Origin of the sequence: Cupriavidus phytohabitans (assembly GCF_017815025.1) — a bacterium.
In the GTDB taxonomy this organism is placed as follows: domain Bacteria; phylum Pseudomonadota; class Gammaproteobacteria; order Burkholderiales; family Burkholderiaceae; genus Cupriavidus.
In genome coordinates this window covers 1-48,590 of the sequence record NZ_JAGIQB010000034.1, presented here as the reverse complement: position 1 = coordinate 48,590, position 48,590 = coordinate 1, and the positions used below count along the sequence as shown (strand labels likewise).

The 48,590-nt window shown below is 66.1% G+C and carries 51 protein-coding genes and 2 pseudogenes; 20 read left to right on the top strand and 33 right to left on the bottom strand.

Annotated features, from left to right (window positions below; all coding sequences use genetic code 11):
- The 3 genes from J8I34_RS22270 to J8I34_RS22260 form a co-directional block, all read right to left on the bottom strand.
- Positions 1-446 (bottom strand): copper resistance protein CopQ (locus tag J8I34_RS22270; RefSeq protein WP_245176070.1); only part of this gene is annotated, 446 nt, incomplete at its 3' end.
- A 417-nt stretch (positions 447-863) separates the two neighbouring features.
- Entirely contained in the window at positions 864-1,430 is a 567-nt protein-coding gene (locus tag J8I34_RS22265) for a TetR/AcrR family transcriptional regulator (RefSeq protein WP_029050525.1), read from the bottom strand.
- Positions 1,431-1,693: 263 nt separating this feature from the next.
- Positions 1,694-2,170 (bottom strand): copper resistance protein CopQ, encoded by a 477-nt coding sequence (locus J8I34_RS22260; protein ID WP_209775981.1) that lies wholly within the window; start codon positions 2,168-2,170, stop codon positions 1,694-1,696.
- A 363-nt stretch (positions 2,171-2,533) separates the two neighbouring features.
- Here J8I34_RS22260 and J8I34_RS22255 point away from each other — a divergent pair, with 363 nt between their 5' ends.
- The 5 genes from J8I34_RS22255 to J8I34_RS22235 all read left to right on the top strand — a co-directional run bounded on the left by J8I34_RS22255 (position 2,534) and on the right by J8I34_RS22235 (position 5,676).
- On the top strand, positions 2,534-3,556 hold the full coding sequence (locus J8I34_RS22255; RefSeq protein ID WP_209775980.1) for an alpha/beta hydrolase: 1,023 nt from the start codon (positions 2,534-2,536) through the stop codon (positions 3,554-3,556).
- Positions 3,557-3,732: 176 nt separating this feature from the next.
- A complete protein-coding gene (locus J8I34_RS22250) occupies positions 3,733-4,032 on the top strand; it encodes a hypothetical protein (protein ID WP_209775979.1) in 300 nt (99 codons plus the stop codon).
- Positions 4,033-4,159: 127 nt separating this feature from the next.
- Positions 4,160-4,843 (top strand): alpha/beta hydrolase, encoded by a 684-nt coding sequence (locus J8I34_RS22245; protein ID WP_029050529.1) that lies wholly within the window; start codon positions 4,160-4,162, stop codon positions 4,841-4,843.
- A gap of 67 nt (positions 4,844-4,910) precedes the next feature.
- Positions 4,911-5,279, top strand: coding sequence for a hypothetical protein (locus J8I34_RS22240; protein WP_029050530.1), 369 nt, complete (start codon positions 4,911-4,913; stop codon positions 5,277-5,279).
- Between the two features lie 190 nt (positions 5,280-5,469).
- Complete coding sequence (locus J8I34_RS22235) at positions 5,470-5,676, top strand: hypothetical protein (RefSeq protein WP_084402732.1); 207 nt, start codon at positions 5,470-5,472, stop codon at positions 5,674-5,676.
- A 91-nt stretch (positions 5,677-5,767) separates the two neighbouring features.
- Here J8I34_RS22235 and J8I34_RS22230 read toward each other — a convergent pair whose 3' ends face one another.
- Positions 5,768-6,889, bottom strand: coding sequence for an AGE family epimerase/isomerase (locus J8I34_RS22230; protein WP_035878997.1), 1,122 nt, complete (start codon positions 6,887-6,889; stop codon positions 5,768-5,770).
- Between the two features lie 178 nt (positions 6,890-7,067).
- Here J8I34_RS22230 and J8I34_RS22225 point away from each other — a divergent pair, with 178 nt between their 5' ends.
- The 3 genes from J8I34_RS22225 to J8I34_RS22215 all read left to right on the top strand — a co-directional run bounded on the left by J8I34_RS22225 (position 7,068) and on the right by J8I34_RS22215 (position 8,153).
- The gene (locus tag J8I34_RS22225) at positions 7,068-7,316 is read left to right on the top strand and encodes a hypothetical protein (RefSeq protein WP_133093261.1); all 249 of its coding nucleotides are present in this window, start codon (positions 7,068-7,070) and stop codon (positions 7,314-7,316) included.
- A 270-nt stretch (positions 7,317-7,586) separates the two neighbouring features.
- Positions 7,587-7,865: a hypothetical protein gene (locus tag J8I34_RS22220; protein ID WP_029050532.1), complete on the top strand. Its 279-nt coding sequence runs from the start codon at positions 7,587-7,589 to the stop codon at positions 7,863-7,865.
- 15 nt (positions 7,866-7,880) lie between these two features.
- Positions 7,881-8,153, top strand: coding sequence for a hypothetical protein (locus J8I34_RS22215; protein ID WP_209775978.1), 273 nt, complete (start codon positions 7,881-7,883; stop codon positions 8,151-8,153).
- A 12-nt stretch (positions 8,154-8,165) separates the two neighbouring features.
- Here J8I34_RS22215 and J8I34_RS22210 read toward each other — a convergent pair whose 3' ends face one another.
- The gene (locus J8I34_RS22210; protein WP_209775977.1) at positions 8,166-9,800 is read right to left on the bottom strand and encodes an acyl-CoA synthetase; all 1,635 of its coding nucleotides are present in this window, start codon (positions 9,798-9,800) and stop codon (positions 8,166-8,168) included.
- A gap of 156 nt (positions 9,801-9,956) precedes the next feature.
- Here J8I34_RS22210 and J8I34_RS22205 point away from each other — a divergent pair, with 156 nt between their 5' ends.
- Entirely contained in the window at positions 9,957-10,661 is a 705-nt protein-coding gene (locus J8I34_RS22205) for a Crp/Fnr family transcriptional regulator (RefSeq protein WP_209775976.1), read from the top strand.
- 141 nt (positions 10,662-10,802) lie between these two features.
- Here J8I34_RS22205 and J8I34_RS22200 read toward each other — a convergent pair whose 3' ends face one another.
- The 8 genes from J8I34_RS22200 to kce all read right to left on the bottom strand — a co-directional run bounded on the left by J8I34_RS22200 (position 10,803) and on the right by kce (position 18,876).
- The gene (locus J8I34_RS22200; protein ID WP_209775975.1) at positions 10,803-11,372 is read right to left on the bottom strand and encodes an RBBP9/YdeN family alpha/beta hydrolase; all 570 of its coding nucleotides are present in this window, start codon (positions 11,370-11,372) and stop codon (positions 10,803-10,805) included.
- 167 nt (positions 11,373-11,539) lie between these two features.
- Entirely contained in the window at positions 11,540-12,697 is a 1,158-nt protein-coding gene (locus J8I34_RS22195; RefSeq protein ID WP_029050537.1) for a porin, read from the bottom strand.
- 171 nt (positions 12,698-12,868) lie between these two features.
- Positions 12,869-13,717 carry a TauD/TfdA dioxygenase family protein gene (locus J8I34_RS22190; RefSeq protein ID WP_029050538.1) on the bottom strand — a complete coding sequence of 283 codons (849 nt, stop codon included), beginning with the start codon at positions 13,715-13,717 and terminating at the stop codon, positions 12,869-12,871.
- Positions 13,718-13,729: 12 nt separating this feature from the next.
- Entirely contained in the window at positions 13,730-14,710 is a 981-nt protein-coding gene (locus J8I34_RS22185; RefSeq protein WP_029050539.1) for a tripartite tricarboxylate transporter substrate binding protein, read from the bottom strand.
- Between the two features lie 138 nt (positions 14,711-14,848).
- Positions 14,849-15,820, bottom strand: coding sequence for a quinone oxidoreductase family protein (locus tag J8I34_RS22180; protein ID WP_209775974.1), 972 nt, complete (start codon positions 15,818-15,820; stop codon positions 14,849-14,851).
- A gap of 69 nt (positions 15,821-15,889) precedes the next feature.
- Complete coding sequence (locus tag J8I34_RS22175; protein ID WP_029050541.1) at positions 15,890-16,636, bottom strand: SDR family NAD(P)-dependent oxidoreductase; 747 nt, start codon at positions 16,634-16,636, stop codon at positions 15,890-15,892.
- A 107-nt stretch (positions 16,637-16,743) separates the two neighbouring features.
- Positions 16,744-17,802 carry a beta-keto acid cleavage family enzyme gene (locus J8I34_RS22170; protein WP_029050542.1) on the bottom strand — a complete coding sequence of 353 codons (1,059 nt, stop codon included), beginning with the start codon at positions 17,800-17,802 and terminating at the stop codon, positions 16,744-16,746.
- A gap of 138 nt (positions 17,803-17,940) precedes the next feature.
- On the bottom strand, positions 17,941-18,876 hold the full coding sequence (kce, locus tag J8I34_RS22165; RefSeq protein ID WP_209807043.1) for a 3,5-dioxohexanoate:acetyl-CoA acetone transferase: 936 nt from the start codon (positions 18,874-18,876) through the stop codon (positions 17,941-17,943).
- A gap of 163 nt (positions 18,877-19,039) precedes the next feature.
- On the opposite strand from kce, the gene J8I34_RS22160 reads away from it, so the two are divergent.
- The 3 genes from J8I34_RS22160 to J8I34_RS22150 all read left to right on the top strand — a co-directional run bounded on the left by J8I34_RS22160 (position 19,040) and on the right by J8I34_RS22150 (position 23,046).
- Positions 19,040-20,050 carry an AraC family transcriptional regulator gene (locus tag J8I34_RS22160; RefSeq protein ID WP_209775972.1) on the top strand — a complete coding sequence of 337 codons (1,011 nt, stop codon included), beginning with the start codon at positions 19,040-19,042 and terminating at the stop codon, positions 20,048-20,050.
- 423 nt (positions 20,051-20,473) lie between these two features.
- Complete coding sequence (locus tag J8I34_RS22155; RefSeq protein ID WP_209775971.1) at positions 20,474-21,118, top strand: response regulator transcription factor; 645 nt, start codon at positions 20,474-20,476, stop codon at positions 21,116-21,118.
- Positions 21,115-23,046, top strand: a complete 1,932-nt coding sequence (locus J8I34_RS22150) for an ATP-binding response regulator (protein WP_209775970.1) — start codon at positions 21,115-21,117, stop codon at positions 23,044-23,046. Before J8I34_RS22155 ends, J8I34_RS22150 begins: the two co-directional genes overlap by 4 nt.
- Here J8I34_RS22150 and J8I34_RS22145 read toward each other — a convergent pair.
- The 6 genes from J8I34_RS22145 to J8I34_RS22120 all read right to left on the bottom strand — a co-directional run bounded on the left by J8I34_RS22145 (position 23,013) and on the right by J8I34_RS22120 (position 28,465).
- Complete coding sequence (locus tag J8I34_RS22145) at positions 23,013-23,180, bottom strand: hypothetical protein (RefSeq protein ID WP_198030922.1); 168 nt, start codon at positions 23,178-23,180, stop codon at positions 23,013-23,015. The two genes, J8I34_RS22150 and J8I34_RS22145, sit on opposite strands and share 34 nt — an antisense overlap.
- 210 nt (positions 23,181-23,390) lie before the next feature.
- On the bottom strand, positions 23,391-23,813 hold the full coding sequence (locus J8I34_RS22140) for a VOC family protein (protein ID WP_029050546.1): 423 nt from the start codon (positions 23,811-23,813) through the stop codon (positions 23,391-23,393).
- 29 nt (positions 23,814-23,842) lie between these two features.
- A complete protein-coding gene (locus tag J8I34_RS22135) occupies positions 23,843-24,958 on the bottom strand; it encodes an NADH:flavin oxidoreductase/NADH oxidase (RefSeq protein ID WP_209807042.1) in 1,116 nt (371 codons plus the stop codon).
- A 91-nt stretch (positions 24,959-25,049) separates the two neighbouring features.
- Positions 25,050-26,261, bottom strand: a complete 1,212-nt coding sequence (locus tag J8I34_RS22130) for a YbfB/YjiJ family MFS transporter (protein ID WP_209807041.1) — start codon at positions 26,259-26,261, stop codon at positions 25,050-25,052.
- Positions 26,262-26,415: 154 nt separating this feature from the next.
- On the bottom strand, positions 26,416-27,036 hold the full coding sequence (locus J8I34_RS22125) for a TetR/AcrR family transcriptional regulator (RefSeq protein ID WP_029050548.1): 621 nt from the start codon (positions 27,034-27,036) through the stop codon (positions 26,416-26,418).
- 82 nt (positions 27,037-27,118) lie between these two features.
- Complete coding sequence (locus J8I34_RS22120; protein WP_029050549.1) at positions 27,119-28,465, bottom strand: MFS transporter; 1,347 nt, start codon at positions 28,463-28,465, stop codon at positions 27,119-27,121.
- A gap of 351 nt (positions 28,466-28,816) precedes the next feature.
- Here J8I34_RS22120 and J8I34_RS22115 point away from each other — a divergent pair, with 351 nt between their 5' ends.
- Complete coding sequence (locus J8I34_RS22115) at positions 28,817-29,704, top strand: LysR substrate-binding domain-containing protein (RefSeq protein ID WP_029050550.1); 888 nt, start codon at positions 28,817-28,819, stop codon at positions 29,702-29,704.
- Positions 29,705-29,792: 88 nt separating this feature from the next.
- Positions 29,793-30,911 (top strand): NAD(P)H-dependent flavin oxidoreductase, encoded by a 1,119-nt coding sequence (locus J8I34_RS22110; RefSeq protein ID WP_209807040.1) that lies wholly within the window; start codon positions 29,793-29,795, stop codon positions 30,909-30,911.
- Between the two features lie 22 nt (positions 30,912-30,933).
- Here the strand turns inward: J8I34_RS22110 and J8I34_RS22105 are convergent, their stop codons facing one another.
- Entirely contained in the window at positions 30,934-31,638 is a 705-nt protein-coding gene (locus J8I34_RS22105) for an MOSC domain-containing protein (RefSeq protein WP_035878999.1), read from the bottom strand.
- Positions 31,639-31,750: 112 nt separating this feature from the next.
- Between J8I34_RS22105 and J8I34_RS22100 the strand changes: the two genes are divergently transcribed.
- On the top strand, positions 31,751-32,632 hold the full coding sequence (locus J8I34_RS22100; protein WP_209807039.1) for a LysR family transcriptional regulator: 882 nt from the start codon (positions 31,751-31,753) through the stop codon (positions 32,630-32,632).
- A 13-nt stretch (positions 32,633-32,645) separates the two neighbouring features.
- Here the strand turns inward: J8I34_RS22100 and J8I34_RS22095 are convergent, their stop codons facing one another.
- The 5 genes from J8I34_RS22095 to J8I34_RS22075 form a co-directional block, all read right to left on the bottom strand.
- Positions 32,646-33,071 (bottom strand): hypothetical protein, encoded by a 426-nt coding sequence (locus tag J8I34_RS22095; protein ID WP_209775963.1) that lies wholly within the window; start codon positions 33,069-33,071, stop codon positions 32,646-32,648.
- Positions 33,072-34,067 (bottom strand): NAD(P)H-dependent flavin oxidoreductase, encoded by a 996-nt coding sequence (locus tag J8I34_RS22090; RefSeq protein ID WP_245176069.1) that lies wholly within the window; start codon positions 34,065-34,067, stop codon positions 33,072-33,074.
- The gene (locus tag J8I34_RS22085) at positions 34,067-34,621 is read right to left on the bottom strand and encodes a cytochrome b (RefSeq protein WP_209807038.1); all 555 of its coding nucleotides are present in this window, start codon (positions 34,619-34,621) and stop codon (positions 34,067-34,069) included. The genes J8I34_RS22090 and J8I34_RS22085 overlap by 1 nt, the downstream gene beginning before the upstream one ends.
- A gap of 77 nt (positions 34,622-34,698) precedes the next feature.
- Entirely contained in the window at positions 34,699-36,333 is a 1,635-nt protein-coding gene (actP, locus tag J8I34_RS22080; RefSeq protein WP_051320786.1) for a cation/acetate symporter ActP, read from the bottom strand.
- A gap of 35 nt (positions 36,334-36,368) precedes the next feature.
- On the bottom strand, positions 36,369-36,683 hold the full coding sequence (locus J8I34_RS22075; protein ID WP_029050557.1) for a DUF485 domain-containing protein: 315 nt from the start codon (positions 36,681-36,683) through the stop codon (positions 36,369-36,371).
- Between the two features lie 310 nt (positions 36,684-36,993).
- Here J8I34_RS22075 and J8I34_RS22070 point away from each other — a divergent pair, with 310 nt between their 5' ends.
- Together J8I34_RS22070 and aspA are read left to right on the top strand one after the other, a co-directional pair.
- A complete protein-coding gene (locus J8I34_RS22070; RefSeq protein ID WP_209807057.1) occupies positions 36,994-38,004 on the top strand; it encodes a ribonuclease Z in 1,011 nt (336 codons plus the stop codon).
- A gap of 404 nt (positions 38,005-38,408) precedes the next feature.
- Entirely contained in the window at positions 38,409-39,830 is a 1,422-nt protein-coding gene (gene aspA, locus J8I34_RS22065; protein ID WP_029050559.1) for an aspartate ammonia-lyase, read from the top strand.
- Between the two features lie 173 nt (positions 39,831-40,003).
- Here the strand turns inward: aspA and J8I34_RS22060 are convergent.
- Both J8I34_RS22060 and J8I34_RS22055 read right to left on the bottom strand, forming a co-directional pair.
- Positions 40,004-40,475 (bottom strand): annotated as a pseudogene (locus J8I34_RS22060) (acetamidase/formamidase family protein); the annotation flags it as partial.
- A 264-nt stretch (positions 40,476-40,739) separates the two neighbouring features.
- Positions 40,740-41,507: an SDR family NAD(P)-dependent oxidoreductase gene (locus J8I34_RS22055; RefSeq protein WP_029050561.1), complete on the bottom strand. Its 768-nt coding sequence runs from the start codon at positions 41,505-41,507 to the stop codon at positions 40,740-40,742.
- Between the two features lie 126 nt (positions 41,508-41,633).
- Here J8I34_RS22055 and J8I34_RS22050 point away from each other — a divergent pair, with 126 nt between their 5' ends.
- Positions 41,634-42,227, top strand: coding sequence for a TetR/AcrR family transcriptional regulator (locus J8I34_RS22050; protein ID WP_029050562.1), 594 nt, complete (start codon positions 41,634-41,636; stop codon positions 42,225-42,227).
- Positions 42,228-42,336: 109 nt separating this feature from the next.
- Positions 42,337-43,638: an MFS transporter gene (locus J8I34_RS22045; protein WP_209807037.1), complete on the top strand. Its 1,302-nt coding sequence runs from the start codon at positions 42,337-42,339 to the stop codon at positions 43,636-43,638.
- A gap of 103 nt (positions 43,639-43,741) precedes the next feature.
- Here J8I34_RS22045 and J8I34_RS22040 read toward each other — a convergent pair whose 3' ends face one another.
- Positions 43,742-44,380 carry a CDP-alcohol phosphatidyltransferase family protein gene (locus J8I34_RS22040; RefSeq protein WP_209775958.1) on the bottom strand — a complete coding sequence of 213 codons (639 nt, stop codon included), beginning with the start codon at positions 44,378-44,380 and terminating at the stop codon, positions 43,742-43,744.
- 9 nt (positions 44,381-44,389) lie between these two features.
- The gene (locus J8I34_RS22035; RefSeq protein WP_209807036.1) at positions 44,390-44,680 is read right to left on the bottom strand and encodes an antibiotic biosynthesis monooxygenase family protein; all 291 of its coding nucleotides are present in this window, start codon (positions 44,678-44,680) and stop codon (positions 44,390-44,392) included.
- Positions 44,681-44,831: 151 nt separating this feature from the next.
- Here J8I34_RS22035 and J8I34_RS22030 point away from each other — a divergent pair, with 151 nt between their 5' ends.
- Positions 44,832-46,631 (top strand): ExeM/NucH family extracellular endonuclease, encoded by a 1,800-nt coding sequence (locus J8I34_RS22030; protein ID WP_209807035.1) that lies wholly within the window; start codon positions 44,832-44,834, stop codon positions 46,629-46,631.
- On the opposite strand, the gene J8I34_RS22025 is transcribed toward J8I34_RS22030, so the two are convergent.
- The 4 genes and pseudogenes from J8I34_RS22025 to J8I34_RS22010 form a co-directional block, all read right to left on the bottom strand.
- Entirely contained in the window at positions 46,628-47,098 is a 471-nt protein-coding gene (locus J8I34_RS22025; RefSeq protein ID WP_209775956.1) for a DUF2127 domain-containing protein, read from the bottom strand. The genes J8I34_RS22030 and J8I34_RS22025 overlap by 4 nt on opposite strands.
- An 81-nt stretch (positions 47,099-47,179) precedes the next feature.
- Positions 47,180-47,617 (bottom strand): hypothetical protein, encoded by a 438-nt coding sequence (locus J8I34_RS22020; protein ID WP_209775955.1) that lies wholly within the window; start codon positions 47,615-47,617, stop codon positions 47,180-47,182.
- Between the two features lie 73 nt (positions 47,618-47,690).
- Positions 47,691-48,257: an SRPBCC family protein gene (locus J8I34_RS22015; RefSeq protein ID WP_209775954.1), complete on the bottom strand. Its 567-nt coding sequence runs from the start codon at positions 48,255-48,257 to the stop codon at positions 47,691-47,693.
- Between the two features lie 128 nt (positions 48,258-48,385).
- A pseudogene (locus tag J8I34_RS22010) lies at positions 48,386-48,590 on the bottom strand (RND transporter); the annotation flags it as partial.

The following is a 48,590-nucleotide window of genomic DNA, read 5'->3' as shown; positions in this document are numbered from 1 at the left end:
GGGTCGACGCTGCGTGCCGGCGAGCCCGAGACGCCGCTGCGGTCCAGGCCGGCAACGATGCGGGCACCGTCGGTGTACGGGTCAGCCTTGCCGACGCGTGCGCCATCGGTGTACGGGTCGACGCTGCGTGCCGGCGAGCCCGAGACGCCGCTGCGGTCCAGGCCGGCAACGATGCGGGCACCGTCGGTGTAGGGATCGGCCTTGCCGACACGTGTGCCGTCGGTGTACGGGTCGAACTTGCCGGCACGCGCGCCTTCGGTGAACGGGTCGAACGTGCCGGTGCGGGCGCCGTCGGTGAAGGCATCGGCTTTGCCGACGCGGAACTGGTAGCCGTACTTGTCACCGGCGAAGCTGCTGTCCTGCACGCCAGCGGCGTGGGCGGCGCCACCAGCGAAGGCGGCGGCAAGGGTGGCGGCGGTGATCAGGGTCTTGGCGAACTTGGTCATGATGGGCTCCTGGGGGCGAAGTTTCGGATCGTGTCAATCGGTGTCAGTGGCTCTGCAGTCTTTCTTCGGGGTGATTATCTACTAGTAGATAGATAACCGGCCCTGAAAAAATGACCGCCTCCGGTCATGCATGGGATCGTCGCCGGGCCCTGCTTCTTGCTTGCTGCTGGCGCTGCGTCGCTTCCATGAGTCAAATACTATCTACTGATAGATAGATAGTCAAGGAAGAATATTTCTATCGGGCCGATAGGCATCAGGCTCTTGATCGTAAGTTAATGATTTACAAGAATTTACGGTCATAACCGCGAACACTGCGGGACGGCGCGTCCCCGCCAATTGAAAAAGCCGCCGCGCAGCTTTCGCCACACGACGGCTCCGGACGCGCCACTGACAGCGCGAAAAATCGGTATGGAAACTTTAGCCAGTCACCGCTGCCATCAGCGTATCGGCCGCTGCCTCGACCCGGTCGGACGTGCCGAACAGGCGCGCTGCGATCAGGCCGCTTTGCAGCGAACCGAACACCACCTGCGCCAGCCGCGGCGGCGGCACCGGGAACGGCGTGGTGCGCAGCGGCTGCGCCCGCTCCAGCAGTCCCGTCAGCCACTTCTCGTGCATCAGGTAAAAGCCCTGCAGCAGCTTGTGCACGGATTCGGGCAGGCACAGGGTTTCTGTCGACAGCATGCCGCACAGGCAGATCTGGTCGGAGCCGCAGCTGTTGCGGAACGGCGCCAGGTAGATAGCCGCCTGTTCGGTCACAGGCAGCGTCGTGTCGATGGCGCGCAGGTGCTCACTCAGGCGTGCACTGTATTCCTTGACCGCTTCGAGGACGAGATCGTCCTTGGTCGGAAAGTAATAGTGGATGCTGGATGTTTTCACCCCCACCAGCTCGGCCAGGTCCCGATAGCTGAAGCCGTTGAAGCCGCGGCGGCGGATCAGGACGAGGGTGTGCTCGAGCAGTTGCTCGCGTACGGATTGCGTTTTCATGAAAGCAGTTTATCTACGCGAAGATAGACGCTCAAGTTGAAATGCCCCGACGCGCGGGTAATCCCCTAGCGCCGAGGCATGGCTTTAGCCTGGCAGGACCTGCGCGGCGAAGGTGATCATCGAGCCACTCGTCACGCAGAGCACCAGCCATCCGCCAAGCAGCAGGATGCTGTCACGCAAACTCATGATGGACTCCATCGGGCAGCGGCCTGGTGGCCGCCGCCGTAAAGGTGGTAAAGCCGCCGGCCGGTGGCCGGCAGCGATCAGGCGAGCGCGCCGTCGGTGTAGGGGTCGGCCTTGCCGACGCGCGCACCGTCCGTGTACGGGTCGAAGCTGCGCGCCGGCGCTGCCGAGACGCCGCTGCGGTCCAGGCCGGCCACGATGCGGGCACCGTCGGTGTACGGGTCAGCCTTGCCGACACGCGCGCCTTCCGTGAACGGGTCGAACTGGCCGCTACGGTAGTTGTAGCCGTAGGCGTCAGCCGGGACGTTCGCGGCAATGGTGCGGGCACCGTCGGTGTACGGATCGAACTTGCCAGCACGCGCGCCTTCGGTGAACGGATCGAACTTGCCGGTGCGGCCACCGTCGGTGAAGGCATCGGCCTTGCCGACGCGGAACTGGTAGCCATACTTGTCACCGGCAAAGTCGCTGTCCTGCACGCCAGCGGCGTGGGCGGCGCCACCGGCGAAGGCGGCTGCAAGGGTGGCGGCGGTGATCAGGGTCTTGGCAAACTTGGTCATGATGGGCTCCTGGGGGCGATGTTTCGGATCGCGTCAATCGGTGTCAGTGGCTCGCGGTTTCTTCTCAGGCCGGTTATCTACTAGTAGATAGATATCCAGTCCTGAAAAAATGACCGCACCGGTCATGCGATGGGATCGCCACTTATCCGCCCCTTCTTGCTTGTTGCTGGCGGTGCAGCGGTTCCATGAGGCAAATACTATCTACTGCTAGGTAGATAGTCAAGGCAAAAGTTTTCTATCGGCGCGATAGCGGCAGGCCCGCGCATGAAAAATCCTGCGGCGGGATGGACGTTTCTTCACATGTTCACAGTGGCCTGCTAGCCTGAATACACAGGCTCGTCACCACGGCGTGCCCTCTTATCAATGTTCGAGACGCCACATCCCGACCCCCTCGCATCTTCGCCCTCGCCGGCGTCGCCCGGTTCGCTGCGCTGGATTGCCGTGGCGGCGGGGGTCGCACTGGCAGCCGGTGTTGCGCGCCACCTACTGTTTCGTGCGGTGGAGCGCAATGCATTTGTCACGCCGACGGATGAAACAAGCACCGAAATTCCCGTGCCCTGGTCATCCATGCCTGTGCGGCATACCACGTTCGCCAGCGGCGATCGCGAGCTGCATGCCCGCTTCGTTCCCGCCGCGCGCCACGATGCGCCCGCGTTGATGGTCTGCCATGGCGACAATGAAACCCTGGCCGACTGGCTGCCGGTACAGGCCATGCTGGCCGAGTCCGGCATTGCTTCCTTCGTGTTCGACTACAGCGGCTATGGCCGCAGCAGCGGACGCCCGTCCGTGCGCCATCTGCGCCAGGACGCCATGATCGCGTACCGGCAGTTTCTTGCGGCCGCGCCCGCGGCGTCGCGCCGCGTGGTGCTGGGCCACTCGCTGGGCTCGGGCATACTGCTTGACGTAGCGCGGCACTTCGCGCCGCAGCCCGACGGCTACGTCATCGCCGCCGGCTTCAGCTCGGCGCGGCGCGCCGCGGTGCAGACCGGCCGCGTGCCGGCATGGGCGGCGTGGCTGCTGCCCGATCCCTGGAACAACGCCGCGCGTGCCAGCCGCCTCGAACGCCCACTGCTGGTGGTACACAGCCGCGCCGATGCCGTGTTCGCGCACATCCATGCGGAACGCGTGGCAGCTGCCGCGCGGCACTTGCACCAGTTGGTGATGCACGACGCCATGCCGCATGGCGCGGCCATCGAGCCAGACCATATCGCCGCATTCTGGCTGCCGATCGTGCGTTACGTGCAGGAATTGGACACCACTCCGCAGCATGAAATCGGCGCGCGCGTGGAGGTCGTGGAAGCAGGCGGGGAATACAGCCAGGGCCGGAATTCACGCGAAAATCCGCACAAAAACAGCGATTCAATGCGCGTGCCAGGCAAGCAGTAAAGAGGCGATCCGAAGTCGCCGGACAATCTACCGCAGACTCCCGCGAGCGGCAATCATCCTTGTGGGCGAGGCGCCACGGCAAGATAGCCAAGAGGTCTTTTATCGATTTCTTGTCTATATTTGTCCTCGTGGCACAAGCATCGCAATTTCGCTTTGACAGCACTGGAGGTACTGCCATGCGTTGGCTTGCAAACCTGTTCAGTCCGCCGACCCCGGAAAAAATCGCCGAAAGGGAACTGCAAGACATGAGGCTGACGCTGTTCCAGGCCGAGCGGAAATTGCTGGAGGCGCAGATGCAGGTGGCCTACTACCGCGACATGGTCGCGTTCCTGGAAGATGTCTCGGCCAAGGGCGTGGAGGACGTGGTGGACAAGCGCCGCGCCACCGTGCCTGCAATGCCCGAGCTGCCTGCCGCCGCGCTGAACGCGCGCGCGCCGGGCCTGACCACCGTGCCGATCGTTCCGTCCGCCGCCTGAACCGGCAGTCGCGCCGCCCTGCCCGCGTAGCGGGCGTGCGGCATCAGCGGGCCTGACCTGTGCGATACTCGCGCTGCCTGGCGCGCCCATCGGCGCGCGGGCACGCCGTCACACAGGAACCTGCCCCATGAGCGAACTGCTGCCCGCCATTGAAATCGAAACCGCGCCCGATCCCCGCTGCGCCGTGATCTGGATGCATGGGCTGGGCGCCGATGGCGGCGACTTTGCACCAGTGGTGCCGGAATTGCGGCTGCCCGCCTCGCCTGGCGTACGCTTTATCTTCCCGCACGCGCCGGCAATTGCCGTGACCTGCAACGGCGGCTATGTCATGCCGGCCTGGTATGACATCTATTCCCTCGACGAGGCCGGCCGACGTGCCGATGAGGCCGGCATCCAGGCTTCGTGCGACGCCATCCGCGCGCTGGTCGCGCGCGAGAATGCGCGCGGCATCCCCTGCAGCCGCATCGTGCTGGCCGGCTTTTCGCAGGGCGGCGCGATCGCCTATACCGCGGGCCTGACGCATCCGGAGCCGCTCGCCGGGATCGTGGCGCTGTCCACCTATATTCCCGCGGCAGCCGCGCTGGCTGCGAAGGCCAATGCCGCGAATGACGCCACGCCGGTATTTGCCGCACACGGCACGCAGGACGATGTGGTGCCGTTGCAGCTGGGCGTTGCCGCACGCGACTTTATCCAGGCGCGCGAGCATCCGCTGACGTGGCAGACCTACCCGATGGGGCATTCGGTCTGCCTGGAAGAGATCGTTGCCATCGGCGCATGGCTGGCGGAACGCTTCGGCCCTGCCGCTGCCTGACCCTATCCAACGCTGACATACCGACCACATCGCCGCCGGCGCCACGCCCGCGCGGCAAGCCGTACCCATGAGCCTCGCCCCACTGCCCCGCATCGATTTCAACACCCGCAAGGCGCTGCTGTTCGCGCTGGCCGCCGAGCGCCTCTCGGCCTTTTACGAGCACCGCACGTGGATGACGGACGCACAAGGCGCGACGCTTGCGGGCGAGTGGCTGTCGCGCTCGCGGCTGCAGCTGCCGCTGTCCGAGCGGCGCCTGCTGTCCGAGCTCAGCGACCAGTTCGCACGCCAGCTGGCCGGGACGCTGTCTCGCGAAGCGGGCTTGTATGCCGCGCATGAAATGATGGAAGCGCTCGATCCCAACTACCAGTCTGCCTTTGCGCACGACATGCTCGATGAATGCGAACGGCTGCTGCGCGAGAACGGCGTGATGGAATAAGCCGAATAAGCGAACAAGCCTTTCTTGCCAGCATTGCTGGAACTGGCGAAAACGCTAAACCGATTTGGAGGGGACACGATTGCCAACGAGTCCAGACGTGGCATAACTGCTGCATTTGCAAAGATTCACAATCGCTTTGCGGCCGGGCGCTTACACTGCGCGCTCCGATAATGCCCCCATCCATTCCACCATGGAACGCAAGCACTGCCTCGCCTGGATCGCGCTGAGCATGATCGCAGCGGCCTTGCTGACGCTGCTGTGCCTGATCCTCAATGACCACGCGGAGACCCGCGCCGCCACCCGGATACGGCAGATGGAAGTCCGCGTAGGCACGCAGGTGTCGCCGCAGGCGGGCGCGCCCCGGCCCGCGACTTCAGAACGACGACCAGGTAGTTAAGAAGGACAACGCACGGGCGGAGCGCGGGCTTGAGTTTAGTCGCGCCCCCATGCCGCGACTGCAAAGAATTGATAACGCGATTGCGTCGCGATCATCGGATCGGCCAGGACTGGCCGGCGGCTTGTGCCAGCGCCAGGTAGGACGTCGCCAGGTGGTACGGCGAAGTCGACGGCATCTCGGCACGCACCACGTCGCCTGACGGCGCGAGGCATTCATGCCATCCCTGCGCATGCAGGAAGCGGTTGCGGAACTGCCCGGCCCAGGCTTCCAGCGTGGCCAGCGACTCCGGTTGTCCATGCAGCGCCAGTGCGCGTGCATACTCGGTCTGCGCCCAGATGCGTTGGGTACCATCCAGCAGCCGGCCCTGCGCGTCCAGCGCCGCGCTGACGCCCAGCGTGCCTGGCGCAACGCCATGGCGTTGCGCAAAGTCGAAGGCCTGGCGCAGCGCGCCTTCCAGCGGCAGGTCGCCGAACAGCTGCGGCCGGCTTGCGACCAGCGAGAACCATTCAAACTGATGGCCTGGTTCGATCCGGTTGTCCGCAGTGCCCTGCGGCAGCTCGGCAATGCAGCCGGTGGCGGGATCGACGAAGCGTTCGTACACGGCCATCGCGATTTCGCGCAGCCGCTCGGCATACCATTCGTCGCCGGTGGCATCGAGCGCCGCCAGATAGGCTTCGGTCAGATGCATCACGGGGTTCTGCAGCACGCCCATGCCTTTCGGGCGGAAATGCTCGCTGAGAGCGGCGTGGTAGAGCCCGCCGTCTTCGGCGAAGCGGTCTTCGACGATGTCGACGGTTTCGTCGAGCACTTCCAGCGCATCGGGATTGCCGCGCAGCGCGTGGTAGCTGGCGCAGGCGAAGATGACGAAGGCGTGCGTATAGAGGTCGCGCGTGGTGTCCAGCGGCGATCCATCCGGACCGACACTGTAGATCCAGGCGCCGCCGCCATCTCCGAAATACGCCTGCAGCGAGCCGAACAGCGTATCGGCATGCGCCTGCTGGCCCGCCACCGAAAACACATAAAGCTGCCGCGCGCAGGCCATGGCACGGTAGCGCGCCGCCGGCAGCGGCGCTGCCGTGGCGCCGTCGAGGGCCTCATAGGGCAGGAACAGGCCGGCATTCCAGCCGCTGGCGGTCCACAGCGGCAGCACCGTGGCATCGTAGTGCGCCGTCAGGGCGGCAACCTGTTGGGTGAGCGCGGGCGAAATGAGCATGGTCGGTGGCGAGAAGCGGGCGCCACGTGGCGCCAGGCGCAGAAGGTTACTGGATTCGGCGCAGCTGGGGAAGCCACGCCACGCGTATCTTGCCATGCCGCGGTTGCAATTCTCCGATGGCGCCATGCGCTCGCAATTGCTAGCATCAATGCGTCCCACCTGCCAACGGGAGGCGCCAATGTCGACCCTGCCCCTTACGCTTTCGGACCATCACCGCACGCTGGTACTGCACGTGCTGGAAGAGCCATCCGGCCAGTACACCTGGCGCATCGTCATGGAAGAACTTTGCGGCGCGGCCGACGCCGACTGCACCGTTGAAGCGCCCTCCACTTACAGTTCGCATGCCGAGGCCGAGGCAGCCTGCTGGGCCGCAGGCAACGGCATGCTGGATGGCCCGCGCGCCGCGAGCGAACTGCGCACCACCTGATGCACGCCGCCCGCGCTGCCATGTGCAGGCGCGGGCCTCCGGGCGGCTCCAATCCTTGCGCGCTGCCGCGCATGTCCTAGTCTGGAATCGTGGCAGTGGCAACGCGGGCAGGCTGTTTGCCCGCGATTCTCCGTTCCGGCCACGCCCAGGTGCCATCCCGCTGCCTGGGTGCTTCCCTGCCACCTGCCTGTCATCTTCCTGGCCTTAACTGACCTGGTCGCCTCGCCGCGCTTGCCAGCGGTGTGATGGGCAGGCCCGCAGGAGCATGAAATGGAAAAGCCGGTCGTCTCTCCGCAGCGCTTCGTCGAGTTGATGAACGAGCGCCTTAGCAAGCATCCCTTGTACCAGGAGGGCATGCGCGTCTACGCCATTCCACAGCATACCGACCATCCGCGCAGCCTTGTGTGCGTGGGGCCACGCGGCACCGAATGCGTGTGCGCCACCATCGAGAACATCGTGCGTGGCGAATGCGAGGTATTCCCCGACATTGCGGAGGACTGGCATCGTCCCCGCGACCACGGAAGTCCACACGAGGCGCGGGCACGCTGAACGCCCGGCAAGCGCATGCCCAGCGGATGGCACGACGAGAACGCCGGCTACCGCGGCTACCGCATCCATGCCGCGGCGCTGCGCTATGGCAGCCAGCACGAAGGCTGGTGGACGCTGCGCGCCGAAGTCTGGCTTCACGGCACGCGGCTGCCGTGGCTGTGCCCCGTGATCCAGATGCGCTTTGGCTGTGCCAGCGATGCCACGCGCGCGGGCATGGCGTGGGGCCGCGAAGCCATCGATTCGCATATCGCCGGCCAGCGCGATGCCGAGGAGGCCGTGCAGCCCTAGCAGCCGCCGCGTTCAGACGTCGATGGCGGCATCCGACTTCACCTTGCGGCGCAATTCGAACTTCTGGATCTTTCCGGTCGACGTCTTGGGCAGCGGCCCGAAGTACACCGCCTTGGGCACCTTGAAGCCGGCCAGCAGCGTGCGGCAGTGCGCGATCAGGTCCTCGGCGGTGGCACTGGCGCCCTCCTTCAGCTCGACGAAGGCGCACGGCGTCTCGCCCCACTTGGCGTCAGGCTGCGCCACCACCGCCGCGGCAAGCACCGCGGGATGGCGATAGAGCGCATCTTCCACTTCCACGCTGGAAATGTTCTCGCCGCCGGAAATGATGATGTCCTTGCTGCGGTCCTTGATCTTGATATAGCCGTCGGGCATGCACACGCCGAGGTCGCCGGTATGGAACCAGCCGCCGGCGAATGCCTCGCGCGTGGCCTTCTCGTTCTTCAGGTAGCCCTTCATGCAGATGTTGCCGCGGAACATGATCTCGCCGATGGTCTCGCCGTCGGCTGGAACGGGCTGCATCGAATCAGGATCGAGCACGGCGACCTGCGACTGCAGGTGGTAGCGCACGCCCTGGCGCGCCTTGCGCACGGCGCGGTCCTGTTCCGACAGCGCACGCCAGTCATCCTGCTCGGCACAGACCGCGGCCGGACCATAGACCTCGGTCAGGCCGTAGACGTGCGTGAGTTCGAAGCCCATTGCCTCCATCTGCGCCAGCACCGCTGCAGGCGGCGGCGCGCCGGCGACCATGCCGCGCACCGGGCCGCGCACGCCTTCGCGCCACGATGGGGGCGCGTTGACCAGCGCGGTATGCACGATCGGCGCGGCACAGTAGTGCGTCACGCCTTCGGCGCGCATCAGGTCGAACACGAGCCTGGGCTCGAACTTGCGCAGGCAGACGTTGACGCCAGCGCGCGCCGCGATGGTCCACGGGAAGCACCAGCCATTGCAGTGGAACATCGGCAGCGTCCACAGGTAGACCGGATGCTTGGGCAGGTCCCATTCCAGGATGTTGGAGATCGCGTTGATGGCCGCGCCGCGGTGGTGATAGACCACGCCCTTCGGATCGCCGGTCGTCCCGGAGGTGTAGTTCAGCGCGATCGCTTCCCACTCGTCGGCGGGCATGCGCCACGCGTAGTCCGGGTCGCCGGCTGCCAGGAAGGACTCGTAGTCGGTATCGCCGAACGGCTCGGCCTGCGGCCCCAGCGCATCATGGACCGCGATCACCTTGAGCCCGGGGATTTCCAGCGCGACCTGCCGCGCCAGTTCGGCAAACTCGGTGTCGGCGAGCAGCACGCGGGCCTCGCCATGGCGCAGCATGAAGAGGAGGTTGGCGGCATCGAGGCGGATATTGAGCGCATTGAGCACGGCGCCCGCCATCGGCACGCCGAAATGCGCCTCGACCATGGCAGGGGTGTTGGGCAACAGCGCGGCCACGGTATCGCCCTTGCCCACGCCGGCACGCGCCAGCGCGCTGGCCATGCGGCGCGCGCGCGCATAGGTGTCGCGCCAGTTCTGGCGCACCGGGCCGTGCACGATGGCCAGGCGGTCACCGTACACCTCGGCGGCGCGCACCAGGAAGTCGATGGGAGTGAGCGGTACGAAATTGGCCGCATTGCGGGCCAGGCCGCTGTCGAAATCAGTTGGCATTGATGTGTCTCCGCTTGTCGCACTTTTTCTGGGGCAAGGCTATCATCGCAGACATCCGGCGCACTGTCGTCCGGATGACAAACTCCCCGCAAACCCGCGCCAGCCAAGGCTTACGCGAATCTTACAAAGTGCCGCGCAGCCGCTCGCGCCGATGTCATGACCGCATCCCAGAACCCTGCCCGCGCCCCTGAAAGCACGCTGGCCAGCCATGCGTGGTACGCCGCGCTGGCGGCGGAACACCAGGCGCTGGCCGCGCGCGAAACGCTGCTGCAGTCCTTTGCCGCGGGCGCCTTCATTGCCCGGCGCGGCGAGCCTTCGCGCTACTGGATCGGGGTCGACAGCGGCCTGATCAAGCTGGCGGTGTACACGCCTGACGGGCGCGGTTGCACTTTTTCCGGCGTGCCGGCCGGCGGCTGGTGCGGCGAAGGCAGCGTGATCAAGCGCGAAGACCGCCGCTATGACGTGATCGCCATCCGCGACTCGCAAGTGCTGCTGGTGCCAGAGCCGGTCTTCAACACGCTGCTGGCGCAGAGCCTGCCGTTTGCCAGCTTTGTCGTCCGCCAGCTCAACGAACGGATGGGCCAGTTCATCGCCACGGTGCAGAACGACCGCCTGCTCGGCGCCGACGCGCGCGTGGCGCAGGCAATCGCGCAGCTGTTCCATCCTGACCTGTATCCGCGCACCAGCCCCGTGCTGGAACTGTCACAGGAGGAGATCGGCCTGCTGACCGGGCTGTCGCGGCAACGCGTCAACCAGGCGCTGCGCCGGCTGGCAGAAGCCGGCATGGTGCACCTGTCCTACCAGAGCATCCGCGTGACCGACCTGGCGCGGTTGCGCAGCTTCGGGCTGTCGGAGCTGTAGCGGCTCCGGAATTGCCCGTTGAAAGCAAAGAAGAGGTTCCACAGGCGTTGCCCGTGGAACCATCAAAACCCGGCTGCCGTGGAAAGTGTCATCAAGACCGGAGGTCGGCACCCGGAGTGGAGACGCAATGAATGGTGAATCTCACAGCTCGCGGAGCAACTCCGCTGCCTTCTGCCAGTTGCCATATCCGTCGGACGGCGAGAGGTGGCCAATGTCGCCCCCATTGACGAAGCGGCTGCCCCAGGCCTGCGCAAGGGCGTGGACCTGCTCGAATCCTCCGATCGGATCGTTGCGGCTGCCGACCACGATGCTCGGAAACGGCAGGCGCGCCCTCGGCAGCGGTGTCCAGCCGCTGGCAGCCAGGGTCTGCGGATCGGAGTAGCCGGCGGGCAGGGGCGTGTCGAGGTCGGCGGGGGCCGCAAGCAACGCGCCCTGGACCTCGCGCGTCGTCTGTTGCGCCCAGTGGACCGTGATGCAGCATCCCATGCTATGGGCCACCAGGACGATCGGCCCTTGGATGCTGCTGACGACGCGCTCCAGGTTCGCCACCCTGGCACCGCACAGCGCCTTGTCCTGGTCGATCTGCGGCACGATCTGCACCGCCCTTCCCTGCGCTTGCAGTTGCTCGGCGAGCAGCGATTGCCAGTGCTCCGGCATATGGTCGCGAAGACCGGGAACAATCACGACCGTCGGCTGGTTGGTAGAAGTCATGGATTTCGATTTCCTCGGTTACTCGGTTAAGGCCCGGAGCGTGATCGTTCTGCGCCCGCCGGATGAACTTGCCACGCTCCCTTCCGCGCGAAGCGTGGCATATCGCGAGGCGAGATACCGTGAGCGCAGGCTGCTGCCTGCGCCCGGCATCGCCACCGCGCGGGTGGTCAGAAGATATGGCGGATGCCCACAGCCGCACCGAACATGGACTTCTGCCCACTGGGCAGCGAGTAGCTGTTGCCCAGCGCCAGGCTGGTGGCGAAGCCGCTCGCCGCCGAGTCCATGGTCAGGCCGGCGTTTCGGGTATACGCCGTGGTCAGGTACACGTCGGTCCGCTTCGAGATCGAGTAGTCAGTGATCAGAGCGATCTGCCACGGATTGGCCGCGTGCGTGTTGCCGCCGACGTTCTTCAGGTTCTGGTAGTCATACTCCAGCGTGAAATCCAGCGCCGCCGACACGCGGTACTGGCCACCGATCCAGTAGAAGTCGTCGCGCAGGAACTCCCTGCCTGTATGGTCCTTGTTCTGCCCCCAGCGGTAGCCGCCCATCACCTTGCCCGCGCCGACCGAATAGCTGGCCATGACGGCCGCCTTCTTCAACGTGCCGTTGCTGGTGCCGATCGTCGGGTTCCACTGGTCGTAGGCAACGCCCAGGCCGAGCGGGCCGTTGATGTAGGTCACGCCCGCACCGTAGGCCGAATCCCGGCGGAACTGGCCCGGTATTTCGCCGTTGCCGCCCAACGTGGGAATACCGGGGTTGATCTGCGGCAGCGTCGTACCGACACCGAACGACCAGTGCGCCACGGCGGTCACGGGACCGAACTTGCCGGTGTACTGCGCCACGTTGTCCTCGCGGAAGTTCGCGCCGGCGATGACGCCCGCCGGTTCATACTGCGTGGCGAAGCGGGCCGGCACGAAGTTGGCCAACGACACGAACAACGACGTGTACTGGCGGCCGAAGGTGACCTGCCCGTAATCGGATTTGAGGCCGACAAAAGCCTGGCGGCCGAACATGCGTCCGCCCTGCTGCTGGGTGCCGGTATCGGCGTTGAAGCCGCTTTCCAGCACGAAGATGGACTTCAGCCCGCCACCGAGGTCTTCCGTGCCGCGCAGGCCCCAACGCGAGCCGGAGTAGCCGCCGGAGTTCTCACGGAACACCGAGTGGCCCGTACCGGGATTAAAGCCGTTAGCCGCCGACGGGACTACGCCGACCTTGTTGACGTATTCGAGGTTGACGTCGATCACGCCGTACAACGTTACGCCGGACTGCGCCTGGGCTGCACCACATGCCATCGCGGCGGCCAGGGCAAGAATCGCTCTTCTCATCTACTCCCATCCTCCATGGTTCATCGTTCTCATTTGTTTGTTTTCAGACTCAGTCACAGCGATTTCCGGCGCCAGGTGCGCCGCTACTACAGGGAGGCTCTGCAATCCGCCACCTTTTGATCAACGTTCTGCAGCCATGACCTCCCGGTATTGCGAGCCAGCCCGCCCGGATCAGAAAGGGCGGTCTCCGATGATCGTTGCGCGGTCCATCCTGCGGTTGCACGGCGGATAGTCCATGACGGCGTAATGTTGGGTCGACCGGTTGTCCCAGATAGCCACGCTGTTCTTCCTCCAGCGCCAGCGGACCTGGTGTTCGGGGATGTGCGCCTGCGTAACCAGGTAGCGCAACAGGTCGGCACCGCCAGGGCTGTAGTCCTGCCCAAAGCGCACGCGGCCCGGCGTGTGGAAGTTGGTGAAGTGCGTGGTAAACCCGTTGACGAACAGCACCTTCTCGCCAGTCTCCGGGTGGGTCCGCACCACCGGATGCTCGGCGTCAGGGAACTGACTCTTCAGCGCCAGGCGCCGCTCGATTGGCATGGCGGCGCCAAAGCTCGCCTCGATGCTGTGACGCGCCCGAAGGTCGGCAATCTGCTCCTTGACGTGGGCGGGCAGGTTTTCGTATGCAAGCACCATGTTGGCCCACATGGTGTCGCCCCCGACGGGCGGGCACTCCCAGCACCGCAGGACAGCGCCAAGCGGCGGTACTTCGCGCCAGGTCGCATCGGTGTGCCAGGCGTTCTCGTAACGATCCGGCGGGTTGGCGGGCGTCTTGTAGATCTGCACCAACCCCGGATTCTCCGGGTCGCTACCCGTCACAGGGTGATCCTCCAGATCCCCGAAGCGGCGCGCGAAGGCCACGTGCTGGGCAGCGGTGATGTCCTGGTCGCGCAGAAACAGGACGCGGTGCCTGAGCAGCGCCTCGCGGATGCCGGCGAACACGCCATCATCATGGATCGCATCGGCAAGGCTGACCCCGATGAGTTCTGCGCCGATTGCGCAGGTAAGTTGTTCAACTCGCATGGTCGATGGATGTCATTGCGGCTGGATGTTGAACGTCTTCACGATGCGGGCATTGCGATCGAAATCGGCGCGCAGATCCTGGCTGAGCTGGCCAAGGCTCTGCGGCTGCAGCGGCTCGAACCCGAGCGCGGCAATCCGTTCCTGCACGCCGGCCCTGGAGGCTGCCTTGTAGACCGCGGCCTGGATCTTCTCAGTCAGGTCCGCCGGCAGCCTGGACGACACGAACACGCCGGTCCAGTTGCTGAAGTCAACGTCCGGATAGCCCAGTTCGGCGAAGGTCGGCACCTGCGGGAGCATCGGCAAGCGCTGCTTGGCGGCCACGGCATAGGCCTTGAGCTTGCCCGCCTTGAGGTACGGCAGCGAGGTCACCATGCCGTCATACATCACGGCGATCTGCCCGCCCATCACCTGCGTCAGGGCCGGCGGCGATCCCGGGAACGGGATGTTCTGGAGATCGATCCCCGCCTTCTGGTTCATGATCATGCCGGCGTACTGCGAGGCCGTGCCCGGGCCATAGGTAGCGAAACTCAGGTTGCCCGGATGCGCCTTCACGTAGCTGATCAGCCCCGGCAGGTCCTTGGCCGGCAGGCCGGGGGCGCTGACGAGCAGCAGGGTCGACCTGGCTGCGGCGGCAACCGGCCTCACGTCCTTCATCGGATCGTAGGGCACCTTCATCACGTGGGGGATTTCCGCAAACACGTTGGTCGCCGACACCAGGATGGTCTGGCCATCGGGCGGCGCCGCCAGCAGCGCGCCGACCGCGATGGCGCCGCCGGCACCCGGCTTGTTGTCGACGACCACGGGCTGGCCCAGCTCTGCCGTGAGTTGTTCGGACAGCATGCGTGCCATCACGTCCATCGTGCCGCCGGCAGGCGCTGGCACCAGTACGCGCACCGGCTTGTTGGTCCATGCCATGGCGGCGGGCATGGCAAGTGCAAGAATCGTCGCGGCGACGACGCGGCGCACGCGCAGAACGGCAGGTCGGTCTGACATCTTTGTCTCCATCTCGGTATTTCCGGCAATGTGAACTTGCCTTCGAGGGCGCAGCCGCCCCTCCACCCTCGCCCCTGCGAGGATGGAAATGCGACTGCGGCATGCGTGCGAAGGGAAAGCCCGCGCTATGGCACCGCTTTACGGCACCAGTACGGTGGCGCCGCTCGTCTGCCTGTTTTCCAGTGCGCGATGGGCCTGCGCGGCGTCTTCCAGCGCGAACTGCTGCTTCGGCTCGCTGGTGATCTTTCCGGCCGTCACCATGTCGAACACCTCGTTGGCCATGGCGAGCATGTGCGAGCGCGGCGTGGCGTAGTGCACCATGGCCGGACGCGTGACCCAGAGCGAGCCCTTCGCCGCCAGCGTGCGGCTGTCGATCTCGACGGGACCTGAAGTCGTGCCGTTGCTGACCAACGTGCCGCGCACCTGCAGGCAAGACAGCGAGGCGTCCAGCGTCGACTTGCCGACCGAATCGAACACCACCGGCACCTTCTTGCCGTCGGTGATTTCCATCACGCGCTCGACGATGTTCTCGCGCGAGGTGACAATGACGTGCGAGCAGCCGTTGGCCCTGGCAAGCTCCGCCTTCTCGTCGGTGCTGACCGTTCCGATCATGTTTACGCCCAGCGCGCGTGCCCACTGGCAGGCGATCAGGCCCACGCCTCCGGCCGCGGCGTGATAGAGGATGGTCTCGCCACCCTTGAGCGGATAGACCTGGCGGAACAGATACTGCGCCGTCATGCCCTTCATGATGAGCGTGGAAGCGGTACGGTCCGAGACACCATCCGGCAGCGGAATCAGCACCTCGGCAGGCATGACCCGCACGTCCGCATAAGCGCCTTGCGGGCCGAGCAGGTAGCCCACGCGGTCGCCCACGCGGATGTCCGTCACGCCGGGCCCCACCGCCTCGACGACACCAACGGCGTCGGAGCCCAGGCCGTTGGGAAGTTCGAGGGGATAGTGGCCGGTCCGAAAATAGATGTCGATGAAGTTGACGGCGATATAAGTGTGCCGCACGCGAGCCTGGCCCGGGCCGGGATCACCTACATCCACGGACTCGAGCTTGAGGACATCAGCGCTGCCTGTCTCGTGAAACCGAATTGCTTTTGCCATGACTTGTCTCCTGAAATGCCTTGTTCATTGCCTCTGACCGCGCCTGGGGCAAGCCCAGCGTGTCGGCGGCTACATCGCTGTCTTGCCACCATTGACGCCGAGAATCTGGCCCGTTATGTATCTGGACCGCGCGGACGCGAGGAACACGATGGCGTCGGCGACCTCCTCCGGGGTCCCAATCCGGCCCGCCGGGATCGTCGCCGCAACTGCCGCAATGTTGTCGGCGCCTCCTGCAATGCGGTCCAGCATCCCGGTATCGATAGGGCCAGGCGCGACCGCATTCACTCGCACATTCGATCTGCCTGCCTCGAGTGCCGCAGCCTTGGTCAAGCCCTCGATCGCGTGCTTGCTGGCCACATACATTGGATTCTGCGCATTGCCGCGGCTTCCCATGGTCGAGGAGAGGTTGATCACAACGCCCTCTTTCTGTTCCAGCATGACGCGCAACTCATACTTCATGCTCAGGAACGTCCCAAGGACATTGGCGTCGAAAGTTGTCGCATAGGATTCAACTGTCTGGTCGACGATCGACCCCGGCGTGCCTTCGGTCCCTGCACTGTTCACTGCGACATCGAGCCGTCCAAAGCGGGTGACGGTATGCTCGACGAGTTGGCGGACCTGCTCCTCATCAGCTACGTCAGCGGGTACAAACTCGGCCTCGGCACCGAGTTCCCGGAGTTGGGATACAAGTGCGGCGCCTGCGGTGGCATTGCGGCCGGAGCAAACCAGCTGTGCCCCATCACGGCCGAATGCAAGCGCCGTGGCGCGGCCGATCCCAGACGTGGCTCCCGTAACGAGAACGACGGTACGAGTCATGACATTCCTTATTTGAATCAAGTCAAAACAGATCGATCCGGTTGCAGCAATTCAGGCTGGAGTGCGCACTTCAACCGGATCAATTCTTGGTCTGTGCCGTAGCAGGCTCAGGCTGCGCGGCGCAGCGGCACGTTCTTGACACCGGGCTTGCGGTTCGGCGTCATGCCGTTGGCGGCCAGGGTTTCATCGACATCGTTGTACCAGGTGCCAATACGGTAGATTTCCCGCGCTTCCTTGCCATCGGCGATCTCGCGGCCCAACTCCCTGGCGATACGCACGGTCTGCTGAATCTGCTGCACCGAGGTGAACCGGTTGCCATGCTGATCGATGAGGGTGTCCTCAATGCCGCAGCGCACGTGCATACCCATTGCCAGCGCCATCGTGTTCCACGGAAGTACGTTCTTGAACAACGACTCGGCGGTAATGGTGCAGCCATCCGGCGCACGTTGAATGAAGTCGAACAGGTTGTACGGATGCGGTCCATGGTGGCCGCCACCGATGCCGATGCAGGTCAGGTTCAGCGGGCCCTTGTAGATCCCTCTGCGCACCATGCGGTCCAGCGTTTCGAGCGCATGCATGCCCACCAACTGAAAGTGCGGCTGGATGCCGGCTTCCTGCAGGCGGCGCAAGTGCTCTTCTGCCCAGGCCGGGCCAGCCGGAACAATCATTTCACGGTAGGCATCGTAGACGGCCGGGTTGGCCATGTGCGTGCTCTCGTAGAACTCCGGGTAGATCAACTCCATGATGTTCATCTGGATGGTGTTGAGTGCTACCGTCACCTGGTCCGGCTTGGGGTCGAGATCCGCCAGCGCGTGACGCGTGTCATCATCCAGCCATTTCGCGGCCTGGCCTTCATCTTCCGGTGCGAACGAGATCGAGCCGCCGACCTGAATGATCATGTCCGGCACCGCCTTGCGCACGCCGGCGATCAGTTCGTTGAACATGGACAGGCGCTTGGAGCCCTTGCCATCCGGCTCACGCACGTGCAGGTGCAGCACGCTGGCCCCGGCTTCATAGCAATCCACCGCCTTCTGGATTTGCTCTTCCATGGTCACGGGGATGTCTTCCGGGAAATCTTCGGGCATCCACTCCGGGCCGTACGGGGCCACGGTGATTACCACCTTGTCCATGTTCTCCGGGTGCAGCGAATCATCCAGAAATTGCATTTCTTTCTCCTTGATAGGGGATTTAACTATCGGCGCCGCAACGGACAGTTGAGGTCGGACCGGGCATCAAATTATTCAGGTGGCTTGTCGCCGGGAACGCGCTCGCGGGTTAAGGGGCGGCAAGGCAATTGGAAGAGATCAGAATGCAACAGCATCCCTGCCCTTCAACTGGAGCATGTCGCGCGTCTCATCGGGAGTGGCCACTTCCAGGTTCAGCGATTTCAGGATCCCGACGATGCGACTGACTTGATCGGCGTTGCTGGTCGAAAGCCGGCCCGGCCCATCCCAAAGCGAATCCTCCAGGCCCACGCGGACATTTCCGCCCATCGCAGCCGCCATGGAAGCAATCGGCATCTGACTGCGGCCCGCACCCAGGACGGACCAGTAGTAGTCCTTGCCAAACAGCCGTTCGGCGGTGCGGCGCATATGCATGACATCATCGGGATGCGTCCCGATGCCGCCGAGCAAGCCGAAAACGGACTGTATGAAGAACGGCGGCTTGAGGATGCCACGGTCAATGAAATGCGCCGCCGTGTAGAGATGGCTGGTGTCGTAGCATTCGATCTCGAAGCGAGTCCCATTGCCGGCGCACGATTCCAGGATGTAGCGGATTTCCCTGAACGTGTTGCGGAAGACGCGGTCTTCGGAGCCTTCGAGGTAAGGACGTTCCCAGTCGTACTTGAACTCTTTGTGCCTGCCAAGCATCGGGTACAGCCCAAAGTTCATCGACCCCATGTTCAGCGAAGCGACTTCGGGCTTGAGTTGCAGCGCCGGTTGCAGTCGTTCCTCGACGAGCATGTTGGGTGCGCCGCCGGTGGTGAGGTTGATGATGACGTCGGTACGCGCGGCGATCTCGGGGAGGAATTCCCGGAAGAGCGCGGGATCCTGCGAGGGCTGGCCATTCTCCGGCTTGCGCGCGTGCAGATGGACGATCGAGGCGCCGGCCTGGGCCGCACCGATTGCCTCGCCGGCGATGTCTTCTGCCGTGATGGGCAGGTAGGGGGACATCGTTGGCGTGTGAATGCCGCCGGTTATGGCGCAGGTGACTATGACCTTGTTTTGAGGGGCTGCCATGGGTTCCGTTTGTCGTCGAATTACGGGATCAGTCTAGTAATCCCCGGGCGGCCGTTGTCTCTCATTTCACGACATTCGCATCTCATTTCGTGACAGAATCTGGTGGTATCCGGGTTTCCCCGGGCGAGTGAATCCGGGCTACACACCGGGTGAGGGAGAAGCAATGGGCACACTGATTCGCACAGGCGTGCTAAAGAACTACTTCAGGGTGGCGCAGCAACTGGGCCTTGAACCGCAGCCGTTGCTGCGCAAGCTGGGCTTGAGCAGCGAGATGCTTGCGGACCCGGAACATTGGATTTCCGGAAGCGGAGCCGTTACCTTGCTGGAAGAGTCAGCGCGACTTACGCAATGCCCAACATTCGGGCTGCGTATGGCGGACCTGTGGCAGCTGTCTGACCTTGGTGTCGTCAGCGTGTTGCTCACGCACCAGAGAACACTGCGCGACGCTCTTGGAACCTTGATTCAGTATCGGCACCTGATGAATGAGTTCCTCGTCATCCGTATTGAGGAGACCGGCAAGAAGGTCATCGTGCGGGAAGACGTCGTCGCGGATGACGCCGGGCCGTCCACGCAGTCAATTGAGCTGGCACTGGGCTCACTGTCACGCATGTGCAGAATACTGCTGGGCACGTCCTGGCACCCCCTCGGCGTCAGTTTCACCCATGACGCTCCCCCCGATCTGCAGCTGCACCGCCACATCTTCGGGGGGAAGGTGGAGTTCGCAAGCCCTTTCAATGGCTTGATTTGCCGCGCCGCCGACCTGGACTTGCCCAACCCTATCGCCGACCCTGTCATGGCCCGCCATGCGCAACGCCTGCTTGAAGGCCTTCCGGGAGCCAATGAGCCGTCAGTTGTGCTCGAGGTGCGCAGGGCAATCTATCTGATGCTTCCGGCAGGGCGCGCGACGATTGAGCAAGTTGCTCAGGGCCTGGGGATGAACGTGCGTACACTGCAGCGCCAACTCGAAGGCGCTGGAATGGTTTTCTCAGACATGGTCAATGGCGTACGGCGCGATCTCGTTATCCACTATATTGACAACAGAAGCTACTCGCTCGGGCGCATTGCCGAATCGCTTGGCTATTCGGCTTATGGCTCATTCGTCCGTTGGTTCACGGCGCAGTTCGGCATGACGCCGACGCGGTGGCGCAGCACCAAGCCGGCAAATATGAGGTAAGCCGCCTATCTTTAGGATTCGGTTCGTCACTCCGACGTCAGGCTCTGACGGCGGGCATATCGGTTGCCCGGACGATTGTTCGTGGAAATACCGGCGGTACCCCGTGCTCGCGGGACTGCATGCGTGTCGAAAATCGAAGACGGCTCAGCGCGATACCCTGCGTTTCGTTGGTGAAGCAAAAAAAATACCCACAGCCGGGTGGTAGTGGGTAACGAAAAGTGGTTGTGGACACGTCGCGGAACTGTCCACGGAGAGGATCTTCGCACTGCCGCTGCGCAGCGCCAATAATCTTTCCGGACTAGTCGCGTTCACGCATCCGGTGCATGGACAAGTGTCGCAGATTCTTGTCCAATGGCTGTCACCCGTGCCCGCTGAGCCGGCATCCAGACTGTCCTGCACCGGTCGTCCGCGGTGCCTGTTCCCATGCCACAAGCCCGCCTGCTCCTGATCGACGACCACACCTTGTTCCGTACCGGCCTGCGCCTGGTCCTGGCCGACAGCCCGAGCGTCGGGCAAATCATCGAAGCCGGCTCTGTCATGCAGGCGGTACAGGACCACGCCGGCGCCGCGGTCGATATCCTGCTGCTCGATATCCAGATGCCCGGCCTGAACGGCCTTGAAGGCGTCAAGGTACTGCGGCGGCATTTCCCGGCGGCGCGCATCCTGATCGTGTCCGGCACCTCCGGCCTCGAAACCATTCCGGCCGAGGTACGGCGCGAGATCGCCGGTTTCTTGCCCAAGTCGGCCGATGCGCGCGAGATCGAGGAAGCGATCGCCTGCTGCCTCGCCGGCGGCACGCATTTCTCCGATGACGCCAGTTCGGCCGGCCGTGCCGCCGCGCCCGCGCCCGCGCCATATTCAGCCAGCGCGCTCACGCCGCGCCAGCTGGAGGTGCTGCACCAGCTGACGCTGGGCCGCTCCAACAAGGTCATTGCCTACCATATGGGCCTGTCGGAAAATACCGTGCGCGTCCATGTGGCAGCCATCCTCGAGCACCTCGGCGTGGTCAGCCGTGTCGAAGCCATCCTCGAAGCGCAGCGCCGCGGGCTGGTGCAGGCGGCCCGATGATCGCGGACCGGGCGCCGGGCGTAAGGGGAGATTGCCAGCACGGCCTGCGGCTGCTGCCGCGCTTCGACGAGCCGCGGCTGCTGGCCGCGCAGATGGCGCTGATCGACCAGAGCTTCGGCATCGCCATGCTGGGCTGCACGCTGGCGGCCTTTATCCTCGCCGCGGGACTGACGCTGTCAGGCGACCGCCCCGGCGCCCTGCCCTGGGCCTGCGCCATGGCGGTAGCCTGCGCGGTGGCGTACTTCGGACGGCTGACGCTGCCCGGGCGGCTGACCGAAGCCGGTGCGGACCGCTTTGCGCGCGGCATGACCGCGATGCTCGCGCTGATCGGCGCGCTGTGGGGACTGGTGGCATGGCTGTACCTGGACGTGCGCATGCCGGCGGTGGTGATCTGCGTGCTGTCGCTGATCGCCGGCATGAGCGCGGCGGCGCTGGCGGTGTTCTCCGCCTGCCTGCCGGTGGCGATCGGCTTCTTTGTCCCGTCGATCGTGCCGGTCTGGATCGCGTTCCTGGCCACCGGCGATATCGAATACCTGCCGATGTTCCTCGGCACGCCGCTGTACCTGTTCGTGCTGATCATGTTCGCGCGCAATTATTCGCGCGTGGCGCGGCATTCGATCGCGCTGCGCTTCGAGAACGTCGAGCTGATCTCGCAGCTGCGCGAACAGACCACGCGCGCCGAAGCGGCGCAGCACGAAGCCGAGCAGGCGAGCCGCGCCAAGTCGGTGTTCCTGGCCTCGGCCAGCCATGACCTGCGCCAGCCGCTGCATGCGATGGGGCTGTTCCTGGTGTCGCTGGGCCGCACCGCGCTGGATGAGCGCCAGCGCCAGTTGCTGGCGCATATCGAGGCATCGTCCGGCGCCGCGCGCGAGATGCTGAACTCGCTGCTGGATTTCTCCAAGCTCGAAGCCGGCGTGATCACGCCACGGCCGCGGCCGTTCCGGCTGCAGCCGCTGCTGCACAAGCTGGAGAACGAATTCGCGCCGCAGGCCGATGCGCGCGGACTCGTGTACCGCACGCGCGATACCACCACGACGCTTTACGGCGATCCCACGCTGGTCGAACTGGTGCTGCGCAACCTGATCGCCAATGCGATCCGCTATACCCGGCAGGGTGGCGTGCTGGTGGCCTGCCGCCAGCGCAAGCTGCATGCCGTGATCGAGGTGTGGGACACCGGCATCGGCATCCCTGCCGCGCAGCATCGCGACATCTTCCGCGAGTTCCACCAGCTCGGCAATCCGGAGCGCGACCAGCGCAAGGGGCTGGGGCTGGGGCTGGCCATCGTCGAGGGGCTGGCGCGCACGATCCGCACGCGCGTGACACTGGGCTCGCGGCCGGGGCGCGGCTCGGTGTTCCGCTTCAGCATGCCGCTGGCCTGGAGCACACCGGAAGACGTACCGCGGCCCCTCGCGCCGCGCGGGCTGGACGGGCTGCGCGTGCTGGTGATCGACGACGACGAAGCGATCCGCACCGCCATGTCGGAGCTGCTGGGGGCATGGCAATGCGACTGCCGCACGGCCGATTCCGAGGATGAGGCACTGGCCATGCTTGCGGCGTTCCAACCCGCACTGGTGCTTGCCGACTACCGCCTGCGCGGCCACCGCACCGGCCAGGAAGCGCTGGACGCGATCCGGCAGCAGGTGGGCCGCCATGTGCCGGCGATCGTCATCACTGGAGATACGGCGGCAGACCGCCTGCGCACCGCGCACGCGGCGGGCACCTTGCTGCTGCACAAGCCGGTGGTTCCGCAGGAATTGCACGCAGCGATCGACACGCTGCTGCGCGACGCGCCAGCGCAGGAGACGCAAGGCGAGACACGCCACGGCCAGGCACAGGCCGGGGCTGAGCAGAACGGCCCTTCCGCATCAGGGAAGGCCGCGCACCGCTGCGGGCGTCAGCCGCCCGAATGCAGCGGGGACAGCGAATAGGCGAGCACCAGTCCCGCCACGATTGCCGGCGAACCCAGGCGAATCGCAGTGCTGCGCGACAACGCGCCCAGGTACACATACAAGCACACCAGCACCATCGCAGTCACATACAGCAGGCTGTCATAGACTTGCATGGATGTCTCCCTTGCCATTGTTCTTATTGCTTTACTTCGGTGGTCTGCCGACGAAGCGTGATGCAAAGGCAATGCGTGGGGGCGCTCCGCCGACATGCTATGGCTGTCTACAAGGATAGTCGGGAGTTCGCGGTGTCGTGGCAATCATGGAAATCCCTTTGCGGCGCCGCACCACGGGTGGTTCGACGCCGCAAAGGGGGCAGCGGCAAATCAGCTGGCAGGCGGCATTTCCGGGTTCCAGGCCACCTCCCACAGGTGTCCGTCGGGATCCTGGAAATAGCCGGCATAACCGCCCCAGAAGGTGTCCTGCGCCGGCTTGACCACGCTGGCGCCTGCCGCGCTCGCCTGCGCCATCACGGCGTCGACCTCCGCCTTGTCGCCGACGTTGTGGGCCAGCGAAAAATCGGTGGACGCCCGCGCTGTCACCGTCAGCCCGGTATCGTGCGCCAGGCTCGCGCGCGGCCACAGTGCCAGCTTCAGCCCGGACTGCAGGTCGAAGAACGCGACCGCGCCGTGTTCGAACTGCTGGCCGACAATGCCCGGTGTCGACAATCCCAGTCCATCGCGATAGAAGCGCACGGCGCGCTCCAGGTCGTCGACGCCCAGCGTGACCAGTGTGATGCGAGGCTTCATGGCACTACCCTCCTGCACATGTCGTGGGCCTAGCGCTGCCCGAATGCGGCGCTGGCAAACAGGTCTTTCAGCTCGCGCGGCTGCGAGCGCCAGTACTGCTTCGGCGCATGGACGCTGGCGCCCAGCCGCGCCGCCGCATGCCATGGCCAGCGCGGGTCGTACAGCATGGCGCGCGCCAGCGAGACGGCATCCGCCTCCTGGTTGGCGATGATCGCTTCGGCCTGCTCGGGCTCGGTGATCAGGCCCACCGCAATCGTCGGCAGCCCGACTTCGGCCTTGACGCGCTGTGCGTACGGCACCTGGTAGCCCGGGCCGAGCTTGATCGCCTGCTGCGGCGAGACGCCGCCGGTGGTGACGTGTATGGCCGCGCAGCCGCGCGCCTTTACTGCCCTGGACAAGGCGACCGTCCCTTCGATATCCCATCCGCCCGGCACCCAGTCGGTGGCCGAGATGCGCATCCACACCGGCCGCTCCGCGGGAAACGCGTCGCGCACCGCGTCAAAGACTTCGATGGGGAAGCGCATGCGGTTTTCCAGGCTGCCGCCGTACTCGTCGTCGCGATGGTTGGCCAGCGGCGACAGGAACTGGTGCAGCAGGTAGCCGTGCGCGGCGTGGATCTCGATGCCGTCCAGCCCAAGCCGCGCCGCGCGCCGTGCCGCCGCGACAAAGTCGTCGCGCACCTTGTCCATGCCGGCGCGGTCAAGCGCGGCCGGTGGCGCTTCGCCGTCGCCATGCGGCACCGCCGACGGTGCCACGGCGTGCCACCCGCCGGGCGCATCCGGTGCGATCTGCTGCCCGCCGTCCCACGGCGCGTGGCTCGAGGCCTTGCGTCCGGCATGGCCCAGCTGGATCGCGATGCCGATAGGCGAATGCGCGCGCATCGCCTGCACCACGCGCCCCAGCGCCGCCTCGTTGTCGTCCGAGTACAGGCCCAGGTCCTGCGGCGTGATGCGACCTTCCGGCGAGACTGCCGTCGCTTCCACGATCACCATGCCCGCGCCGGACAGCGCCAGCGTGCCGAGATGGATCATGTGCCAGTCGCCGGCGTTGCCGTCCTGCGCCGAGTACTGGCACATCGGCGCGATCATGATGCGGTTGGCGAGCCGGAGGTTGCCGATCTCCAGCGGTTCGAACAGATGGCTCATGCGTTGCTGCTCCTTGCAGGTCATGCCGGCCCGCAGCGGGGCCGGGGGAATCTGGATTCTAGGCCGATGCCGGAATTACTGCCGGCGGCGTTCACGGTGCCGCGCGGCGCTCGCCGGCCAGGCTCAACGCGAGCGCCAGTGCCAGCGCCACCGCGCCGCAGCCGAAGATCAGCGCGTAGTTCTCATGCGAATGCGCAAACATCCACGCATAGCCGTAGCCGGCCAGCGCCTGGAACAGCGCGAAGGCACTGGTGGCATGGCTCCACGCGGCGCGCTGCGCGGCCGCGTCGTGCGGCAGCGCCTCCTGGATCGCGCCCAGCCCCAGCGGCGCAATGCCGGGCGTGAAGGCGCCGAGGACCACCGCCGCCACACCTAGTGCAAGCGGATCGCCGCACAATGCCAGCATCGCCGTGGCAAGTCCCTGCAGCAGCAGCGAAACGCGATAGGCAACGCCGAAGCCGATGCGTTCGCCGGCAAAGCCGCACACCAGCGGTCCGGCGATCGCGCCCAGGCCATAGAGCACCCAGTACGATGCGCCGACCTCGCTGCCGCGCCCCAGGCCACGTGCGACCAGATCGACCAGCAGCATCATGGCCGGCACCAGGCCGAAGGCATTGATTGCGTATTGCGCATACAGCCATTGCAGCCGGCGCCGCGCCCCTGCCGGCGGTGCTTTTGCCGCCGCACCCGTACCGGATTGCGGCAACGGGCCGGGCCAGCCGAACCAGCTGAACGCAGTCAGCGCCAGTGCGCCCAACCCGAGCCAGGTTTCGCGCAGGCCGAACTGCAGCAAGCGCGGCACGAGCGTGCCCGAAGCGGCGATACCCAGCCCGAGCCCGACGAAGATCGTGCCCATCGCCAGCCCGCGGCGCGGCACCGGGATGTGCGGCAGGATCGAGGTCGCCACCAGCACCATGATGCCGCCCCCGGCCAGCCCCGAGACAAAGCGCCAGCCGAAGAACCACGCCACCGACAGGGGCCACGCGCAGGCAACGAATGCCAGCGTGGCGGCAAGCATCAACGCGCGCAGCACCGTGCGGCTGGGCCAGACCGATACCATCGGCCGACCCAGCAAGGCGCCGGCCAGGTAGCCGGCGAAATTGGCCGCGCCCAGCGCGACGGTTTGCGAGGCCGGGAACCAGTGCGACTGGATCAGCGGCGAGATCAGCGCGGTGTAGGCAAAGCGCGCCAGGCCGATGGCGACAAGGCTGGCGCACAGGCCGCACAGCGCGGCGTAGATCTCGCGCCATGCCAAAGGATCGGGGGCGGTGGCGGCGGCGCAGAGGCCGGCAGGTCTGGACATGGGATTCTCCGGTTCGGTCCCACCCTTGCGCAGGGCAAAAGGGGGCCATCGGCGCCAGGCATGGCGCCGAAAAAAAGCATGCAGGCTCCCGGCACGCTGCCAAGGCGGCGTGTCCGGAATTGCAAAGGGGAAGATCAGGCAGTTATGGCGGGAATCAGCCGGTGCCGGGCACGGCGGCCATGCTCAATGGTGGCAAGCCAAGCAGTGCCAGAGTCGGCCGCACAGCCGCCTCGAGCAACGCGCGCTGTGGGGCGGCGCGAGCCAGCACGCGCATGCCGAGCAGCGTCGCCAGCAACTGTGCCGAAGCGTCGTCGGCCGACACGCTAGTGCTGGCCGTGCCATCCTGCTGCGCGGCGGCAAACCGGTCCCGGAAGAACGCACGGATTTCCGCGAACGCGTCCGCGACCTTCTGCTGCACGTCGGAAGCGTCAGGCGTGACTTCCAACGCGGTATTGACCAGCAGGCAGCCGCGATGCAGCGGATCCGCCAGCGAGCGCTCCAGGCTCTCCGACAGGTACGCCGAAATGGCCGCGCCGGGTGGCAGCATAGTGCCCAGACGGCCGATCCGCTCGCGCATGCTGGCTTCGAGATAACCCTCCAGCGCCAGCAGGAACAGCGAGCGCTTGTCGCCGAAGGCGTTGTACAGGCTGGGCTGGGTCATGCCCATGGCACTGGTCAGGTCGCGCGTGGAGGTAGCTTCGTAGCCACGCGCCCAGAAGGCGTCAAGCGCGGCAGTCAGCGCGGCCTGTTCGTCGAATTTGCGGGGTCTGGCCATGGTCGCTCGATTTTGTATCGTTCGCTATGAAACGGATTATAGATCGATCGATACAAAACACAAGACCATGCCCGGGCAAGGGTCAGGCCGGCGCCAGCGGGTCTGGTGCGACCAATCGCAGCCAGCTCGCAACCGCGGCCACGGCAGCAAATCCTGCCCCCAGCGCCAGGGCCAGCCCTGGGCCGTGCGCTCCGCCGATGCCGAAGCACAGCGCCACCAGCGCGGCGCCGGTGGCCTGGCCTAGCAGGCGCGCGGTGGCAATCACCCCGCTGGCGCCGCCGCTGCGCTCACGCGGCGCGCTGGCCATCAAGGCTTTCAGGTTTGGCGACTGGAAGAAGCCGAAACCGGCACCGCAAATGCACATGCGGATACCGATATCGAGCGTACTGGGATTGGCGGGCAGCAGCGCCAGCGATACCATGCCCGCACTCAGCACCGCCAGCCCCACCCCACCCAGCAAGCCCGGCGGATAGCGGTCGGAAAGCCGGCCGGCCAGCGGCGCGACCAGCGCCACCACCACCGACCACGGCGTCAGCAGGAAACCGGTCTCGACCTGGCCGCGCCCCAGCACATGCTGGAAGTAGAACGGCAGCGACACAAACGCCAGCCCCTGTGCCGCGAACGAGCACACCGCCGTCAGCGTCGACAGCGCGAACATCGGACGACGGAACAGGTCCAGCGGCAGCATCGGCGCGGCCCGGCCGCGTTCGCGCCAGACCAGCAGGCCGAACGCCACCACGAACACGCCGGCAGCCGCGAGCGACTCATGCAGCGGCGCGCGCTGCGCGCCTTCGCCCAGCGCGAAGATCAGCGCGGCAAAGGCCACCACGTTGAGCAGCGCCGCGACCCGGTCGAACGTCTGCGTGCCGCGCGGCGTCTGCGGCAGCGCGCCGCGCGCGATCCCCAGCGCCAGCAGCCCGATCGGCAGGTTGACGGCAAACAGCCACGGCCACGTGCCGAACGACAGGATCACCGACGCCACGGTCGGCCCGACCGCGAACGACACGCCCACCACCAGCGCATTCAATCCCAGCCCGCGCCCCAGCCTGTGCATGGGAAAGATGGAGCTGATCAGCGCCGTGTTGACGCTCATGATCGCGGCCGCACCGATGCCTTGCAGCGCGCGTGCCGCCGCCAGTGTCGGCAACGACCACGCCAGCGCGCACACGACCGACGCGACGGTGAACACCGCGACACCGCCAAGATAGATGCGGCGGTGCCCCAGGATGCCACCCAGCGCCGCGAACGGCAGCAGCGTGGCGACCATGGCCAGCTGGTACGCATTGATCACCCATACCGAAGCCGCCGGCGTGGCGCGCAGGTCGGCGGCGATTGAGGGCAGTGCCGTGTTGGCGATCGCGGTATCGAGGGTCGCCAGAGCGACCGCGATCATGATGGCGGCCATGCCGCGCCGTTCGCGCGAGGTCATGGCGTTGTCTGCGGCGGCGGCAGACGCGGAAGGAAGGGGCGCTGAGGTGGACACTGTCGTTGCCGGTTACCGGTTGCCGCCAGCGGCGGCACCAGATCGACACGATACGGGAAAATCCTTCAGCGCGCTGAAGAGGGTTTCATATGTATGCACATTTACCGACCGGTCGCGCTCGCTTCGTTTGCGCAAGCCCGGCACTGGCAAATCAAGGCTTTCGAGCGCAATGCGATCCTTGCCTCGAAACGCGTGCGGCCATCGGACCGCCGCCTTGACATACCATTCTCAATACACAATACTAAATCAAATTTAATTCTTTTTTTGAGAACGTCATCGCAAGATGCCGTAGCCGGTGTGGAACTTGCTGAACTTGAAATCTTCCAGGCCGTCGCACGCGAACAAAGCATCACGCGGGCGGCAAAGACGCTGGAGCGGGTGCAATCCAACGTCACCACGCGCATCAAGCAGCTGGAGGAAAGCCTGGGCGTCGCGCTGTTCCAGCGTGACAGCAAGAAGATGATCCTGACGCCCGAAGGCCAGCGCCTGCTGGGCTATGCCGAGCAGTTGCTCACGCTGGCCGAGGAGGCGCGCCAGTCCATGCGCACCACTGCGCCAAGCGGCAGGCTGCGCCTGGGCTCGATGGAAAGCTCGGCGGCAACGCTGCTGCCAAAGCCGCTGGGGCGCTATCACGCGGCCTGGCCGGATGTCGAACTGACCGTCACCACGGGCACCACGCAATTCCTGGTCGACGCCGTGCTGGGGCACCGTCTGGATTGCGCGGTGGTGGCTCATCCGGGCACGGGCGCACCGCGCAGCCTCGATGTCGCCGCGCTGGGTGATGGTCTTGACGGCGTCTTCCTGCGGACCGAAGAGCTTGTGCTGGTGCTGCCCGCCACGCACCCGAAGGTACGCCAGCCGGGGGACGTCACGCTGCGCCATCTCGCGGCCTTCAGCCGGGGCTGCACCTATCGGCAGTGTGCCGAAGCCTGGCTTGAGTCAGGCGGCGAGGAGATGCGCCGTCGGCTCGCCGTGGTGGAAATGCCTTCCTATCATGCGATCTTTGCCTATGTCTCCGCGGGATCCGCCGTCGGCATCGTGCCGCGCGCCCTGCTGGCCATGCATCCGGATGCGGCGGAGTTCCACACGGTACCGATCAGGCCGGTCCATACCTTCCTGGTCAGGCGATCCGGCTTCAGCACGTCGGCATACGAAGCCTTCCTGCGGGAACTGCGCCGTGACTGACCGGCGCCGGCGCCCGCACCGCTGCCAGTCGCAACCGCTCTCCGACCGGCGCGCTCAGGCGCCTGTCATCAACAAAGGGAACAGCATCATGGAATCATCCAAGCCCCTGGACCACCGCCGCGACCTGCTTGCGCGGCTCCGGATTTCCACGCCCATCATCCAGGCGCCGATGGCCGGCGTCGGTACGCCCGCGCTGGCGGCTGCCGTGTCCGAAGCCGGCGGCCTCGGTTCGCTCGGCGTCGGCGCCATGGACGCCGAAGGCGCACGCAAGGCGATCCGCGAAACGCGTGCGCTGACCGGCAAGCCGTTCAACGTCAACCTGTTCTGCCATGCGCCGGCCCGGTCCGATCCCGCACGCGAACAGGCCTGGCTCGACTATCTCGCCCCGCATTTCGCGGAGCATGGCGGCACCGTTCCAGACAGCCTGCGCGAGATCTACAAGAGCTTCGTCGAAGACGACGACATGTTCCGGATGCTGCTGGAAGAAAAGCCCGCCGTCGTGAGCTTCCATTTCGGCCTTCCTCCCCAGCACAAGATCGATGCGCTGCACGACGCAGGCATCGTGCTGCTGGCCAGCGCGACGTCGTTGCAGGAGGCCCGCCAGATCGAAGCCGCGGGCATCGATGCCATCGTCGCGCAAGGCATCGAAGCGGGCGGCCATCGCGGCGTGTTTGATCCGGCCGCCTACGACGAGGGGCTCGGCACGCTGGCACTGGTGCGCGTCCTGGCGCAGAACGCGCGCCTGCCGGTGATTGCAGCGGGTGGCATCATGGACGGCGCGGGGATTGCCGCAGTACTGGCGCTGGGTGCGCAAGCGGCGCAACTCGGCACCGCCTTTATCGCCTGCCCCGAGACCTCGGTGGATGCCACTTATCGCAGCGCACTCGCGGCGGACATCAAGCGCCCCACCACGCTCACTCACGCCATCTCCGGCCGCGCCGCCCGGGGCTTCATGAACCGCCTCTCGGAAATCGGCGAGCATCCGGACGCGCCGGCCATTCCCGACTACCCGATCACGTATGACGCCGGCAAGGCGCTGCACGCCGCTGCCAAGGCCAAGGGAAGCGCGGACTATGCAGCGCAGTGGGCGGGACAGGCAGTACCGCTGGCCCGATCGCTGCCCGCGGCTGAGCTCGTCGAACGACTGCAGTCAGAATTGCAGGACGCGATCGAGCGCCTGGCCGCCATGCAACGCGTGACTGCCTAGCTTTGCCGTGCCGGCCGCTGTCTCAGCGATGCAGCGTGCCGGCCTGCGCAGCAACGCGGCGCTCCCGAATCCACCGCGCGCGCTCGGTCAGTCGCCGTTTCCAGTCATCAGCCAGTCCCTCTACCGCACTGAGCGCCTGCATGTCATCGACTTCCGGCACGTGTGCCGACACGACCTGCCAGAACTCGCTGATCGAAAACCGGTCGTTCGCGCGTTCGAGGCGCTCCAGGATATCTCCCGGCCGGATCGTTCCCGGCTGGAGCACGCGGTAATACCACCCGGTGATGCGTTCCCTGGCGACCAGCAACGACAGCCCTTCCACCGAGAAACGATGATTGATCTTCCAGCAAGGACTACGCGGCTGCGAAACCTGCAGCACGACGCTGCCGGCCCGATAGATATCGCCGATATGCACGCTGCGCTCATCGAGACCGACCGTGGCAATGTTCTCGCCGAAGCTGCCGGGAACCAGCGCATCGGCGACATGGGGAAAGCCAGTCGCCAGCGTTGCATAGTTTTCGGTGGCGAAATGGTGGACAGCCTTCTCCGGACCGCCATGCACGCGCGTATCCGCATGCTGGTCGCCAACGATGCCTTCCGCGACGACCCGGACCTCGCCTTCGATGCGCCGCTTGAAGATGCCGCTGCGATGGCCCTCTTCGCCGAGTATGCCGATGCCGCCGGCAAAGATCGCGTCAATAGGTACGTTGTGCGTCGATTCAGGCATTGGTGACTCCGTCATGCATCTGGTCGGACTATAGATTCACAGCAGACAGCATGGCCAATGCTTTATAGGCATTCCATGCATCACTACCAATCATGGATGGAGGCCCGGCGACATGGAACTGCGCCAGCTGAAGATGTTCTGCGCGGCCGCGGAGTATGGCAGCTTCACCGCAGCCGCGGAAAAGGTGCACTGCGTGCAGTCGAACATCACCATGCGCGTCAAGGAGCTTGAGGCCGAGCTGCAGCAGACTCTGTTTATCCGGCGCAAGACCGGCATCACGCTGACCTCGGCCGGGGAAGTCTTTCTTGGCTATGCGCGGCGGATCCTCCAGCTCACCGAGGAAAGCCGCAGCGCGCTGCTGGACAGCACCGTGCCCGCCGGTCCGTTGCGGCTGGGCTCCATGGAGACCACAGCCGCGGTGCGGTTGCCAAGGGTGCTGGCGCGGTATCGCGAACGCTATCCCAAGGTGCAGCTCTCGCTGACCACCGGCACCACGGCGGAGCTGATCAAGGCCGTCGCCACACACCGGCTGGACGGCGCCTTTGTCGGAGGCTTTCACCAGAACCCCTCGCTCCACGAGGAAGCGGTCTTCAACGAGGAACTGGTGCTGGTCAGCAGCAGCCGGTACGCCTCGCTTGCCGAACTGGCCGGCGAGATCACCCAGCAGACCGTACTCGTATTCCGCTCGGGGTGCTTCTATCGCTCCACGCTGGAGCAATGGCTATACCAGGCAGGGCTGATTCCGGGGCAGATCCTGGAACTCGGGACGCTTGACGGCATCCTGTCTTGCACCGCCGCGGGCATGGGCGTGACGATCCTGCCCAGGGCGGTGGTCGAACACCATGAATCGCGCGACCAGATTTCATGCCACAGCTTGCCCGACGAGTTCGCAAAGGTGGCGACTGTCTTCATCCGGCGCAAGGACACGTTCGAAACGGCGGCGCTGCGGGCCATGGCCAGCATGGTGCATGAGCAGTTCGCAGTGTCCGGCTGATCGGCCGCCCGGGTCAGCCGGCGCGTGCCAGCCGGCTTTCCAGCGCCAGCAGGATAGCCGTCAGCACCGTACAGGCAACGACCGCCGGCAGCGGCAGGCCCAGCAGGACCGCGCCGCCGCTGGCCAACGCGGGAGGATGGCGCAGCATCGTTGCCTGGATGCCCAGCAGCACGATGCATCCTGGCAGCCATAGCAGTGGCTGGTGACCGCTCCCCGCTGCCGACAGCGAAGTCATCAGCGCACCGACGATGAATGCAGCGGCACCGCTGAGCAGGTGGGAAGCGGCAAAGCCCGCGATGCGCCTGGTCCCGCCCCGGGCCGGGACGCCGGCAGTCAAGGCAGTGATCACCAGCGGAAACACCGCCGCCTCCGATGCCCACACCGCGGCCAGCGGCATGCCGAGCGTGCAGACCAGCAACGCCCTGAGGAGTGGCGCCATTCAGGCGACGGCCTGCAAGAGAGGCGCCGCGGTCTGGCAATCGCCCGCACGCCAGTTCGAGAATCCCGCCACCAGTTCCGCGACGCGCTCGGCGGCGGGAACGATTCCATGGATCTTGCCTACCCCCTGCCCCGCGTACAGCGACAGTTTTTCCGCCATCTCCGGCTTGTCGATGACCCGCGCGCCGCCGCCGACGTACTTGATCGGATTCCACTTCTTCCGGTTGGGGATCACCCGATGCGGCGTGCCGAACTTCCATCCGAACGAGTAGCCGGTGCGATACTCGGTGTCATCGATGGTCGCTTCCACGATCTTCTGCTTGTAGAGGTCGTGCGCCAGGGACTCGTCGCTGGCGACAAAGGCGGTGCCCACCCACACCCCGGCGGCGCCCACTTCCAGCACGGCGCGTACATCCGCACAATCCGTGATGCCGCCGGCGGCCAGCACCGGCCGGCCCTCGGCAATCTCGACGAAGGCAGGTACCAGCGACAACACGCCGATGGTGCCGCGGTTGAGGTGGCCGCCGCCCTCGGCACCCTGTGCGACCAGGATGTCGGCGCCCCAGGCTATTGCCTGCCGGGCAAGCGCGACCGAACCCACTTGCACGATCACGGTGATACCGGCCGCTTTCGCGCGCGGGATCATCTCGGCAAAGTCGCCATAGAAGAGCGAGACCACCCGCGGCTTCTCTTCGAGGATCACGCGGAACTGGGCTTCGAAGACTTCCGGGCCGCCGAAGGACGGGACGATGTTCACGCCAAACGGCTTGTCGGTAAGCGCCCTGGTCTCGCGGATCCACTTGCGCAATGCCAGCGGCGGCAGCCGCAACCCGCCGAGATGCCCCAGGCCACCCGCATTGGATACGGCGGCGGTCAGCGCGGGCCCTGATATGCCGGCCATGCCAGCCTGGAACACGGGATAGCGGATGCCACACAGGGCTGCCGCCGGCCCCATCGGCGCGGCGTGCATATCGTCTTGCTGGATCGGTTGCATCATCAGAGCTCCACTCGCTTGCCGAGCATGCGCTTCAGCGTGTCATTCTTCAGAACAAAATGATTCTTCATGGCGCCGAAAATATGGAGCGCCAGTCCCGCCAGGAACGCGTACGCGCCGATCTTGTGCAGAAGCCTGGCGAAGTACTCCACCTCCGGATTGGGCGCCACGATGGCAGGCAGCGCGATGCCGCCCGGCAGCCGCACCACGTCGCCGGCCGCCGACATGGCCAGCCAGCCGTCAAGCGGCAGCAGCACGGGCGCCAGCGCCAGCGCGACCGCGACCGAGCGGCTGATCATCACTTCGATCGGATTCGGCGTGCCCACCGGCAGTGGGTGATAGGAAGTGAGCCGCGCCCACAGCCGGTAAGCCGCCACGACGAAGAGCGCCGTGCCCAGCGTGCTGTGCATCGCGACCAGTTCTGCCTTCGCGGCGCCCGCGTCCGTCTGGCCGGCCGACAGGCCGAGCCAGACCATTACCGCCACCGCCGCCGCGATCAGCCAGTGCAGGCCGATGGTGATGGGCGAAAAGCCCAGTCCTGTGTCTCTCATCTGCATTGTTCAACTCCGGATGACTTCAAGTTCAATGCACGCCCCGGCGGTTCATCCGAGGCCTGCCCCACCGATCCGCCACCTCAGTGGTTCACCGCCCCGGACGCGCCGATGCCGGTTTGCGCACGGACAAACTGGTCGCCGTAGGCGTCCCGTTCGCGGCGGCTGCGTGCGCTGCGATCGGTGACCGAGACCAGCCAGGTGCACAGCAGCGCCACGTTCATCGAGACGATGGCGGGATAGTCGTAGGGAAAGATCGCTGCCTTGAATCCAAGGATCTTGACCCAGACCGCCGGCGACAGGACGACCAGCCCGACCGCACACACCAGCCCGGCGATGCCGCCGGCCAGGGCGCCGCGCGTAGTCAGCCCCTTCCAGTAGATAGAAAGCACCAGGATCGGGAAATTGACCGAAGCCGCCACACCGAAGGTCAGTGCTACCAGGAAGGCGATGTTCTGCTCCTTGAACAGGATCCCGAGCGCAACCGCGACCACGCCAATCGACACCGACGCCAGGCGGGACACGCGCATCTCGTCCGCCGGGCTCGCGGTATTCTTCCTGAGCACCCTGGCGTACAGGTCGTGGGAAATCGCCGAGGTGCCGGCCATGGTCAGGCCCGCAACAACCGCGAGGATGGTGGCAAAGGCAACTGCCGACAGGAAGCCCAGGAACAGGTCGCCACCGAGCGCCCTGGCCAGGTGCATCACCGCCATATTGCTGCCGCCGATCATGTTGCCGCCCAACACGCCGCCCTCGAAGAACGCGGCATCCTGACCGACGATGACAATGGCCGAAAGCCCCAGCACCGCCACAATCAGGAAAAAGAATCCGATAAACCCGGTGGCGATAAAGACTGACTTGCGGGCTTGCTGCGCATCGGGCACCGTGAAGAAGCGCATCAGGATATGCGGCAGCCCCGCCGTGCCGAACACCAGGCCCACCGACAGCGACAGCATCGACAGCGGGTCGGAGACGAGCGCGCCGGGCGCGAGGATCTTCACGCCGTCCTTGTGGCTGGCCACCGCCTGCGTCAGCAGTGTTTCAAACGAGAAGCCGAATCGCCACAGGGCAAGGATCGCCAGCAGCGTGCCCCCCGCCAGCAGCAAGACCGCCTTGATGATCTGCACCCAGGTGGTCGCGACCATGCCGCCGAAGGTGACATAGATCATCATCAACAGGCCTACGCCGATCACCGCGTAGTTGTACTCGAGCCCGAACAGCAGCTGGATCAGCTGCCCGGCTCCCACCATCTGGACGACCAGGTAGAAGCAGACGATCGTCAGCGAGCCGAAGGACATGAAGGTACGAATCCGGTCCTGGTCAAGCCGGTAGGAGGCAATATCGGCGATAGTGACCTTGCCCAGATTGCGGATCTTCTCCGCGAACAGGAACAGCAGCAGCGGCCACGCGACAAAGAAGCTGATCGCGTAGATAAAGCCGTCGTAACCCTTGGCGAAGATCATGCTGGTGACACCGAGCAGCGCCGCCGCCGACATGTAGTCACCCGCCAGTGCAAGGCCGTTCTGGAAGCCGGTAATGCCGCCGTTGCAGGTGTAGAAGTCATCCAGGGACCTGGTGCGCGCCGCGGCCCAGTAGGTAATGCCCAGTGTCGCCAGCACGAACAGCAGGAACATGACGATGGCGACCATGTTGATCGGCTGGGCCTGCACCGACTGCAGTGCCGCGGGGGCGGCGTGGGTGCTGGCGGCGCCCAGCATGGCGCACGATGCGAGGCATCAAATGAAAGTGGCCTTCATTTCGCGGCCTCCCCGACCAGCTTGCTGGTGAGGCCGTCGAATTCATTATTGGCGCGGCTTACGTAAAGGCCGGTCAGAAGCCACGCGCCCAGGATGATCAGCACGCCGACCAGCCAGCCGACGCTGACGCTGCTTAGCGCGGAAACCCGTGCGGCGAGTATATCGGGGCGCAGCGCCGCGACGAGAATGAAGAGGTAGTACGGGACCAGCGTGACGGCCGATAGCAATACCACCAGCCGCCTTCGCCGCCGGACCAGTTCCTCGAATAGCGGGTGTTCGCCAATGATGGAATAGGCGCTTTTATGGGACATGTCTCCTCCTTTTTTGATCGTGCAGGTAGCGTTGCAGATAAGGTTGGGTACGCCTAAATTAGGCGGCCGGACCTCTCATGTAAAACGATCTTTGGTGATGCCTTCCATCACTGGCGGTGAGGGATCGGATTCGCCGGGAACACGCTCCACGCACGCAAGAAATGGTTCATCGAGGACGGCCGAGGCGGGATTGCGCGGTACGCAGCGAGGCGTCGCTTCGGGAGGAGCGCCGCGCCGCGCTTTGTCGCCCCCTATACTTCTCGATAGAGATGGCCGGAAAGCCCGGTTGCCTTCCGCACCGCGAGTGACCATGCGTCCCCTGCTGCAAGCCCGCCTCGTCAATGACGCTTTCGGCGACCCTGCCCTGTTCGTGGATTTCCTGGACGAACGGCGCGCGTTGCTATTCGACCTGGGCGACATCACCGCGCTGATGCCGCGCGACCTGATGCGCGTCTCGCACGTGTTCGTCACGCATACGCATATGGATCACTTTTCCGGCTTCGACCATCTGCTGCGGGTACTGCTCGGGCGCAAGCCATGCATCGCGCTATACGGCGGGCCGGGATTCGTGGCGCAGGTCGCACACAAGCTGCATGCGTATATCTGGAACGTGGTGCATCGCTACGACATGGAGTTGGTCGTAGAGGCGTTTGAACTCGCATTGGACGGCCGCATGCGTAGCGCCCGGTTTTCCAGCCGGGATCGCTTTGCCGGCGTGACCGGGGCAACGACTGAACAGATCGACGATATCGTTCACGACGAGACGACGTTCCGGGTGCGCGCCTGCTTTGTCGACCATGGCATTCCATGCCTGTCTTACCTGGTCGAGGAAAAGGTGCGGCTCGGCATCAACAAGGAGCGCCTGGAAGCATCGGGCATGACAAAAGGCGCCTGGCTCCGTGAGCTGAAGCATGCGGTCCTGACCGATGCCCCCCAGGACACGCCGATTCTCGTGCAATGGCGCGACAGAAGCGGCGACCGTGCGGCAACGCAAACGGTTGGCAAACTAAGCCGCCTGATTCTCGACGCCGAGCCCGGCCAGCGCTTCGGCTACGCGACCGATCTTCGTGATACCAGCGACAACGAGCAAGCGCTGTCGAACCTGATGCAAGGCGCCGACCAGCTCTTCATCGAGAGCGTGTTCCTGGATGCCGATCGCGCGCACGCCCTGCGCAAGAACCACCTGACCGCTGCCCAGGCTGGCCGGATCGCGCGCGGCATCGGCGCCCGCGCGGTGACGCCTTTCCATTTCTCGCCGCGCTACCGTGGTCGCGCGGCGGAACTGGCTGGCGAAGTACAGGCGGCCTGGAAGCACTGTTGACCCCGGCCCCAATTGACGGCCTTGGAAGAGCTGGCGCCGGCCATCATAGTCGAGAACGATCTGGTTCATCGCGCCCAGCAGTGCCTGATCGCCACCACCTCACCACGGCGGAAGCCGCCATGGCCTATCGTGAACGTATCCTTGGCGCATTGCCGCCGGGCTCCGCATTCACGCCGCTGATGACCTGCTACCTGTGCGACACCACCGATCCGGCGGACATCCGCGCCGGCTATGACGCCGGTGCCTTTGCCGCCGCAATACTGTATCCCGCCGGCGCAACCACCCATTCCGAATATGGCGTGACGTCGACTTGCCGGACGGCCTGCACATTCGCCAGTTCCTCGCGGGCGAGACGCTGCCACGGACGCTCGCCTAGCGGACGACCACATTTATCGGATCGCATCATGACCAATACCTATCGCACCGAAACCGATCTGCTTGGCGAACGCCAGGTGCCGGCCGACGCCTACTACGGCGTCCATACCCTGCGGGCCTGGGAGAACTTCCAGATCAGCGGCACCCCCATCTCCTCATGGCCGGAGCTGATCATTGCGCTGGCCTCCGTCAAGCAGGCCGCCGCCGAGGCCAATGCCGAACTCGGCCTGCTGCCGGCCAACCTGCGCGACGCCATCCTGGCCGCCTGCCATGACGTGCGCGAAGGCATGCTGCACGACCAGTTCATCGTCGACACGATCCAGGGCGGCGCCGGCACGTCGACGAACATGAATGCCAATGAGGTCATCTGCAACCGCGCGCTCGAGCACATGGGCCACCGCAGGGGCGAATACCAGTTCCTGCACCCGAACGAGCACGTGAACATGGCGCAGAGTACCAACGACGTCTACCCCACAGCGCTGCGCATTGCCACGTACTTCGCCATCGAGCGCCTTCTCGAAGCGATGGAAGTCCTTCGCGCCGCGTTCGACCGCAAGTCGAGTGAATTCTCCGGCCTGCTCAAGCTCGGCCGCACTCAGTTGCAGGATGCGGTGCCGATGACGCTCGGCCAGGAGTTCTCCACGTATGCGGTCATGCTCGAAGAGGACATGGCGCGCCTGCGCGAAACCGCCCTGCTGATCAGGGAAATCAACCTCGGCGCGACCGCGATCGGCACCGGCATCACTGCGCATCCCGACTACGCGCCGAGGGCCCTGTCCGCATTGCGGCGGATCACCGGCATCGACCTGTGCCTCGCACCCAACCTGGTGGAAGCCACGCAGGATTGCGGCGCCTTCGTGCAGATCTCCGGCGTGCTCAAGCGCATCGCCGTGAAGCTGTCCAAGACCTGCAACGACTTGCGGCTGCTGTCGAGCGGGCCGCGCGCCGGCTTCGGCGAGATCAACCTGCCGCCGATGCAGGCGGGGTCGTCGATCATGCCGGGCAAGGTCAACCCGGTCATCCCGGAAGTCGTGAACCAGATCGCCTTCGAGGTATTTGGCAACGACACCACCATCACCTTCGCCGCCGAGGCCGGCCAGTTGCAGCTCAATGCCTTCGAGCCGGTGATCGCCGCGAGCCTGTTGCGCAGTTTCCGCCACTTGACCAATGGCTGCGTGACGCTGGCGCGGAAATGCGTCGATGGCATTACCGCGAACCCTGAGCGCCTGCGCGAGACCATCGAGCGCTCGATCGCACTGGTTACGGCGCTCAATCCGGTGATCGGCTACAAGAACGCGACCTCGGTCGCAGCTGAAGCCCATGCCAAGGGCACCACCATCCGCGAAGTGGTGCTGGCACGGGGCCTGATGACCGCCGAGGCGCTCGACGAAGCGTTGCGCCCCGAAACGCTGATCCGGCCGCGGGCCGACAAGCTGGCGGGCAAGCCATGAACGAGGGAATCCACACGCGCCATCGCAACGCAGTCGCGCTCGGGGGATCGGTCGGGCGGGCGTTGCTCGAGGCCGGCGCGGTCGTGCAGGACATCCTGGTCCTGTTCGACTACGGCACGTTCCCAACGCAGGCGGCCCGGTCCCGACGGAGCACCGCGTTCGATCATGGTGCTCTTGTGCAGGACCAGCTGAAAGTCCCCGGTGAGCGAGCATTCGATGGCGGTTCCGCATAGCTCCGAGTCACCCTGGGAGGCATGGGGATCGCCAATCGACAGCAACGCGCCCGGCACGGCAACCCTGAGGTAGACGGTGGCGCCTCGCGTGACACGCCAGTTGCCCAGGTTCCCGGCGAAGCTCGACGGCGGGATGGAATCGATCAGCCCGTCTTGCGCCGGCGCCACGGCAATGACGCCGAAGTGCGGCCGGACCGGTATGGCGACATCGCGCAGCACGTCGTAGTTCTTCGTGATGGTGGCATGGTCGACCGGCACGCCGGGATAGTCGATGGTCGGATGCAGCACGCCGAAGGGATCGCGCTGTGGCGTCCAGCGGAAGCTCGGCGCGCGCGCAACCGTCGGCCCGTTCGCAATCGATCTCGAACACGGTCACCACTTCGCGCTCGCGCGGTTCCGTCAGCATGTCGCGGCAAGCCCGGGTACGTGCCGCAGTTCGTTCAGTGCCGCACGGTGAATCCATACTAGGGATGGCAAGTGCGGGACTACTAGGACGGTACGTCCCAACACTTGTGCTGATGCGTACCAGGGTAAACCTGCGCGATGGCAACGCCGGGCATGGAACTGATTGACCGGCCGGCGGGTGCCCTGCGTCAGGCGATCCGGGACCAGCGGGCACGCTGGAAGTCTGTGGCCATGGCTTCCGGCTTCACGGCGGCCAAATCGTTGTCTCGCTTCATTGCGCCGACAAGCCTCCATCCACCCCGATGCTCTGGCCATGGATATAGCGCCCGGCCGGCGCCGCCAGCAGCACCGCCAGCCCCGCCACGTCCTCCGCCTCGCCGATGCGCCGCATCGGCACGCCCGCAGCCAGCCGCGCTTCGCGTTCGGGGTCGCCCCACAGGGCGTCGCGCGAGAACTCCGTGCGCACCGGGCCCGGGTTGATCGCATTGACGTTGATACCGGACGGGCCAAGCTCGAGCGCAAGGCTGCGCATGGCCTGGTCGATCGCCGCCTTGGTCACGCTGTACAGGCCAAGGAACGCCGAGCCGCGCTTGGCCGCGATGCTCGACATGAAGGTAATCGAGCCGTCGCGGCGCTCGGCCATTTGCGGCGCCAGCGCATTCACCAGCATCAGGTTGCCGCGCACGTTGCCGGCCATGGCCGCATCGAATACCTCGGGGCCTTGCGCCAACATGGAACCCGGCGTCGCGCCGGCGGCCGCATTGAGGACGAGCGCATCGACCCGGCCGTAGGCGGCCAGCGCCTGCTCCGCGAAGGCGCGCACGCTGTCGACGTCGCCAATGTCACAGGCGATGCCGGTGGCACGGATGCCTTCCGCTTCCAGCTGGACGGCGACGGTGCGCCCCGCTTCGCCGTCGCGTCCCGACACCACTACCGCGGCGCCGGCGCTGCCCAGCGCCCGCGCCATGGCGAGGCCCATGCCGCGGGTGGATCCGGTGACGACGGCAACGCGGCCGCTCAAATCGAAGAGGTTCTGCATGACGGGTGACTCCTGAAGGTGATGGCTGGATTGCCTTGCGCTTATAGATGATGACTGACATCTATTGAATAAAGTATGGTCGTCATCTAAACTGCGGTCAAGGCAGAAATCCGAGGAGCTCTTCACATGGCACGCGCATCACGCGAACAGGCCGACAAGAACCGCGAAGCGATCGAACAGGCGTCGTCGCGACTGTTCCGCGAGCGCGGACTGAACGGCGTCAGCGTCGCCGAGCTGATGGCCGGTGCCGGCCTGACCCACGGCGGCTTTTATGGTCACTTTGCGTCCAAGGACGCGCTCGCCGCACAGGCCTGCAAGCGCGCCTTTGAGGAATCCACCGGACGCTGGGAGCGCCGCCTGGCGCGCGCCGGCGGCGACCGGCATGCCATGCTGGCCAACCTGGTCGAGCCTTACCTGACGCCTGCGCACTGCGCCAACCCCGGAGCTGGCTGCGCGGCCGCGGCGCTGGCGGGGGACGTGGCGCGCGAGCCTGCCGACAAGCCGGTGCGGCAGGCTTTCCTGGAGGGCTTCAAGGTACTGGTCGATGACATGGCCACGACCGTGGCCAGCGATGAACCGCAGGTGCGGGAGGAAGAGGCGTTGGTCCGCATGGCCATGCTGGTCGGTGCGCTGACGCTGGCGCGCGCAACCGAGGGCGATCCGATCTCCGACGCCATGCTCGACGCCGTCCGCAACCGCTTGCTGGGCAGTTCCGCGTAGTCCGGAAGCCGTTTTTCAACCACTCGCCGGGCCTGCTCCCTGCCACCTCCAGGCCGGCGGGTGGGGCCCCTTTTTCCTGTCGTTACCCAACCGAGGCCAGAAAAATCCAATGTTTGCGCAAGCCTTGTCCAGCCGGCTCGACCGGCGCGGCATCCACTACGCGTGGCTGGTCGCCACCCTGACCTTCCTGGTGATGCTCACTACCTCGGCCGCGCTCGGCCTGCCCGGCGCGTTCCTGTCGCCGCTGGCACGCGAGATGGGCTGGAACACCGATGAGATCTCGTCGATCCTGGCCTTCCGCTTTGCGCTGTTCGGACTGATGGCGCCGTTCTCGGCCATCCTGATGGAGCGCTTCGGCGTGCGCAACGTGGTGTGCGCGGCGCTGGCACTGATCGCCGGCGGCATGGCGCTGGCAACGGTGTCGACCGAGTTGTGGCAGCTCTTCGTTGCGTGGGGGCTGATGCTGGGCGTTGGCTCCGGGCTGACCGCGCTGGTGCTGGCGGCCGTGGTCGCCAACCGCTGGTTCAGCGCGCGGCGCGGGCTGGTCATCGGCATCCTGACCGCCAGTTCGGCCACCGGCCAGCTCGCGTTCCTGCCGGTGGCGGCCTGGCTGATCGAACATATGGGCTGGCGCGTCGCGGTGCTGCCCGTGCTGGCCGCGTGCGCGTTGCTGGCAGTGCTGGTGCTGGGCATGATGCGCAACCGCCCCGCTGACGTGGGCCTGGCGGCGTTTGGCGAAGTCCCGGTCGCGACGCCGGTGCAGCCGCCGGCGCCCCCGGCACCACTGATGCTGCGCGGTCCCTTCGTGGTGTTGCGCGACGCCGCGCGCACGCAGGCCTTCTGGGTCCTGGCCGGCACCTTCTTTATCTGCGGCCTGAGCACCAACGGCCTGATCCAGACGCATTTCATCGCGCTGTGCGGCGACTTCGGCATGGGCCCGGTGCCGGCCGCATCCGCGCTGGCGATGATGGGCGCCTTCGACTTCGTGGGCACGATTTTGTCGGGCTGGCTGTCGGACCGCTATGACAGCCGCAAGCTGCTGTTCTGGTACTACGGGCTGCGCGGCCTGTCGCTGTTCTGGCTGCCGCATTCGACCTTCACGCTCTATGGCCTGTCGATCTTTGCCATGTTCTACGGGCTGGACTGGATCGCCACCGTGCCGCCGACGGTCAAGCTGGCTGCAACCACCTTCGGGCGCGAGCGCGCGCCGATGGTGTTCGGCTGGATCTTCGCGGCCCACCAGATCGGCGCGGCCGTGGCGGCGTTCGGCGCGGGGATGACCCGCACGCTGCTGCTGACGTATACGCCGGCGCTGTATGCAGCCGGCGCGGCCTGCCTGGTGGCGGCGCTGCTGGCGTTGATGGTCAGCCGCAAGCGCGCGGCCGGAGTGGCGGAGCCGGCACGCGCATGAGCCCGGGCGGAACGCGGCGCAACAAATGATGCAAGGCGGGCCGGGATCGCCGGATTTCGGTCCATCCTGACAAAAGCCCGCCCGCATCCGCGCGCCGGCGGACTCAGAACTTGGGAATGCGCAGCGTCTTGCTGACCATCAGCGTGCCCGACAGCGCGAACAGCAGCGCCAGCGGATGCAGCACGGCAGGCCCCAGCAGCCAGGCGCCGCCGGGCAGGTCGCCGCCCAGCTGTCCTTGCCAGCCACACCATGCCAGCACGGCGGTGAGCAGCACGCTGGTCGGAATCGGCGTGCCTTCGAAATACGCCACCTTGCCGCTGTCGCTGCCGGCGGCCAGCGTTTCGGCGGTGACGTTGAAGCGCGCCAGCCGGCTCACGCCGCAGCAGACGAAGTAGATCAGGATGGCCAGGTCCCAGCCGCCGCGCATGCCGGCGGCAAACGCCAGCGTGGCCGGGCCGACGCCGAACGAGATCACGTCGGCCAGCGAATCGAGTTCGCGCCCCAGCGCCGAATGGGCATGGCGCCAGCGCGCGATGCGGCCGTCGAGCACGTCGAAGATGAAGGCCAGCGGCGCCAGCGCCGCGGCCGTATAGAAGTGCGACAGCCGCTGGTCCGCAACGAAGAACATGGCGAAGAACACCGACGCCATGCCGCAGGCGGCATTGCCGAGCGTGAACACATCGGCAAGCTGCAGCTCGCGCAGCATCGAGAAATGGCGGGGACGCTCGGGCCGGGTGTTCATCGGTCGCGCTTACAGGGCCTTGGATACGTGGTGCACATTCGGCGGCGCGGCGAAGGTATCGCCGACCAATGCACGCCACTGCTGGAATTCCGGCGCTTCGCGGAAGTGGACCATGTGGTCTTCCACGGTCTCCCAGTCGACCACCAGCGTGTACTGCTCGGGCTGCTCGATGGAGCGGAACAGCTGCACGCCGTGGCAGCCGCGCGAGCGCAGGAACAGCGGCTTGGCCTGGCTGACGCCCTGTTCGAACTGCTGCTCCATGCCGGGCTTGATGGTGAGTTGGGCGATTTCCTTGATCATGGCGGTTCCGGGTACTTTGGGTTGGAGGCCGGCGCGCGCCGGCGGGTTCCTGCTACCTTAGCACGATCGCGGCGCCGCATGCCGCGGAAAGCATTCCGTTACACGGCTCGGCTAGCATCGTGGACCTTGCCACTTCGTTGCCAGAACTGCCATGCCGACACGCTTGCGACCTTTGCGCGGTAATCCTTGCTTCCCTGCCCTCGCCGTTCTTCTTTGCCTGCCCGCGGCCGCGCCGGCGCTTGGCGCCGTGCAGCCATGCGGCGCACCGGCGACAGCCATTGCCCAGGTCCAGGATGGCAGCGCCTTGTCCGGACGCACGGTGGAACTCGAAGCCGTGGTGACCGCGGATTTCAGCGGCGAGCGCGGCCTGCGCGGCTTCTTCGTGCAGCAGGCTGACGCCCGGCGCCAGCGGCGGCCGGGCATTTCCGAAGGGTTGTTCGTCTATGCGCCGCGGGCAACGGCGCGCGCGGGCGACCTGGTGCGCCTGTCCGGAAGGGTCGAGGAAAAATTCGGACAAACGCAGCTCACCTTGTCCGATGCGCCGACCGTCTGCGCCAGCGGCATTCCGGTCACGCCGGCAACGCTGACGCTGCCAGCCAGCGATGCCGACCTGCGTGCCCGTGCGGGCATGCTGGTCACGCTGCCGCAGACGCTGACGGTCAGCGATACCCATGAACTGGCGCGCTACGGCACGCTGGCGCTGAGCCTCGGGCGCCCGTTCGCGCCGACGCAGGCCGCCTTGCCGGGCGCGGCGGCAGCGCAAGGCGCGGCAGCCAATTCGCGCAACCGGCTGCTGCTCGACGATGGCTCTACGCGCCAGTATCCGGAAGTGGTGCCCTACCCGCCGCCGCAGCTTGCGGCCACCCATCCGCTGCGTGCCGGCGATACCGTCAGCGGCGTGGCCGGCGTGCTGGAGATGCGCCACGGGCAGTGGCGCCTGCAGCCGGTGCGCGGCGCGCGGGCTCCGGCGTTCCAGGCCACCAACCCGCGCCCGGGCGTGCCGGCGCGCCATCCCGCCGCAACGTTGCGGGTGGCGGCATTCAATGTGCAAAACTACTTCAATGGCGGCAGTGGCGGTCTCGCTTCGGCCGACAACCGCGGCGCGCGGAGCGCCGCGGCGCTGGCCCGGCAGGAAGCCAAGCTGGCCGCCGCGCTGCACGCGCTGGATGCCGACGTGATCGGCCTGATGGAGCTGCAGAACAACGGCTTTGGCCCGGACGGCGCCGCGGGGCAACTGGCGGCGCGGCTCGGGCCCGACTGGCGCGTCGTCGATCCCGGCACGCCCGCGCTCGGCGGCGACGTGATCGCGGTGGGCCTGCTCTACAACGCCCGCGCCGCAGAGATCGTCGGCCGTGCCGCCACCACGTGGCTGGGCGCGCGCAGCCGGCAGCCGCTCGCCGCCAGCTTCCGGGCAAAGGCCGGCGGCGCGCCCGTGACGGTCGTGGTCAACCACCTCAAGTCAAAGAACTGCATGGAAGCCGGTGGCGCGCAAGCCGACCACGGGGATGGCCAGGGATGCTGGAATCCCTCGCGCATGCAAGCGGCCGGCGCCCTCGCCGACTGGCTTGCCACGGTGCCGACCGGCGCGCCCGGCGCGGGCGTGCTGGTGATCGGCGACCTGAACAGCTATGCGATGGAAGATCCGGTGCGCCTGCTGGCACGGCGCGGCTATGCGGACATGGTGTCGAAGCTGGCGGGACCGCACGCCTACAGCTACGTCTATAACGGGCAGGCCGGCTACCTCGACCATGTGCTGGCCGATGCCGCGGCCGCAAGGCATGTCGTCGCCGTGCAGGCATGGCATATCAATGCCGACGAGCCGGCGGCGTTCTCGTATGCGCCGGCCCCGGGCGCGCCTTCGGTGCCCGCCTACTACGCCCCCGATGCATACCGGTCGTCCGACCACGACCCCTTGCTGATCGACCTCGCCCTCACCACCGCATCGCCCTAGCCGCCCGACACGCGCCGCATCAGCAATCCCCGCGCAAGGTATAGCACCACCAGCAGGTTGGCGGCCGCCAGCCCGCCATGCAGCCAGCTCGGGTGGACAAAGGCCTCGTACAGCTCCAGCGGGATATAGCTGCCGCCAGACCAGACGCCGATCCAGCTGCCCCACGCGAGCCCACGCCAAAGCCCGTAAGCCTCGGCGAAGCGCATCAGCGCATAGACCGCCGCCGAGCCGCCGATCGCCCACAGCCGCGCGTTCTCGGGATGCGCGAGCAGCGACAGGAAGATGGTGGGATAGCGGCTGGCGGGGTTGACGTGCAGGCGCTGGATGATGGCTTCGGCCAGCGCCTGCGCATCGCGGTGCAGCAGCGCCGCCAGGCCCAGGCCGGTGACGATCACCAGCAGGCCCTTGGCCGCCTCGAACATTGCGATGCCCTTCAGGCCCAGTGCGCCCTCGCCCTGCTTTGCCATGCGTGTTCCCCGTCCGGATTGCAGTGACTGCAAAGCCGGTATTGTGCAACAGGGGAAACGGCGCGCGGCAGGGCTGCGCCTTCAGCGGCCGTAGTCGCGCTCGCGCATCGGCCCGTCGGCATCGATGCCGCCGCTGGCGGCAAGCGGGCCATCGACGGTCAGCGGTCCGGCAACGGTCAGGTCGCCATTGACCACCATGTCTCCGTGCACGGTCAACGGTCCCTTGAACACCTTCAGGTAGCCGCCGCGATACGGCACCGCGCGGGCGCTGACCGGGCCGGTGAAATACGCCGCGGTCAGCGGGCCGCTGGCGAAGACGTGGCCGGCGACGGTAAGCGTGCCATGGACCCGCACCGGTCCCTGCACTTGCGCCGATCCGCCGATCGTGATCGAGCCCGACTCATGCGGCTGCGCACGCAACGGCCCCGCGCCGAGCTGCAACGCCAGCGCCAGCGTGGCGCCCAATGCCAGCCGCCACGCCCATGTCGCGGTATCGAGGCCAAGGGTACGGGGCATCATGATGATGAAAAACCTCCTGCAGCGGCGTTGGCCGCTGTTTCCAACTTAGTGCCGATCGCAATGCCGTGCAAGGTTATGGCACCTGCTGTGCTTCCAGCCTCGCCTTCAGGCGACTGACCGCCTCGGCCGACTCTGACTGCAGTCTCGAGCGCAGCATCAGGCGATTGATCAGCGCAAAGAGCAGCGTGGGCGACTGGTAGCTGAATTCCCGTTCGAAACGCGTGCTTTCCGCCGACGGCGTCAGCGACGGCGTCATGGCCGGCGTGAGCTTGTAGGTGATGGTGCCGGCCCGCCGTCCGCCCGGCACCTCGCCAGCGATCGCCCAGAGGCGTGGCCGCTGGCTGATGGTGACGGTCCAGATGACCACGGCGCTGCGCTCGCCTGCGACAAAGCTTTCGGCCACGCGCTCGCCGAGGCCCAGCGGATGGTCAGTCGCGCCGGCTACCGCGCCAGAGGCGGGATACCAGGCCGGCCAGTGCCGCGGCGTGGAAATATAGTCGAACACCTCGGTCGGGGTGCGCGCGATCACCACTTCGTCATGGATGCTGGTGCGGTCGGCCCACGGCAATGGCACCAGCAGCAGCGCCACCGTGAGCGCGGCAAAGATCAATCCCCAGACCGGTTTCCTGAAGCGAAGCATGGCGGCGGAACCAGGCGCACGCGGGTCTGTCCCCGGGCGCCCCGGACGCGTGGCGCGATGCTTCCAGTGTAGTGATTCCGGGGCGTCGCGCCAGCACCGCCGCGGTCACGGCACGGCGTTGCAGTGCGTCATTGCGCCGGCGCCGGCTGCGCGGCCGCCACCGTCTCCGGCACCGGCCCCCAGCCGCCGCCCAGCCGGCGGACCAGCGACACCGTTGCGGCAGCGCGCAAACCGGCCACCGCATTGGCTTCGCGCTGCGACTGCAGCACGGTGCGGTCGGCATCGATCACGGCCAGGTAGTCGACCGCGCCGGCATCGTAGCGGCTGCGCGAG

Coding starts and splice junctions, on each gene's coding strand:
- J8I34_RS22265 (WP_029050525.1), bottom strand. CDS start 1,430: ATGAAAACGCAATCCGTACGCGAGCAACTGCTCGAGCACACCCTCGTC.
- J8I34_RS22260 (WP_209775981.1), bottom strand. CDS start 2,170: ATGACCAAGTTTGCCAAGACCCTGATCACCGCCGCCACCCTTGCAGCC.
- J8I34_RS22255 (WP_209775980.1), top strand. CDS start 2,534: ATGTTCGAGACGCCACATCCCGACCCCCTCGCATCTTCGCCCTCGCCG.
- J8I34_RS22250 (WP_209775979.1), top strand. CDS start 3,733: ATGCGTTGGCTTGCAAACCTGTTCAGTCCGCCGACCCCGGAAAAAATC.
- J8I34_RS22245 (WP_029050529.1), top strand. CDS start 4,160: ATGAGCGAACTGCTGCCCGCCATTGAAATCGAAACCGCGCCCGATCCC.
- J8I34_RS22240 (WP_029050530.1), top strand. CDS start 4,911: ATGAGCCTCGCCCCACTGCCCCGCATCGATTTCAACACCCGCAAGGCG.
- J8I34_RS22235 (WP_084402732.1), top strand. CDS start 5,470: ATGGAACGCAAGCACTGCCTCGCCTGGATCGCGCTGAGCATGATCGCA.
- J8I34_RS22230 (WP_035878997.1), bottom strand. CDS start 6,889: ATGCTCATTTCGCCCGCGCTCACCCAACAGGTTGCCGCCCTGACGGCG.
- J8I34_RS22225 (WP_133093261.1), top strand. CDS start 7,068: ATGTCGACCCTGCCCCTTACGCTTTCGGACCATCACCGCACGCTGGTA.
- J8I34_RS22220 (WP_029050532.1), top strand. CDS start 7,587: ATGGAAAAGCCGGTCGTCTCTCCGCAGCGCTTCGTCGAGTTGATGAAC.
- J8I34_RS22215 (WP_209775978.1), top strand. CDS start 7,881: ATGCCCAGCGGATGGCACGACGAGAACGCCGGCTACCGCGGCTACCGC.
- J8I34_RS22210 (WP_209775977.1), bottom strand. CDS start 9,800: ATGCCAACTGATTTCGACAGCGGCCTGGCCCGCAATGCGGCCAATTTC.
- J8I34_RS22205 (WP_209775976.1), top strand. CDS start 9,957: ATGACCGCATCCCAGAACCCTGCCCGCGCCCCTGAAAGCACGCTGGCC.
- J8I34_RS22200 (WP_209775975.1), bottom strand. CDS start 11,372: ATGACTTCTACCAACCAGCCGACGGTCGTGATTGTTCCCGGTCTTCGC.
- J8I34_RS22195 (WP_029050537.1), bottom strand. CDS start 12,697: ATGAGAAGAGCGATTCTTGCCCTGGCCGCCGCGATGGCATGTGGTGCA.
- J8I34_RS22190 (WP_029050538.1), bottom strand. CDS start 13,717: ATGCGAGTTGAACAACTTACCTGCGCAATCGGCGCAGAACTCATCGGG.
- J8I34_RS22185 (WP_029050539.1), bottom strand. CDS start 14,710: ATGTCAGACCGACCTGCCGTTCTGCGCGTGCGCCGCGTCGTCGCCGCG.
- J8I34_RS22180 (WP_209775974.1), bottom strand. CDS start 15,820: ATGGCAAAAGCAATTCGGTTTCACGAGACAGGCAGCGCTGATGTCCTC.
- J8I34_RS22175 (WP_029050541.1), bottom strand. CDS start 16,636: ATGACTCGTACCGTCGTTCTCGTTACGGGAGCCACGTCTGGGATCGGC.
- J8I34_RS22170 (WP_029050542.1), bottom strand. CDS start 17,802: ATGCAATTTCTGGATGATTCGCTGCACCCGGAGAACATGGACAAGGTG.
- kce (WP_209807043.1), bottom strand. CDS start 18,876: ATGGCAGCCCCTCAAAACAAGGTCATAGTCACCTGCGCCATAACCGGC.
- J8I34_RS22160 (WP_209775972.1), top strand. CDS start 19,040: ATGGGCACACTGATTCGCACAGGCGTGCTAAAGAACTACTTCAGGGTG.
- J8I34_RS22155 (WP_209775971.1), top strand. CDS start 20,474: ATGCCACAAGCCCGCCTGCTCCTGATCGACGACCACACCTTGTTCCGT.
- J8I34_RS22150 (WP_209775970.1), top strand. CDS start 21,115: ATGATCGCGGACCGGGCGCCGGGCGTAAGGGGAGATTGCCAGCACGGC.
- J8I34_RS22145 (WP_198030922.1), bottom strand. CDS start 23,180: ATGCAAGTCTATGACAGCCTGCTGTATGTGACTGCGATGGTGCTGGTG.
- J8I34_RS22140 (WP_029050546.1), bottom strand. CDS start 23,813: ATGAAGCCTCGCATCACACTGGTCACGCTGGGCGTCGACGACCTGGAG.
- J8I34_RS22135 (WP_209807042.1), bottom strand. CDS start 24,958: ATGAGCCATCTGTTCGAACCGCTGGAGATCGGCAACCTCCGGCTCGCC.
- J8I34_RS22130 (WP_209807041.1), bottom strand. CDS start 26,261: ATGTCCAGACCTGCCGGCCTCTGCGCCGCCGCCACCGCCCCCGATCCT.
- J8I34_RS22125 (WP_029050548.1), bottom strand. CDS start 27,036: ATGGCCAGACCCCGCAAATTCGACGAACAGGCCGCGCTGACTGCCGCG.
- J8I34_RS22120 (WP_029050549.1), bottom strand. CDS start 28,465: ATGACCTCGCGCGAACGGCGCGGCATGGCCGCCATCATGATCGCGGTC.
- J8I34_RS22110 (WP_209807040.1), top strand. CDS start 29,793: ATGGAATCATCCAAGCCCCTGGACCACCGCCGCGACCTGCTTGCGCGG.
- J8I34_RS22105 (WP_035878999.1), bottom strand. CDS start 31,638: ATGCCTGAATCGACGCACAACGTACCTATTGACGCGATCTTTGCCGGC.
- J8I34_RS22100 (WP_209807039.1), top strand. CDS start 31,751: ATGGAACTGCGCCAGCTGAAGATGTTCTGCGCGGCCGCGGAGTATGGC.
- J8I34_RS22095 (WP_209775963.1), bottom strand. CDS start 33,071: ATGGCGCCACTCCTCAGGGCGTTGCTGGTCTGCACGCTCGGCATGCCG.
- J8I34_RS22090 (WP_245176069.1), bottom strand. CDS start 34,067: ATGATGCAACCGATCCAGCAAGACGATATGCACGCCGCGCCGATGGGG.
- J8I34_RS22085 (WP_209807038.1), bottom strand. CDS start 34,621: ATGCAGATGAGAGACACAGGACTGGGCTTTTCGCCCATCACCATCGGC.
- actP (WP_051320786.1), bottom strand. CDS start 36,333: ATGCTGGGCGCCGCCAGCACCCACGCCGCCCCCGCGGCACTGCAGTCG.
- J8I34_RS22075 (WP_029050557.1), bottom strand. CDS start 36,683: ATGTCCCATAAAAGCGCCTATTCCATCATTGGCGAACACCCGCTATTC.
- J8I34_RS22070 (WP_209807057.1), top strand. CDS start 36,994: ATGCGTCCCCTGCTGCAAGCCCGCCTCGTCAATGACGCTTTCGGCGAC.
- aspA (WP_029050559.1), top strand. CDS start 38,409: ATGACCAATACCTATCGCACCGAAACCGATCTGCTTGGCGAACGCCAG.
- J8I34_RS22055 (WP_029050561.1), bottom strand. CDS start 41,507: ATGCAGAACCTCTTCGATTTGAGCGGCCGCGTTGCCGTCGTCACCGGA.
- J8I34_RS22050 (WP_029050562.1), top strand. CDS start 41,634: ATGGCACGCGCATCACGCGAACAGGCCGACAAGAACCGCGAAGCGATC.
- J8I34_RS22045 (WP_209807037.1), top strand. CDS start 42,337: ATGTTTGCGCAAGCCTTGTCCAGCCGGCTCGACCGGCGCGGCATCCAC.
- J8I34_RS22040 (WP_209775958.1), bottom strand. CDS start 44,380: ATGAACACCCGGCCCGAGCGTCCCCGCCATTTCTCGATGCTGCGCGAG.
- J8I34_RS22035 (WP_209807036.1), bottom strand. CDS start 44,680: ATGATCAAGGAAATCGCCCAACTCACCATCAAGCCCGGCATGGAGCAG.
- J8I34_RS22030 (WP_209807035.1), top strand. CDS start 44,832: ATGCCGACACGCTTGCGACCTTTGCGCGGTAATCCTTGCTTCCCTGCC.
- J8I34_RS22025 (WP_209775956.1), bottom strand. CDS start 47,098: ATGGCAAAGCAGGGCGAGGGCGCACTGGGCCTGAAGGGCATCGCAATG.
- J8I34_RS22020 (WP_209775955.1), bottom strand. CDS start 47,617: ATGATGCCCCGTACCCTTGGCCTCGATACCGCGACATGGGCGTGGCGG.
- J8I34_RS22015 (WP_209775954.1), bottom strand. CDS start 48,257: ATGCTTCGCTTCAGGAAACCGGTCTGGGGATTGATCTTTGCCGCGCTC.